We start from the raw sequence: 41,525 nt of genomic DNA on the forward strand, positions 1-41,525 counted from the left end.
CGCCGACCCGGGCGCGCGCGGCCGCGGCCAGGGCGTCCGGGCTGCCGGCGGCGAGGGTGACGTCGGTCGGCACCGACGTGGCCACGCCGCCGAGGTACCGCACGAGGGGGACGCCCGCCCGGCGCGCGGCGAGGTCGTGCAGGGCGACGTCGACGGCGGCCTTCGCGCCCTCGTTGCGCTGGACGGCGCGCTGCACCAGCCCGGCGTTGCCGGTCACGTCGTCGGCGTCGCGGCCGGTGAGCAGCGGGCCGAGGAGCTGCTGGACGCAGGCCTCGGCGCCGGCCACCGAACCGCCGGTCACCTGCCACACCTGCGGTGCCTCGCCGAAGCCGGCCCGGCCGTCCCCGTCGACGATCTCGACCAGCAGCGACTCGACGGTCGTGGCGCGGCGCAGGGCGGTGACGAACGGCGTGTGGAACGGCGCGGACACCCGGTGGGTCCGCACCTCCTTGATACTCATGCGGGCAGCTCCCTACGGGCGTCCCAGGCGATGCGGGACAGGCGGGCGATCAACCGGCGGGCGGGCTCGTCACCGGGGGCGCCGGTGGTGCAGACCGCGAGCACGTACGGCGGGGCGTCGCCGGGCAGGACGACGCCGGCGCTGTGCCGCACGCCGGTGACCCAGCCGTTCTTGTGTGCGACGCGGACCCCGCCGGGCACCCCCAGCGCGAGGTCCACCCGGTGTTCCTGGGCGGCGAGCACGTCGAGCATCTCGGCGCACGACGGGCCGGCGGCGACGGTCCCGGTGGCGATGCCGCCCAGCAGCCGGGCGACGTCGGCGGCGGTGACCGTGTTGTCGATGCCGGCGGCGCGGGCCGCACGGTCCTCGATGCCGCGCCCGGTGACGCTGCCGGTCGCACCGGCGATCCGCCACGCCTCGCCGACCGCGGGCAGTCCGACCAGGGCGAGGAGGAGGTTGGTCGCGAGGTTGCCGGACCGCACGATCATCCGGCGGGCCAGCCACCGGGCCGGCGCGGTGTCGCCGAGGCGGTCCCACACGTCGTGCTCGCTGTCGTAGCCGGGGTCGCAGGCGTAGCGGGAGCCGGCGGCCGAGGCGAAGTCGTTGTGCACCGGCACCGGCGCGTCCAGGTCGATCGTGCCGGCGTCCGCGGCCCGGTACAGCGCCACGAGCACAGCGACCTTCATCATGCTGGCGGCGTAGTGCCGCTCGTGCGCCGCGCGCAGGTATGCCGGCGGTGCGCCGGGCCGGCCCAGGAACACTGAGACCCGGCCCGGCGCGCCGTCGAGCGCCCTGTCGAACGCCCCGTCGAGCAGTGAGGTCACTGGCGGACGTAGGCGTTGGTGACCGCGACGCTGCCCCAGATGGAGTCGACGAAGATGCCGCCGACCTTGGAGCCGTGAATGGTGAACATGACGTCAACGTACAGCGGGACGACCGGCGCGTGCTCCTTCATGATCTTCTCGTCGAGCTTGCCCCATTCGCTGCCCTGCTCGGCAACGGGCATGGCCAGGACCCGGTCGAACTCGGCGTTGAGCGCCGGCGCGTTGAGGTACGACGCGCCGTTGTTGCTGCCGCCGTCCTTGATCGCCCGGCCGTCGTAGAGGATTGGCAGGATCGAGGCGCCGCTGGGCCAGTCCGCACCCCACGAGCCGATGTACAGGTCCCAGGGGTTGCCCTTCTTCTTCGTCTCGTCGAGGAAGGTGTCCGCCGCGATCGGCTTCAGCGTGATCTTGAAGCCGGCCTTCTCCAGGTTGCCCTTGAGGTGGGTGCTGAGCTCCTGGTTGCGGGCGTCGTCGGGGAACCCGAGCACCAGCTCGGGCGAGGCGCCGCCGAGCAGCTCCTTCGCTTTGTCCGGGTTGCCGCTGCGGCCGGCCGGGTACGCGTCGTAGTTGTTCCAGCCGATCGTCGCCGGCGGCATGAGCGTGGTGACGGCGCGGGCCACCGTGTCGCCGCCGAGGGTCTTGACGACGCCGTCGCGGTCGATGGCGTAGTTGAGGGCCTGGCGGACCTTCAGGTCGGTGACCCGGTTGTTGTTGATGGTCAGCGTGTACTCGCTGGGCGTGGGCTCCTGCAGCGTGCGCGCCTTCAGCGCCGGGTCACCGACCACTTTGGACACCAGGGACGAGTCGACGCCGTTGAACGACACGGCGGTCGCGTCGCCGCCGCTGTCGGCGATGATGCGGTTGGTCTGGGTGACCGGGTCGGCGCCGAACTCGTAGACGTAGGTGTCCGGGTACTGGTGCCGCATCGCGTCGGTCGCCGGGTCCCAGAACGGGTTGCGGTCGAACGTGAGCCGGGTGCCGGCCTCGTTCTTGGCGAGCTTGTAGGGACCGGAGGAGAACGGGGACTTGTCGTAGTCGGTGCCGGTGTCCTTGGCCGGCGGCACCGGCGCGGTCGCCGGCAGCGACACCGCGAACGGCAGGTCGCAGTGCGGCCTGGCGAACGTGAACTTCAGCGTGCGAGGGTCAGGGGTGCTCAGCCCCGGCGGCAGCGAGGTCTTGTTCGCCGCGAAGTTGAACTTCGTGTCGAACTGAGGCGTGTCGGCCAGCCATTCCTGGATGTAGGTGGGGCCGCCGGTGAGCGACAGGTCGAAGGAGCGGGCGATGCCGTAGGCGATCTCCGCCGACGTGATCGCGCTGCCGTCCTCGAACTTCACCCCGTCCTTGATCTTGAACTCCCACGTCTTGCAGTCCTTGTTGACGTCGGTGCCGGGCGTCTCGGCCAGGTCACCGACGAGGACCACCTTGCCCTTGCCGTCGTCCTTGTACGTGGTGAGCCGCCGCGCGTACAGCTGCGAGGCGGTCAGGCCGACGAACGAGTACACCCGCTGCGGGTCGAGGTGCGAGACCTTGCTCTGCCGCAGGACGGTGACGGTGCCGCCCTTGGTCGCGCCAGGGATCTGCGCCGCCGGCCCGCGGGAGTCCTTCGGGTCGGTGGCGATCGAGCCGCTGGCCTGCCGGTTGGTGTCGGGCCCGGCGTCGTCGTCGGTGCGCTTGTTGTTGCTGCACGCGCCGAGACCGGCTACGAGCGTGAGCAGTACCAGCGCTGCAAAGGGTCTGCGTGGCATGTCGTCCTCCCTGATCGGTTTCACCGCAGCCGGACGCGCGGATCGATGACGGTGTAGAGCACGTCGACGACCACGTTGGCCGCGATGATGAATGCGGCGGCGATCAGGACGGTGCCCATGATCGTCGGCAGGTCGCCGTCCTTGACCGCGTCGATCGCGGTCCGGCCGAGGCCGCGAAGGCCGAATGTGGTCTCGGTGATGACCGTCCCGCCGAGCGCGGCGCCGATCTCGACGCCCGCGGTCGTGACGAGCGGCGTGATCGCGGCGCGCAGCACGTGCCGGCGCACGACGGTGCGGTACCGCAGCCCCTTGGCCTCCGCGGTGCGCACGTAGTCCTCCGACAGCGTCTCCAGCATCTGCGCGCGGGACAGCCGGGCGTACACGGCGGAGAAGAGGATCGCGAGGGCGCACCACGGCAGGATCAGTGCCGTCGCCCAGTCCCACGGGTTGTCCAGGATGGAGGTGTACCGGGGGTACGGCAGGACCTTGAGCGTGTACACGAAGACCAGCAGCAGGACGCCGCCCACGAAGTACAGCTGCAGCGAGGCGCCCGTCAGGGACGCGCCGATCGCGAGGCGGTCGAACACCGTGCCGAGGCGCAGCGCGGAGAGCATGCCCAGCCCGATGCCGACGGCGAGCCACAGGATCGACGCCGGGACCACGATGCTCAGCGTCACCGGGATGACCCGGCCGAAGGTCTCCGTCACCGGTTCGCTGTTGACGTAGGAGTAGCCGAGGCACGGCGCGTCACAGTGCCCGCCCTGCGCGGCACCCAGGTCGCGGCCGGCGAAGATGCCCTGGACGTAGTGCAGGTACTGCAGGTACTTGGGGTCGTTGAGCCCGAGCTCGTCCCGGACCCGCTCGAGGCGGGCGGCGTCGCAGTTCTTCGGGCACATCGCGGTCGCCGGGTCGCGGGGGAGCGCGAAGAACATCAGGAACGTCAGCACGCTGACCGCGAACAGCGTGAGGATCGCCAGGAGGATCCGCCGGAGCAGGAAGTTCAGCACGCCGTCACCGCGCCGACCTGGGAGCTGAACGGGGGTCGAGCGCGTCGCGGACCGCGTCGCCGAACAGGTTGAAGGACAGCACCAGCACGAAGATCGTGACACCGGGGAAGAACACGTAGGCCGGGTCGGTCTGCAGGTAGTTGAGGCTGCGGAAGATGGTGCGGCCGAAGTCGGGGGTCGGCTCCAGCATGCCGATGCCGAGGAAGGACAGGGCCGCCTCGCTGGTGATGTACGCCGGGATCGACAGCGAGAACACGACGATGATCGGTGCCCACAGGTTCGGCAGCAGCTCCTTGAACAGGATCCGCGACGTGCGGGCGCCGGTGGCCCGGGCGGCGTCGACGAACTCGCGCTCGCGCAGCGACAGCACCTGGCCGCGGACCAGGCGGGCGGTGGCGGTCCAGCCGAAGGCGGCGAACAGGCCGATGAGCACGATGACCCGGAACCAGCCCGGCACCGCCTCCCGCGGGCCGTAGAAGGCCAGTTCCAGGGGGCGGATCAGGGCCAGGGTGAAGATGAGGAACGGCAGCGCGAGGGCCACGTCAGTGATCCAGTTGATGACCGCGTCGACCCAGCCGCCGAGGTAGCCGGAGACGATGCCGGTCAGCACGCCGAGCGTCGTGGTGACGATGGCCGCGGCGAACGCGATGCCCAGCGAGGTGCGCATCCCGTAGACCATCTGGATGAACACGTCGCGGCCGAGGCCGGGCTCGATGCCGAACCAGTGGGTGCCGGAGACGCCGCCGGCCACCCCGTACGGCATGCCGTAGCGGTCGAGGTCGTCCTTGAAGGAGTCCTGCGGGCTGATCCCGTAGGCCGCCTCGATCAGCGGCGCGGCGATCGCCACGACGATGAGCAGCGCCGACACGACGCCGCTGACCAGGGCGGTGCGGTCGCGCCGCAGCCGCAGCCGGACGGCCTGCCCGAGCGACCGGGCGACGATCGTGCCGCCCTCCAGGGGCATGACGCTCAACCCGCCACCTCCGCCACCTCCGCCATAGATGGCAACGACTGTAGGTAACCGTCGACAATCGACGTAAGAGTGAAGGTAATCTACAAACTCTCCGGCGTCACCGGTTGGTTGTAACGGATCTGCAAACCCTGCCGCCGCCGGCGGCTCGCCATGTTTCGGACAAATAGCCCGAAGCGCGCGGCATCGCGAAGATTCCCAACGCTGCGCGGCAACTTCCCGCAAGGGATTGACGTCAAAGATTGTTGTGCGTCACGCTGTGCCGAGCCACCCGCAGTCAGGAGGTTCGATGCGCCGACGTCGCTCCCTCACCCCGGCAGCCACCCTCAGCGCCGCAATGGTCCTTGCGCTGAGCGCCGCCACGCTGCCTGCCGGCAGCGCGGCCGCGGCCGGACCCGACACCCGCCAGGCCACATACGCCGCCGCGGCGGCGGCCTGGGGCGTGCCGCCGAGCGTCCTGCTCGGCGTCTCCTACCTGGAGTCCCGCTGGGACACCAACCGCGGCATGCCCAGCACCGGCGCGGGTTACGGCCCCATGCACCTGACCGACGCCGCCACCCTGGCCGCCGCGCAGCCGCACCACGACGCGGGCGCGGATCCACGCGGCGACGACGCCCGCGCCCCGAAGACCGTCCAGCCCGCGGCGACCACCGCGGCCGGGCCGGCGTTGCAGACGCTGCAGCGCGCGGCGGAGCTCACCGGTACACCTGCCGCAACGCTGCAAACGGACCCTGCGGCCAACATCCAGGGCGGCGCGGCCCTGCTCGCCGCCTACCAGCGCGCCGCCGGCGGCCCGTCCGGGGCCGGCAGCGACCCCGCCGCCTGGTACGGCGCGGTCGCGAAGTACAGCGGCGCCGACACCACCGGCGCCGCGGCCGCCTTCGCCGACGAGGTCTACGCGACCCTGCGCGACGGCGCCGCCCGCACCACCGACGACGGGCACCCGGTGACACTGCCCGCACAGCCCGGCATCGCCCCCGTGAAGTCCACATTGGACCGTCTCGGCCTGCGCCGGTCACCGCCGCGCCCCGACGGCCTGGAGTGCCCGGCCGACATCTCGTGCGAGTGGGTCCCGGCACCCTACGAGCAGTACGGCGCCACCCCCGGCGCCTACGGCAACCACGACCTGAGCGAGCGGCCGCAGCGGCAGCGGATCGAGTACATCGTCATCCACGACACCGAAGCCGACTACGCCACCACGCTCGACCTGGTGCAGGACCCGACATACGTCAGCTGGCACTACACGCTGCGCTCGGTCGACGGGCACGTCGCCCAGCACGTGCGGACCAAGGACGTGGCCTGGCACGCCGGCAACTGGTATGTCAACGCCAAGTCGATCGGCCTGGAGCACGAGGGCTTCGCCGCGCAGCAGGGCGCCTGGTACACCGAGGCGATGTACCGCTCGTCGGCGAAACTGGTGCGGTACCTGGCGACGCGGCTGGCCATCCCGCTGGACCGCCAGCACATCATCGGCCACGACAACGTTCCCGGCACCGTGCCCTCGACGGTGCGCGGCATGCACTGGGATCCCGGCCCGTACTGGGACTGGAGCCACTACTTCGACCTGCTGCACGCGCCGTTCATCACGTTCGGCACCGCACGAACCGGGCTCGTCACGATGGACCCTGACTACGGCACCAACCAGCCGCCGTACACCGGCTGCACCGGGACGCCGGACAACCCGTGCCCGCCGCACGGCTCGTCGCAGGTGCTGCTGCGCACCGCGCCGGCGCTCGACGCGCCGCTGCTGACCGACCTCGGCCTGCACCCCGGCGGGGAGCCGGCCACGATGCAGATCGCCGACCACGGCGCCCGGGCCGCCGCCGGGCAGACCTACGCCGTCGCCGGCCGGCAAGGCGACTGGACCGCGATCTGGTACCTCGGCCAGAAAGGCTGGTTCCTCAACCCGCCCGCACACCCGGCGGCGAAATGGTCGACCGGGCTCGTCGTCACCCCGAAGCCCGGCAAGGCCAGCATCCCCGTGTACGGGCGCGCCTACCCCGAGCAGTCCGCCTACCCGGCGGGCGTGCCCTACCAGGCGGTCACGCCACTGCAGTACACGTTCGCCGCCGGCCAGCGGTACACCCTCGGCGGCGTCGTGCCCGGCGAGTACTACCGGGCGACGACGTTCGCCGGCACCAGCCCCGGCGACTGGACGGTCATCCGCGGCCAGACCAGGTACGCGCAGATCCAGTTCGGGCACCGCGTCATGTTCGTCAATCTCGACGACGTGCAGATCCTGCCGTCGTTCCTTCCGGTGGAGGGTTCATGAGACGATTCGTCGCCATCGCCGTGCTCGCCGTGGCCTCGCTGCTGCCGGCTGCCCCGGCGGTGGCCCGCCCCGGACCGGTCCGCCACGACGAGCAGATCACCTTCCACCGGTGGCAGTCCTACCCGCAGTGGCGCAGCGGCACCGCGGAGGGCACCCGCGCGGTGCCCGGCCGCAAGCCGTACCTGACCATCGGCCGGGCGACGGGCACCGCCGACGGCTGGGAATCGGCGACCTGGACGTCGCCGGTGCAGCGGATCGGCTTCGGCGCCGGCGAGCTCGTCGCGTCGTGGAACGCCGAGACCCCCGCCGGCACCTGGCTGCAGGTCGAGCTGGAAGGCACCTACACCGACGGGCGGGCGACCCCGCGGTACGTCATGGGCCGCTGGGCCAGCGGTGACCAGGACATCCGGCGCTCCACCGTGGACGGACAGGGCGACGGCGTGTCGTCGATCTGGACCGACACCTTCTCCGTCGACGACACCGCCGCCGGCGTGCTGCTGGAGTCGTACCGGCTGCGGGTCACCCTGTTCCGGAAGCCCGGCACGACCGCGGCGCCCCGCGTGTATCTGGTCGGCGCGATGGCCTCGAACGTGCCGGACCGCTTCACCGTCCCGGCGAGCGCCGGGCACATCGCGTGGGGCAGGGAGCTGGCGGTCCCCAGATACTCGCAGAACATCCACGAGGGTCAGTACCCGGAGTATGACGGGGGCGGCGAGGCCTGGTGCTCGCCGACGTCGACGGAGATGGTCGTCGAGTACTGGGGACACCGCCCGAGCGCGGACGACCTCGCCTGGGTCGACCCGTCCTACGCCGACCCGCAGGTCGACCACGCCGCCCGCAGCACCTACGACTACACCTACGCGGGCGCCGGGAACTGGCCGTTCAACACCGCGTACGCCGCGACCTACGGGCTCACCGGCATCGTGACCCGGCTGCACTCCCTCGACGAGGCCGAACGGTTCATCGCCGCCGGCATCCCGGTGATCACGTCGCAGTCGTTCCTTGCCACCGAGCTGACCGGCGCGAACTACTCGACGTCCGGGCACCTGTTCGTCATCGTCGGCTTCACCGCGACCGGCGACGTCATCGTCAACGACCCGGCGTCCTCGTCGAACGACGCGGTCCGCAACGTGTACAGCCGCGCGGAGTTCGAACAGGTGTGGCTGCGCACGAAGCGGTACCGGGCGAACGGCACCGTCGCCTCCGGCAGCGGCGGCATCGCGTACCTCATCGCCCCTTCCACGGCGCAGTGGCCGCGGGTGCCGGGCTCATCCAACTGGCTCGTCTGAGGTGGCCTCCATGTTCGCCCGTCTGTCTGCCTTGCTCTGCCTCGGTGCCGCGCTCGTCGTGGCCACGCCCGCTGCCGGGTCTGCTTCCGTGACCGCGGAACCGACCGTCTGTGTTACGGACCCGGCCACGCCGAAGCATCAGCTGCGTGCCATGTGGATCGCCAGCGTCGTCAACATCGACTGGCCCAGCGCGCCCGGCAAGTCGCCGTCGGAGCTGCGGGCCGAGTACGACGGCTGGCTCGCCCTCGCCAAGTCCCTCAACTACAACGCCGTCATCGTGCAGGTACGCCCGCACACCGACGCGTTCTGGCCGTCGCCGCTGGAGCCGTGGTCGCAGTACCTCACCGGGGTCGCCGGCCAGGACCCCGGCTGGGACCCGCTCGCCTACCTGGTCCGCCGCGCGCACGAGGAGAACCTGGAGTTCCACGCCTGGTTCAACCCGTACCGGGCGAGCATGCCCGCACCCGGCGGGGCCGGCACCGACCTGACGACGCTGCCGGAGACCAGCCCGCTGCGGGTGCATCCTGACTGGGCCGTGGCGTATCCGGTCGACAACGCGGCCGGCCGGCTCTACGTCAACCCCGGCATCCCGGCCGCCCGCGCCTGGGTGCAGGACGCCGTCATGGACGCGGTCACGAAATACGACATCGACGGCGTGCACTTCGACGACTACTTCTACCCGTACCCGGCGGCCGGGCAGGACTTCGGCGACGACGCCACGTTCGCGCAGTACGGGACGGGCTTCGCCAGCAAGGGCGACTGGCGGCGCAACAACATCGACCTGCTCATCCGCGAGCTGGACGGGCGCATCCACGCAGCCAAGCCGTGGGTGAAGTTCGGCGTCAGCCCGTTCGGGATCTGGCGCAACAAGGCCGCCGACCCGCTCGGCTCCGACACCAACGGCACCCAGTCCTACGACGCCAACTTCGCCGACACCCGCAAATGGGTGAAGGAAGGCTGGATCGACTACATCGTGCCGCAGGTGTACTGGAACATCGGCTTCGCCGTCGCCGACTACGCGAAGCTCGTGCCGTGGTGGGCGGACGTCGTCGCCGGCACCGACGTCCAGCTGTACATCGGCCAGGCCGACTACAAGGTCGCCGCCGCCGGGCAGCCGGCCGCCTGGTTCGACCCGCAGGAACTGTCCAACCACCTGACGCTGAACCGGCAGTACCCGCAGGTGCTCGGCGACGTGCACTTCAGCGCCGTGCAGGTCCGGGCCAACCGCCTGGAGGCCGAGACGATCCTCGCCGCCGCGCACCACAGCCGGCCGGCGTTCCCGCCCGCGTGGGGGCCGTCGAAGCCGCTGCTGTTCCCGGTGATCACCTCGGCCCGGCGGACCGCGGCCGGCGCTGAGCTGCGGTGGCGCCCGACGGTCAGCGGGGCCGGCCCGTTCGGCGAGGTCACCTCGTACGGCGTGTACCGGCTCGACGGCGCGACCATCCCGTCGGGCTGCGACCTCGCCGACGCCGCGCACCTGGTGGCGACGGTGCGTGACACCACGTTCACCGACCCGACCGCCGAACCGGGCCGGCACTACACCTACGTCGTCACCGCCCTCGACCGGCTCTGGCACGAGAGCCCCGCGAGCCCGCCGCGCTGGATCTGACCGCCGCCGAGGACCTGGCCGGGGACTGGCGGGCCGGCCAGGTCAGCGGGCACGATGGTCGCCGTGACCTCGACCGCCGCCGCCTCGACCCGTCCACCCGGTGCCGTGCTCGAGGCGGTCCTGGAGCGGCTGACCTACGTCAACGAGGACACCGGCTACACCGTCGCCCGGGTCGCGACCAGCCGCGGCGGCGACGAGCTGCTGACCGTCGTCGGGGCGCTGCTCGGCGCGCAGCCCGGCGAGAGCCTGCGGCTGCAGGGCCGGTGGTCGAGTCACCCGAAGTTCGGCCGGCAGTTCGAGGTCGAGTCCTACACCACGGTCCTGCCCGCCACCATCCAGGGCATCCAGCGCTACCTCGGCTCCGGCCTGGTCAAGGGGATCGGGCCGGTGTTCGCCGAGCGGATCGTCGCGCACTTCGGCCTGGACACGCTGCGCATCATCGAGGAGGAATCCGGCCGGCTGATCGAGGTCCCCGGCCTCGGACCGAAACGCACCGCGAAGATCACCGCCGCCTGGGCCGAGCAGCAGGCGATCAAGGAGGTGATGGTCTTCCTGCAGGGCGTCGGCGTCTCGACGTCCCTCGCGGTGCGGATCTTCAAGCAGTACGCCGACGCGTCGATCTCCGTGGTCCAGAACGAGCCGTACAAGCTGGCCGCCGACGTGTGGGGGATCGGGTTCAAGACCGCCGACACCATCGCGCGGGCGGTCGGCATCCCGCACGACAGCCCGGAACGGGTCAAGGCCGGCCTGCAGTACACCCTGTCCGAGGCCACCGACGCCGGGCACTGCTACCTCCCGCAGGCGAACCTGACCGCCGACGCGGCGAAGATCCTCGACGTCCCCGCCGCGCTCGTCGGCACCTGCCTGGACACCCTCGCCGCCGACGAGGGCGTGATCCGCGAGGCGGTGCCGGGCCCGGACGGGTCGGTGACCGCCGTGTACCTGGTGCCGTTCCACCGGGCCGAGACCGCGCTCGCCGGGTCCCTGAACCGGCTCCTGCGCGAGCGGACCGACCGGATGCCGCACTTCGGCGACGTCGACTGGCCCAAGGCCCTCACCTGGCTGCACACCCGGACCGGGGCCACCCTGGCGCCGGCGCAGGAGCAGGCCGTGCGGCTCGCGCTGACGTCGAAGGTCGCGGTGCTCACCGGCGGCCCCGGCTGCGGCAAGAGCTTCACCGTCCGCTCGATCGTCACCCTCGCCGCGGCGAAGAAGGCCAAGGTCACGCTGGTCGCGCCGACCGGCCGGGCGGCGAAACGCCTCGCCGAGCTCACCGGCCATCCCGCCGGGACCGTGCACCGGCTGCTGCAGCTGCGGCCCGGCGGCGACGCCACCTTCGACCGGGACAACCCGCTGGACGTGGACCTCCTCGTCGTGGACGAGGCGTCCATGCTCGACCTGATCCTGGCGAACAAGCTCATCAAGGCCGTCCCGCCCGGCGCGCACGTCCTCCTCGTCGGCGACGTCGACCAGCTGCCGTCCGTCGGCGCCGGCGAGGTCCTCCGCGACGTCCTCGCCGCTGACGGCATCCCGCAGGTGCGCCTCACCCAGGTGTTCCGGCAGGCGGCCCAGTCCGGGGTGGTGGTCAACGCCCACCGCATCAACGCCGGCAAGCCACCCCAGTTGCAGGGCATGACCGACTTCTTCCTGTTCGCCTGCGACGACACCGACGAGACCGCGGCGTTGACCGTCGACGTGGCCTGCACCCGCATCCCGGCCAAGTTCGGCCTCGACCCCAGGCGCGACATCCAGGTCCTCACCCCGATGCACCGGGGCCCCGCCGGCGCGGGTGCGCTGAACGGCCTGCTGCAGCAGCGCCTCACCCCGGGCCGGGACGGGCTGCCGGAGCGGCGGTTCGGCGGCCGGGTGTTCCGCCTCGGCGACAAGGTCACCCAGATCCGCAACAACTACGACAAGGGACAGGCCGGGGTGTTCAACGGCACCCTCGGCGTCATCACCGCACTGTCCACAGAGGAGCAGACCCTCACCGTGCGCACCGACGAGGACGAGCACATCGACTACGACTTCGACGAGCTCGACGAACTCGCGCACGCGTACGCGATGACCATCCACCGTTCGCAGGGTTCGGAGTACCCGGCCGTGGTCGTCCCGCTGACCACGAGCGCGTGGATGATGCTGCAACGCAACCTGCTCTACACCGCCGTCACCCGGGCGAAGCAGCTCGTCGTCCTCGTCGGGTCCCGCCGCGCGCTCGCCGCCGCCGTGCGCACCGTCGGCGCCGGCCGCCGGCACACCGCCCTGACCCACCGGCTCGGCGCCTGACGGGCGTGCTGATCACGTGACGGGGGGTTACTGTTCCCGCGTACTGCTGTACCGTCCGGTGCGAACGAGGCCCTGGTTCGTGCCTGGGCTTCGATGGTTCGCCAGCGGGGTGAGGTGGTTGCTGTGGTTTCGGTGGGAAGAGTGCTGAGGTTCGACGACACCCGTGGATACGGGTTCATCGCGCCGACAGAGGGTGGCGAGGATGTTTTCGTCCACGCGAACGACTTCGGCGAGGCGAGGCATCTCGTGCGTCCCGGGCTCCGGGTGGAGTACGAGTGCGCGGAGGGCGACCGGGGGCTGAAGGTGGCGTCGGTCCGTATCCTCGACGATCTGGCGGCGCAGCCGCCGGTCCGGGTGGTGGAGCCGCATGACCGGACCGCCGACGACGACGGCCTGTGCGACGTCCTGGCGGTCGGCGAGTTCACCGGCGAGGTGACGGAGATGCTGATCCAGCATCTGCCGTCGCTCACCGGCGGGCAGATCGCCGAGATCCGGGACCGGTTCGTCGGCGTCGCCCGCACACACGGCTGGGTGGAAGGCTGAGACCGTCGCCCGCCCGGTCCGCCGGGCGGGCGACGGCGGTCCGTCAGGACGCGTGTGGTGTCAGGTGTCGTGTTCCGCGACATCCAACTGTGGTATTGCACCCGGCCGGCGAACCTGCCTGATCGGGACCGTGCGGTGTTGTTGAACTGTAAGTGTCGTGTCATGTCGGATCGCATCGCGACAACGTCTGAGGAGTCGGGTTGAGCGCCTATCTCATCTCCATCGCGTCGGCACCCGACGCCGCCGGCGCCGCCGAGTCCGACGAGGTCGTCAGCATCCTGGTCGAGGCCGGGGCAGACGCGGCACGGATCGTCGAGATGACCGTCCGGTCGTCGGCGCCCGGTGGGTTGTTCCTGCGGCGGCTACCGCAGATCGACCTGGCGGTGCTCGGCCGCGCGCTGGTGTGCGCCGCGGGGGCCGGCCCCGAAGCCACCACGGCCGCGGCCGCCGGAACCGACACCGACACCGGCGCCGCGCCGCCGGGCGAGTCGCGCGCCGAGACGTCGCTGCGCAAGACCGTGTCGTCCCGGCCCGCCGCCGCGCCCCGGGCGTCCAGGGGGAGCAAGCAGACCCGCCGCACCGAGCGGGCCTACCGGCGGATGCCGGATGTGGACGAGCTGCTGGCGACCTTCGCCGAGATCGGCAGCGTGACGAAGCTCGCCGAGCACTACGGCGTCCCGCGGCACACCGCACAGGGATGGATGGGCCGGGCCCGCAAGGCGCGGAGCTAGGCACGCCGGCAGACCCGACCTCGTGGTGTCCGCGGATCCGGCCGCGGGCGTCGTGCCGATGCACGCTGCGCGCCGCCGGTCACGCCGTGCGGCGCGACGCCGTAACCGATCTTGACCGTTCGCGACGTGTGGTGGCACGGTTCGTCGGTGTCCTTCGATGCTCCCGATCATCCTGTGCCACACATCAATCTGGTCGATCCTGGGCTCTACCGCGACGGTGACCCGTTCGCGCAGTGGCGATGGCTTCGCGAGAACGACCCCGTCCACCTGCACGAGCCGACGGACTACCCGGCCTTCTGGGCGTTGACGAAATACGAGGACATCAAGGCCGTCTTCCGGGACGCCGCGACGTTCAGCTCGGCGCAGGGCATTCTCCTGCGGCCGTCGGGCCACGGCGCCGACCCCGGCGGCGGCCGCACCCTGGCGCTCACCGACCCGCCGCGGCACCGCCAGCTCAGAGGACTCGTCGACGAGTGGTTCACGGTCCGTTCGGTCCGGGCCATCGAGGCGGAGATGCGGACCGTCGCCGGCAGCGTGATCGATCTCGCGGTGCAGCGGGGAGCGTGCGACTTCGTCGAGGACATCGCCGCGCGGATCCCGCTGTACATGATCTGCAGCATGATGGGGGTCCCGCAGGCCGACTGGGAGCGGCTGTTCACGTTGAGCCGCCAGGCTTTCGGCGGCGACGACGCCATGACCCGGCGGTTCGCCCACCTGGACATCATGGGCTACTTCCAGAGCCTCAGCGCGATCAAGGCGGCGAACCCGGCCGACGACCTGGTGAGCGTGCTGGTGACCGGCAGGATCGACGGCGAGCCGCTCACCCAGCAGGAGATCCTGCTCAACTGCGACAACCTGTTCGTGGGCGGCGCCGAGAACACCCGCATCGCGGCGGCCGGCGGCATGCTCGCCTTCATCGAACATCCGCAGCAGTGGCGACTGCTCACGGAGGACCCGGGGCTCCTGCCCGGCGCGGTCGAAGAGGTGCTGCGGTGGACCTCCACGCCGACCCACATCCTGCGCACCGCTACCCGGCCGGTCGAGCTCCGCGACCGCAGCGTCGCCGCCGGCGACCTGGTCACCTTGTGGCTGCCGTCGGCGAACCGCGACGAGGAGGTGTTCGACGATCCCGACCGGTTCGACGTGCGGCGGCAGCCCAACCGGCACCTGTCGCTGGGCTTCGGCGAGCACTTCTGCGTGGGCAGCGTGCTCGCCCGCGTCGAGATCCGGCTGCTGTACCAGGAGCTCATCGACCGGTCCCTCGACGTCGAGCCGACGGGCGAACCGACGCGGCTGGACTCCATCGTGGTGAACGGCCTGCAGCACCTGCCGGTGAAGCTGGTCCCGAGTCGCTCGTGAACCGGTCCCCGACCTTGAGCTATCCCGACCATCCGATGGGAGGACCGATCCGAATGATCCGGACGGCCGTCAAACCGCGCACCAAGCCCCGCATGTGGGGATGGACCTACCGATGACCATCAGCATCGACGCCGAACGTCCGGAACTGCTGGGCCTTCCGGCACCGCGCCCGCAGTCCCTCGGCGCGTCGAGACCCGCCCGCATCGCCGGCGTCGGCACCGCGGTGACCCCCGAGTCGTACACCCAGCAGGAGGTCCTGGACCTGTTCGGGATCACCGACCCGAAGATCCGGTCCGTCTTCCTCAACAGCGCCATCACCCGCCGCCACCTGACGCTCCCACCGCTGGATGCCGAAGGGCGACGCGTCTCGGAGCCGCAGGGCGAGCTCCTTGCGAAACACACCCGGCTCGCCGTCGACATGGCCCTGCGAGCGATGCGATCCAGCCTCGACGACGCCGGCGCGAGCCTGGCGGACGTCGACTACCTGTGCTGCGTCACCTCGACCGGGTTCCTGACCCCAGGGCTGAGCGCCCTCGTCATCCGCGAGGCCGGGATCGACCCCGGCTGCCACCGCGTCGACGTCGTGGGCATGGGCTGCAACGCCGGGCTCAACGCCCTCAACGGGACGGCGGCCTGGGCCCGCGCCAACCCGGGCCGGCTCGCGGTCATGGTGTGCGCCGAGGCCTGTTCCGCCGCCTACACGTTCGACTCGACCATGCGCACCGCGGTCGTCAACAGCCTCTTCGGCGACGGCGCCGCCGCCGTCTCGCTGGTGGCCTCCGACGGCGCGGCCGGCGCCGACGGACCCCGCGTGCTGTCCTTCGCCAGTCACATCATCACCGACGCCATCGGCGCGATGCGCTACGACTGGGACGCCGACCAGCACCGGTTCAGCTTCTACCTCGACCCCGACATCCCGTACGTGGTCGGCGCCCACGCCGAACGGGTCGTGGACCGGCTCCTGTCCGGTGCGGGCCTGCCGCGCAGCGCCGTCCAGCACTGGCTGGTGCACTCGGGCGGGAAGAAGGTCATCGACGCGGTGCGGGTCAACCTCGGCCTCACCCGCCACGACGTGCGCCACACCACGGGCGTGCTCTCCGACTACGGCAACCTCTCCAGCGGCTCGTTCCTGTTCTCCTACGAACGGCTGGTCCAGGAACACGTCGCCGAACCCGGCGACTACGGGGTCCTGATGACGATGGGACCTGGTTCGACCATCGAGACGGCGCTGGTCCAGTGGTGACGGGGAAAGCCATGCATCGCAACGCTGCTCCAGCTGAGACCGCGACGCTCACCGTCGACGGCGCGCAGCCCATCTCCGCCGAACTGGTCGCCCGGGTCGGCGAGCTCTGCGACCGGGCCGAGGCCCTCGGCGGGCGCGGCCGGCTGGTCGTGTACGCCGCCGGGGCGCCCGTCCGGGCGCGGATCGAAGGCCTGACGGTGGCGCTGGTGAGCCGGTGGGAGCGGGCGCTGCGGCGGCTGGAGCGGCTGCCGGTCGCGCTGGTCGCGGTCGCGGAAGGCGACGTCGGCGGTCCGGCCCTGGACGCGTTGCTGGCCACCGACTACCGCATCGCGACACCGTCGGCGCGGCTGATGGTGCCGGTCGGACCGGGCGCGACCTGGCCCGGCATGGCGCTGTACCGGCTCGCGCACCAGGGGTCGCAGACCGCGGCGGTCCGCCGGGCGCTGCTGTTCGGCGACCCGATCGGCGCCCGGGACGCGCTCGCCCTGCAACTGCTCGACGAGGTCACCGACGACGTCACCGGGGCCCTCGACGCGGTCGCCGGGCTCACCGGGAACCTGTCCGGGCCGGAGCTCGCCATCCGGCGGCAGCTGATGATCGACGCGGGGACCACCAGCTTCGAGGAGGCCCTCGGCGTGCACCTGGCGGCCTGCGACCGGACGCTGCGGGCCGGGGGCGCGCCGGTATGACCACCGTGACCGGACCCGGACTGCAGGCGGTGCGCGGCGCACTGCCCGATGCGGTGCAAACCCTGGCGTCGGCCGCCGAGTGGGTCGCGGCCGCGCTCGCGGCCCTGCCGGCGGCCGGGCAGCGCTCGCCGCAGGAGCGGGCGACCGCGGCGGCGACGAAGCGGGAGATCAGAGCGCTTCGCGGCGAGTTCCTGGACGCGCACGTCGACGCGGTCTACCGGGAGCTGACCGGCGGCGGCACCCGGCACCTGCGCCTGGCCGAACTCGCCGGGTCCGCCGCGATCCGGTTCCCCGGGCTGGTCCCGACCCTGGAGGAGCTCGAGGCCGACCGGGGCCGGCCACAGGCCGCCAAGGAAGGCCACGAGATCGATCAGGGCATCTTCTTCAACCGGGTGCTCGGCTCGGCCTCCAGCGGGACCCACCTGCTGGACGCCATGCTCCGGCCGACCGACCGCGCGCTGGAACTGCTGCCCGAGTTCACCCGGACCGGGACGGCCGACCTCGGCTCGGTCCGGGTCGAGGTGCGCGGTGCGGCGGCCCACCTGACCCTGTGCCGCGACGACTGCCTCAACGCCGAGGACAGTCGCCAGGTCGAGGACATGGAGACCGCCGTCGACCTGGTGCTGCTCGACCCGGCCGTCGAGGTCGGCGTGGTCCGCGGCGGGGTCATGACCCACCCCCGGTACCGCGGCCGGCGGGTCTTCAGCGCCGGCATCAACCTCAAGACCCTGCACGCCGGCGGCATCCCGCTGGTCGACTTCCTGCTGCGCCGCGAACTGGGCTACATCCACAAGCTGCTGCGCGGGATCGTCGTGGACGACCCGGCGCACTGGCACTCGCGGACCGTCGAGAAGCCCTGGGTCGCCGCGGTCGACGGCTTCGCCATCGGTGGCGGCGCCCAGCTCCTGCTCGTCTTCGACCACGTCCTCGCCGCCGCCGACGCCTACATCAGCCTGCCGGCGGCGCAGGAGGGCATCATCCCGGGAGCGTCGAACTTCCGGCTCGGCCGGGCCGCCGGCACACGGTTCTCGCGCCGGCTCATCCTGCAGGGCCACAGGATCTGGGCCACGGAGCCCGACGCCAGGTACCTGGTCGACGAGGTGGTCGACCCGGCGGCGCTCGACGACGCGGTCGACCGGGCCGCGGAGACGTTGCGGGGACCAGCGATCGTCGCCAACCGGCGCATGCTCATCGCCGCCGAGGAGCCGGTGGACGCGTTCCGCCGCTACATGGCCGAGTTCGCCCTGCAGCAGGCGTTGCGCATGTACGACGACGACGTCCTCGACAAGGTGCGGCGGTTCTCCGCCCGCGGCACGTGAGCGACGACGACCGGCCGCGGGTGCGGTACGAGAAGCGGGACGGCGTCGCCCACGTGACGATCGACCGGCCGGCCGTGCTCAACGCGATGGACCTGCGCACCCACGAGGAACTCGCCGCGGTCTGGGACGACTACGAGGCCGACGACGCGCTGCAGGTCGCGGTGCTCACCGGCGCCGGCGACCGGTCCTTCTCCGTCGGGCAGGACCTCCGCGAGCGGGCCCAGCTGAACGCGGCCGGGGCGGCGCCGACGACGTTCGGCAGCCGCGGGCAGCCCGGCTGGCCCCGGCTCACCGAACGGTTCGACCTGAGCAAGCCCGTGATCGCGAGGGTCGACGGCTACGCGCTCGGCGGCGGGTTCGAGCTCGCCCTCGCCTGCGACATCATCGTGGCCAGCGACCGGTCGGTCTTCGCCCTGCCGGAGGTCCGGCTCGGCCTGGTCCCGGGCGCCGGCGGCGCGTTCCGGCTGGCCCGGCAGCTGCCGCTGAAGCAGGCGATGGGGTACCTGCTGACCGGGCGCCGGATGACGGCCGACGTCGCGCTGCGCGCGGGGCTGGTCAACGACGTCGTGCCCGCCGACGGTCTCGACGCGTGCGTCACCGGATGGACCGACGACCTCGTGCGGGCCGCGCCCCTCGCCGTGCGGGCGATCAAGGAGGCCGTGCTGCGGTCGCTGGACCTGCCGTTGCCGGAGGCGTTCGCGGCCACGTACGGCTGGGAGCAGCGGCGGATGCACAGCGAGGACGCGGTGGAGGGTCCCCGCGCGTTCGCGGAGCAGCGCCCGCCCCGGTGGCGCGGCCGCTGACGCCGCGGCCGCCCTTGTCCGCCCGGCGTGTTCAACTGACGCGCTGCCGAGGTTGAACGGTGCCGACCTACGCAGCATTCGGCGGACTGTCGCATGTGGACGGTGTGCGGTGTTCAACTGCGGCAGCGGAACGGTTGAACACGACATTGATACCTTCGCCCCGCCTGGCGATGATGGCGTGGCCCCGCTGGACGACAGCCGACACCGGCGCCGACGGCGCGGCCGACCGGTCAGCACTCGAAGGGGGCAGCGGCCGCACTATGCGTTACGTAACCGCCAATGGCATCAGGCTCGCGTACAACCGCGTCGGCGAAGGCGATCGGGTCCTGCTCATCATGGGATCCGGTGCCAGCGGCCGGGTGTGGACCGCGCATCAGACGCCGGCGCTCAGCAAGGCCGGATACCAGAGCATCACCTTCGACAACCGCGGTATCGCGCCGTCCGACGCCCCGCCCGGCCGCTACAGCCTGGCCGACATGGTCGCCGACACCGTCGGCCTGATCGAGGCGCTGGACGCCGGGCCGTGCCACGTCGTCGGAACCTCGCTCGGCGCGGTGATCGCCGAGGAAATCGCGATCAGCCGCCCCGAGCTGGTGCGCTCCGCGGTCCTCATGGCCACCAGGTCCCGGTCGGACCTCGTCCGCCGGTCGCTGTCGCGGGCCGATCAGGTGCTGAACGAGAACGGTGTGCGGCTGCCGCCGGGCTACTCGGCCCCGACGACGGTCCTGCAGATGTTCTCGCCGAGGACCCTGAACGACGACGCCGCCGTCTCGCTGTGGCTCGACGTCTTCGAGCTGTCCGGGGACTCCGCCGGCTCGAACGGGCAGGACTGGGTCGACGTCGGCGCCGACCGGCGGGACATCCTGCGCCGCATCACCGTTCCGTGCCGGGTGATCGCCTTCTCCGACGACCTGATCTGCCCGCCGCACCTGGGCGCCGAGGTCGCCGACGCCATCCCGGACTGCGACTTCGTGGAGATCGGCGGCGCCGGCCACCTCGGCAACCTCGAACGTCCCGACGAGGTCAATTCCGCCATCATCGAGTTCATCGGCAAGTTCTGACCGGCCGGCGTCTGTTCCGCACCGGGACCGGCGGGTGTTCAACTGACGGGCCCCGATGTTGAACGGCGTCACCGCTGGTCCGCGACGCCGGGGCCGGCGGGTGGCCGGACGGCGTTGATCAGATCGATGGGCCGGGCCATAGTGTGCACGCCCCCGGTGCGCACCGTGGGAACGCGGTTTCTCCGGTCACACGGTGAACGCTGGCCTCGTCGGATAGCGTCGCGGACGCCGCCCCGCCGGGTGCTGTGAGCGCAGCCGCCGTGCCGGAGCCCGCCGGCGTTGACGTCGGCGGACACTCCCTGCTCGCGGTCACACCGAACAGCCGCATCCGCACACTGCTGCAAGCCGAGGAGTCCTGATGATCCCGTTGTCGTACGCGCAACAGCGGCTGTGGTTCATCGGGCAACTGGAAGGTCCGAGCGCCACCTACAACGTCCCGATCCACCTGCGGCTGTCCGGCGGCATCGAGGTCGACGCCCTCGATGCGGCGATCCGGGACGTGCTGGGCCGGCACGCGGTGCTGCGGACGGTGTTCCCGATCGTCGACGGGCGACCGCACCAGCGGATCGTCCCGCTCAAGGACCTGGACTGGGCCCTCGAGGTCGTCGCCGTCCCCGCCGCCGACGTGCAGGCCGCGGTCGACGACGCCGCCGGCTACGTGTTCGATCTGGCCGCGGAGGTGCCGATCCGGGCCCGGCTGATCTCGTCCGGACCCGACGAACACGTCCTGGTCGTGGTGATGCACCACATCGCCAGCGACGGCTGGTCGAAAGCGACACTGGCGCGGGACGTCTCCACGGCGTACGCCGCCCGCAGCGCGGGGCACGCCCCCAGCTGGCAGCCGCTGCCGGTGCAGTACGTCGACTACACCCTCTGGCAGCGGGAACTGCTCGGCGACGAAGAAGACCCGGACAGCCTGATCTCGCGGCAGGTCGCGTACTGGCGGCAGGCGCTGGCCGGCGCGCCGGAGGAACTGGCGTTGCCGGCGGACCGGCCACGGCCGGCCGTGGCCAGCTACCGTGGCCACCAGCTGCCGGTCGAGGTGCCCGCCGAGCTGCACGCCCGGCTGGTGCAGGTGGCCCGGGCGCAGGGCGTGACGATGTTCATGCTGCTGCAGGGCGCCCTGGCGGTCCTGATGTCGAAACTCGGTGCCGGCAACGACATCCCGACCGGCTCGGTGGTCGCCGGCCGCACCGACGAGGCGCTGCACGACCTGGTCGGGTTCTTCGTCAACACGCTCGTCATCCGCACCGACCTGGCCGGCGACCCCACGTTCGAGCAGGTCCTGGCGCGGGTCCGCACGACGAGTCTCGCCGCGTTCGCGCATCAGGACGTGCCGTTCGAACGGCTCGTCGAGGAGCTGGCCCCGACCCGGTCGCTGGCCCGGCACCCGCTGTTCCAGGTGATGCTGACCGTGCAGAACAACGCCGACGCCGTCCTGGACCTGGCGGGGTTGAGCACGGAAGGGATCTCCGCGGACCGTGCGACGGCGAAGTTCGACCTGGACCTGACGGTGTCGGAGGTCTTCGCCGCCGACGGTGCCCCGGCGGGCCTGCGAGGGTGGGTGACCGGGTCGGCGGACCTGTTCGACGCCGGGTCGGTGGCCTCGGTCGGCCGGCGGTGGGTACGGGTGCTGGAAACCGTCGCCACCGACCCGTCGCTGCCGCTGTCGGCGGTGTCGGTGCTGGACGAGGCCGAGTCGCACCGGGTGCTGGTGCAGTGGAACGACACCGGGGCCGAGGTGCCGCCGGTGCTGGCGCCGGGACTGTTCGCGGCGCAGGCGTCGCGGACGCCGGACGCGCCGGCCGTGGTGTGCGACGGCGTGGTGATGTCGTATGCGGACCTCGACGCTCGGGCGAATCGCCTGGCCCGGTATCTGGCCGCTTCGGGCGTCGGCGCGGAGTCGGTGGTGGGTCTTTGCCTGCCGCGCGGGATCGACATGGTCGTCGCGCTTCTGGCGGTGTGGAAGGCCGGTGGCGCGTACCTGCCGATCGATCCGGGGTATCCGGTGGAGCGGATCGGGTTCATGCTCGCCGACTCGCGCGCCGCGGTGCTGCTCGGTGTGCAGGACATCCTCGACGAGCTCCCCGCGGGGCGGGTTCGGTCGGCGGCGTTGGACGACCCGCAGTTGGCCGCTGCGGTGGCGGCGCAGTCGGGTGCGTCGCTGGACGTGCCGGTGCTGCCGGGTCAGCTGGCGTATGTCATTTACACGTCGGGTTCGACGGGGATGCCGAAGGGTGTCGCGGTTACGCATGGTGGGTTGGCGAATTATGCGGTGTGGGCGGTGGGTGCGTACGGTCCGGCGGGTCGGGGTGCGGTGTTGCATTCGTCGTTGGCGTTCGATCTGACGGTGACGAGTGTGGTGGTGCCGCTTGTCGCTGGGTCGCCGGTGGTGGTCAGTGTGGACGGTGGCGCGGAGGGCCTGGCCGGGCTGGTGAATGCGTCGGGCGGGTTCGACGTGGTGAAGGTCGTGCCGGCGCATCTGCCGTTGCTGGCGGAGTTGATCATCGGTCCTGCTGCGTCGTCGGCGGCGCGGGTGCTGGTGGTTGGTGGTGAGGCGTTGTCGGCGGGTCCGGTGCGGCGGTGGTTGGATCGGGCGCCGGGTTCGGTGGTGGTGAATGAGTACGGTCCGACGGAGACGGTTGTCGGGTGTTGTGTGTATCGGGTGTCGTCGGGTCAGGTGCTGGCGGGGGAGCAGGTGCCGATCGGGCGGCCGATCGCGAATACCCGGTTGTATGTGCTGGATGAGCGGTTGTTGCCGGTGCCGGTCGGGGTGGCCGGTGAGTTGTACATCGCCGGCGCGCAGCTCGCCCGTGGCTACGTCGGCCGGGCCGGGCTGACGGCGGAACGGTTCGTCGCGGATCCGTTCGGTGCCGGCGAGCGGTTGTACCGCACCGGGGACGTCGTGCGGTGGAACGCCGACGGGGATCTCGTCTACCTCGGTCGCGCCGACGAGCAGGTGAAGATCCGCGGGTTCCGGATCGAACCCGGCGAGGTCCAGGCCGCGGCCGCCACCCACCCGCGGGTCGCCCAGGCCGCGGTGATCGCCCGCGACGACGCGGCCGGCGGCAAGCAACTGGTCGCCTACATCGTCCCCGTCGGCGCCGCCGACCCGGCGCTGCCCGGCGAGATCCGCCAGCACCTGGCGACCCGGCTGCCGGAGTACCTGGTGCCCGGCGCCGTCGTCGTCCTCGACGCCCTGCCACTGACCGCCAACGGCAAACTCAACCGCGAGGCCCTCCCCGCGCCGCAGCACAACATCACGGCCGGCGGCGGGCGCGGCCCCGCCAACGCCCGCGAAGAGCTCCTCTGCCAGGCCTTCGCGGAGATGCTCGGCCTCGACACGGTCGGCGTCGACGACAACTTCTTCGCGCTGGGCGGCCACTCACTGCTGGCGTTGTCCGTGGTCGAGTGGCTGCGGGTGCGCGGGGTGTCGGTGTCGGTGCGGGCGCTGTTCCTCACGCCGACACCGGCCGGGCTCGCCGCGGCGACGAGCATCGCGGCGGTCGAGGTCCCGCCGAACCTGATCCCGGCCGGCGCGCAGGCCATCACGCCGCAGATGCTGCCGCTGGTCGAGCTGACCCAGGCGGAGATCCAAGCGGTCGCCGGCACCGTCGACGGCGGCGCCGCCAACATCGCCGACATCTACCCCCTCGCGCCGCTGCAGGAAGGCATCCTGTTCCACCACCTGTTCGCCGCCGGCGGTGAGGACGTCTACGTCGCGCCGACGGTGATCGAGTTCGCCGACCGGGCCCGGCTCGACCGGTTCATCGCCGCCCTCCAGCAGGTCATCGACCGGCACGACGTGTTCCGCACGTCGGTGGTGTGGTCTGGGCTGCGGCAGCCGGTACAGGTCGTGTGGCGATCCGCCACGCTGCCCGTCACCGAGGTCAGCCTGCCAGCCGACACCGCCGACGCGACAACGGACCTGCTGACGATCGTGGGCCTGTCGATGGACTTCGAGCGGGCGCCACTGCTGGACCTGCACGTCGCCGAGGTCACCGATGGCCGGTGGCTCGGGATGCTCCGCGGGCACCACGTCGTGCAGGACCACATCGCGCTGGAAGTGATGCTGGACGAGATCGAAGCGACGCTGTCGGGGCGCGCCGACACGCTGCCGACGCCGCTGCCGTTCCGCAACTTCGTCGCCCAGGCCCGGGCCGGGCTGGTCACCGGCGGCCACGAGGAGTTCTTCCGCGACCTGCTGGCCGGCGTCGACGAGCCGACCGCCGCATACGGGGTGACCGACGTGCGCGGCGACGGGTCCGGCATGGAGCGCGCCCGAGCGGAGCTCGACGCCGAGCTGGGGACGCGGCTACGGGACGTGGCCCGGCGGTTGGGCGCCAGCCCGGCGACGATCATGCACGTGGCCTTGTCGCGGGTCCTCGCCGTGGTGTCCGGCCGCGACGACGTCGTGTTCGGCACCGTGCTGTTCGGGCGGATGAACGCCGGCGCCGGATCGGACCGGGCGCCCGGACTGTTCATCAACACGCTGCCGGTGCGCGTGAACATCGGCGACCCGGACGTGCTGACCGCGGTCACCGCGATGCGCACCCAACTGGCCGGACTGCTGGAGCACGAGCACGCCCCGCTGGCGTCGGCGCAACGGGCGAGCGCCCTGCCGGCGGACAAGCCGCTGTTCACCACCCTCTTCAACTACCGGTACCAGGCCGACACCGGACGCCCGGACACCCGTGACACCGGCGGGTTCGACGGCATCCGGACGCTGTTCTCCCGGGACATCACCAACTACCCGTTGACGGTGTCGGTCGACGACCACGCCGCCGGGTTCGGCTTCGCCGTCGACGCGGTCGGCCCGATCGACCCCGTCGCCGTGGCCTGCATGCTGCGGACCGCGACCGGCAGCCTGGTCGCGGCGCTGGAGGACGGCCTCGACGGCCGCGCACAGGTGCCGCTGTCGGCGGTCGGCGTGCTGGACACACCCGAACTGGACCGCCTGCTGCATCAGTGGAACGACACCGGGTTCGTGGTGCCGGCCGCTACGGTGCCGGAGTTGTTCGCGGCGCAGGTGGGGCGTACGCCGGATGCGCCGGCGGTGGTGTGTGGTGGTGTGGTGGTGTCGTATGCGGAGTTGGATGTGCGGTCGTCTCGGTTGGCTGGTTACCTGTCCGGGTTGGGGGTGGGGCCGGAGTCGGTGGTGGGGTTGTGTTTGCCGCGGGGTGTGGATCTGGTGGTGGCGGTGTTGGGGGTGTGGAAGGCGGGTGGTGCGTATTTGCCGGTGGATCCGGCGTATCCGGTGGAGCGGGTTGGGTTCATGTTGGCTGATGCGGCGCCGGTGTGTGTGGTGACGGTGTCGGGGTTGCTGGGTGGGGAGACGGTTGGTGGGGTTCGGGTGGTGGCGTTGGACGATCCGGGGTTGGGCGGCGATGCCGGTGCGGCGCTGGCCGTGGTGGGGCCGGGGTGCGCGGCGTATGTGATGTACACGTCGGGGTCGACCGGTGTGCCGAAGGGTGTGGTGGTCGAGCACCACTCCGTGGCGGCGCTGGTGGCTTGGGCGGGCTCACGGTTCGGCGGCGACGGTGGTTTCGAACGGGCGCTGGGTGCGACGTCGTTGAGCTTCGACGTGTCGGTGTTCGAGCTGTTCGGTCCGTTGTGCTGTGGTGGGTCGGTCCGGATCGTGGAGGACCTGCTGGCGCTGGCGGACGGCGTGGTGGATGACGTGTCGCTGGTCAGTGCGGTGCCCTCGGCGTTGGTGCCGGTGCTGGGTTCGGCGTCCGCGGACATGGTGGTGCTGGCCGGTGAGGGCCTGTCGGCGGGTGTGCTCGGTGCCGTGCGGGCGGCAATGCCCGGGGCGGCGGTGGCGAACATCTACGGCCCGACCGAGGCGACGGTGTATGCCACCGCGTGGTTCGACGACGGTGCCGACCGTCCGGTGCCGCCGATCGGGCGTCCGATCGGCGGGGCCCGGGTGTACGTGCTGGACGGACGGCTCACGCCGGTGCCGGTAGGGGTGGCCGGTGAGCTGTACGTGGCCGGGTCGGGCGTCGCCCGCGGATACGTGGGGCGGGCCGGGCTGACCGCGGACCGGTTCGTCGCCGACCCGTTCGGTGCCGGCGGTCGGCTGTACCGAACCGGGGATGTGGTGCGGTGGGACGCCGGCGGGGACCTGGTGTATCTGGGCCGCGCCGACGAGCAGGTGAAGATCCGCGGGTTCCGGATCGAGCCGGGCGAGATCGAGGCGGTGCTGACCGGGCATCCGCGGGTGGCGCAGGCCGCGGTGATCGCCCGTGAGGACCCGTCCGGGGACAAGCGCCTGGTGGCGTATGTGGTGCCGGCCGGCGGTGACGGTGACGGCCTCCCGGCGGAGTTGCGCGGGTTCGCCGGTGACCGGCTGCCGGAGTACATGGTGCCCGCGGCCGTGGTCGTCCTCGAGGCGTTGCCGCTGTCGGTGAACGGGAAGCTGGACCGGCGGGCGCTGCCCGCGCCGGACTTCGCGGCTGGTGCTGGGGTCGGTCGTGGTCCGGCCAACGTGCGCGAAGAGCTGCTGGGACAGGCCTTCGCCGAGGTCCTCGGCCTGGACGCGGTCGGCGTGGATGACGACTTCTTCGCGTTGGGTGGGCATTCGCTGCTGGCGGTGCGCCTCGTCAGCCGGGTCCGGGCCGTGTTCGGGGTCGAGTTGCCGTTGCGGGCGTTGTTCGAGGCTTCGACGCCGGCGGGGTTGGCGGGGCTGTTGCCGGGTGCCGGGGTGGCGCGGTCGGCGTTGGTGCCGTCGGTACGGCCGGAGCGGCTGCCGTTGTCGTATGCGCAGCAGCGGCTGTGGTTCATCGGTCAGTTGGAGGGTCCGAGCGCGACGTACAACATTCCGATGGTGCTGCGCCTGTCGGGTGAGGTGGACGCGCAGGCTCTTCAGGCGGCGTTGCGGGATGTGATCGAACGGCACGAGGTGCTGCGCACCGTGTTCCCGACCGTCGACGGTGAGCCGTTCCAGCAGGTGACTCCGGTCGAGGACCTGGACTGGCAGCTGCAGTTGGTCGACGTGGCAGCGGCGGATCTGGCGCACGCGGTGGATGCGGCGGTGCAGTACGCGTTCGATCTGGCGGTGGAGGCGCCGATCCGGGCGTGGCTGTTCACCGGCGATGACGGCGAGCGGGTGTTCGTGACGGTCGTGCATCACATCGCCGGGGACGGCTGGTCGACGCGTCCATTGGCCGGCGATGTGTCGGCGGCGTATGCGGCGCGGTTGGCTGGTCGGGCGCCGGCGTGGGGGCCGCTGCCGGTGCAGTATGCCGATTACACGTTGTGGCAGCGGGAGCTGCTTGGTGCCGAAGGCGATCCGGACAGTGTGATCTCGCGGCAGGTGTCGTACTGGCGGCGGGCTCTGGCTGGTGTGCCGGAGGAGCTGGTGTTGCCGGCGGACCGGCGGCGTCCTCTCGTGGCGAGCCATCGTGGGCACGCGGTGCCGGTGGACGTGCCGGCCGGGTTGCATGCGCGGTTGCTGGAGGTTGCCCGGGCCGAGGGCGTGACGGTGTTCATGCTGCTGCAGGCCGGGCTGGGTGTGTTGTTGTCGAAGCTCGGCGCCGGCACGGACATCCCGATCGGCGCGGCGATCGCCGGCCGCACGGACCAGGCGTTGGATGACCTGGTTGGGTTCTTCGTCAACACCCTCGTGATCCGCACTGACCTGTCCGGCGACCCCTCGTTCACTGAGCTGCTGGCTCGGGTGCGGGAGACGACGCTGGCTGGGTTCGAGCATCAGGATGTGCCGTTCGAGCTGCTGGTGGAGGAGCTCGCCCCAGGTCGGTCCCTGGCCCGGCACCCGTTGTTCCAGACGATGTTGACGGTGCAGAACACCGCCGGCGCGGTGTTGGATCTGCCCGGGATCGGCGTAGGCGCGTTTGCCGGATCGGCGTCCGGGGTGTCGGCGGCGAAGTTCGACCTGGAGTGGAGCGTCACCGAGAGCTTCGATCCCGATGGTCTGCCGGCGGGGTTGCGGGGTGCGGTGATCGGGTCGGCGGATCTGTTCGATGCGGGCTCGGTTGTGGTGATCGCTGAGCGGTGGTTGCGGGTGTTGGAGGGGGTGCTGGCGGATCCGTCGGCTCCGGTCTCGGCGGTGGATGTTCTGGGTGCCGGTGAGTTGGACCGGATGCTGCGTGCGTGGAACGACACTGCGGTCGACGTGCCGGCTGACACGTTGCCTGGGTTGTTTGCGGCGCAGGTGGCGCGGACTCCGGATGCGCCGGCGGTGGTGTTTGAGGGCGAGTCCGTTTCGTATGCGGAGTTGGATGGTCGGGCGAATCGCTTGGCTCGGTTGTTGATGAGCCGTGGTGTCGGTGCGGATTCGGTGGTGGGTGTGCGCCTGCCGCGGGGTGTGGACATGGTGGTTGCGTTGTTGGCGGTGGTGAAGGCTGGTGGCGCGTATCTGCCGATTGATCCGGATCTGCCGGCTGAGCGGGTGGCGTTCATGGTGGCGGATGCGGGCGCGGTGTGTGTGGTGTCCGAGGTTGAGTCGGAGGGTCTGCCGGGTGCGGACCCTGGTGTGCGGGTGGTTCCGGCGCAGGCGGCGTATGTGATCTATACGTCGGGGTCGACGGGTGTCCCGAAGGGTGTGGTGGTGTCCCACGCCGGGATTGTGAACCGTCTGGTGTGGATGCAAGCTCGGTTCGGGTTGCAGCCGGGGGACAGGGTTCTGCACAAGACGCCGTTTGGTTTTGACGTGTCGGTGTGGGAGTTGTTCTGGCCGTTGATCCAGGGCGCGGTGATGGTCGTTGCCCGTCCGGGTGGCCACCGTGACCCGGGCTACGTCGCGGAGCTGATCCGCGATGAACACGTCGACACCGTGCATTTCGTGCCGTCGATGTTGGAGGCGTTCCTGGCCGCCCCGCAGGCAGCTGAGTGTGGTGGTCTCAGGCGCGTGGTGTGTTCTGGTGAGGCGTTGGGTGCGGCGGTCCGGGACCGGTTCTTCGAGGTCCTGCCGGGCGTGGGGTTGTTCAACCTGTACGGCCCGACGGAGGCGTCGGTCGACGTGACCGAGTGCGCGGTCCCAGCATCGGGTCCGGTCCCGATCGGTCGTCCGGTGTTCAACACCCGTGTCTACGTCCTGGACGACCGGTTGGCGCCGGTCCCTGTCGGGGTTCCTGGTGAGCTGTATCTGGCTGGGGTCCAGCTGGCCCGGGGTTATGTCAGTCGTCCGGGGTTGACGGGGGAGCGGTTCGTCGCGGACCCGTTCGACAGTGGGGCGCGGTTGTACCGCACCGGTGATGTGGTGCGCTGGTCCAGCGACGGCGACCTCGTCTATCTGGGTCGCGCGGATGAGCAGGTGAAGATCCGCGGGTTCCGGATCGAGCCGGGTGAGGTCGAAGCGGTCATCGCCGCCCATCCGCGGGTTGCCCAGATCGCGGTGATCGCCCAGGACGAGCGCCTTGTCGCGTACGTGGTTCCGGCCGATGGTGACGGTGACGACCTGCCGGCCGTGCTGCGCGGGTTCGCCGCTGAGCGGTTGCCGGAGTACATGGTGCCGTCCGCGGTGGTGGTGCTGGCCGCGTTGCCACTCACCGTGAACGGGAAGCTGGATCGCAAGGCGTTGCCGGCGCCGGACTTCGCGTCTGCGGCGGGGACCGGACGCGGCCCGGCGAGCGTCCGTGAAGAGCTGCTGTGCCAGGCGTTCGCGGAGGTGTTGGGTCTCGACGCCGTCGGGGTCGATGACGACTTCTTCGCCCTCGGCGGTCACTCGCTGCTGGCGGTGCGGCTGGTGGAGTGGTTGCGGGTCCGGGGCGTGTCGGTGTCGGTGCGTGCGCTGTTCCTGTCGCCGACGCCGGCAGGGTTGGCGACGGCCGCGGGTGCGGTGACCGTGGAGGTCCCGCCGAACCTGATCCTCGCCGGCGCACAGGTGATCACCCCGGACATGCTGCCGCTGGTCGAGCTGACCGAGGCCGAGATCCAGGCCGTCGTCGGCACCGTCGCGGGTGGCGCGGCGAACGTCGCGGACATCTACCCCCTCGCGCCGCTGCAGGAAGGTCTGCTGTTCCTCCACCTGCTGGCCGATGGTGGCGAGGACGCGTACGTCACGCCGTTCGTGCTCGAGTTCGACGACCGTGGCCGGCTCGACGCGTTCACCGCCGGGCTGCAGCACGTTGTCGATCGTCACGACATCCTCCGGACGTCGATGGTGTGGGCGGGGTTGCGGGAGCCGGTGCAGGTGGTGTGGCGGGCGGTCACGGTGCCGGTGACCGAGGTCGGCCTGCCGGCCGATGCTGCGGACCCGGTGGCGGAGCTGCTGTCGGCGGTGAGTCTGTCGATGGACCTGGGCCGGGCGCCGCTGCTGGACCTGCATGTGGCCGAGGTTGCCGGCGGCCGGTGGCTGGGGTTGCTGCGCGTGCATCACCTGGTGCAGGACCATGCGGCGTTGGAAGTGGTGATGGCCGAGGTCGAGGCGGTGCTGGCCGGTCAGGCCGACACCCTGCCGGAGCCGCTGCCGTTCCGGAACTTCGTGGCGCAGGCCCAGGCCAGCGGGGACCACGAGGAGTACTTCCGGGAGCTGCTGTCTGGGGTGGATGAGCCGACGGCGGCGTTCGGTGTCAGCGATATTCGCGGTGACGGGTCCGCGGTGGTACGGGCCGGGGCAGAGCTCGACGTCGAACTGGCGGCGCGGCTGCGGGAGACGGCCCGGCGGCTCGGGGTGAGCCCCGCGACCGTGATGCATGTGGCGTGGTCGCGGGTCCTCGCGGTGGTGTCGGGTCGTGACGATGTCGTGTTCGGCACGGTGTTGTTCGGGCGGATGAACGCCGGCGCCGGTGCGGACCGGGTGCCCGGCTTGTTCATGAACACGCTGCCGGTGCGGGTGCCGACCGGCGGCTTGGATGTGCTGGCGGCGGTCACCGCGATGCGCGGACAACTGGCCGGGCTGATCGAGCACGAGCACGCGCCGTTGGCGTTGGCGCAGCGGGTCAGTGCGGTGCCGGGCGACCTGCCGTTGTTCGCCACGCTGCTCAATTACCGGCACAACAGCGCGGGCCGGCCGGGTGACGCTGACGGGCCGCACGGGTTCGCGGGCGTCCGCACCGTGTACTTCCGCGAGCAGAACAACTACCCGCTGACCGTTTCCGTGGACGACGACGGCCGTCGCTTCGGTGTTGTGGTGGATGCGGTTGGGTCGATTGATGCGGGTGCGGTGGTGGGGTTGGTGTTGGCGGGTGTGGGGGGTTTGGTGTCGGCGTTGGAGGTTGGTTTGGAGGAGGGTGTGTGGGGGTTGTTGTCGTCGGTTGGGGTGTTGGATGGGGTGGTTTTGGATCGGGTGTTGTTTGGGTGGAATGAGACGGTGGTGGAGGTTGGGTTGGGGTCGGTGGTGGAGTTGTTTGGGGTGGAGGTGGTGCGTGATTCGGGTGCGGTGGCGGTGGTGTGTGAGGGGGTGTCGTTGTCGTATGGGGAGTTGGATGTGCGGTCGGATCGTCTGGCTCGGTGTTTGGTTGGTCGGGGTGTGGGTGTGGAGTCGGTGGTGGGTGTGTGTTTGCCGCGGGGTGTGGAGGTGGTGGTTGCGGCGTTGGCGGTGTGGAAGGCGGGTGGTGTGTTTTTGCCGATTGATCCTGAGTATCCGGTGGAGCGGGTTGGGTTCATGGTGGTGGATGCGGCGCCGGTGTGTGTGGTGACGGTGTCGTCGGTGGTGGGGGTGTTGGCGGGGGTTGAGTCGCCGTTGGTGGTGCTGGACGAGCCGGTATCGGCGGCGGAGGCGCCGGCGGAGCCGTTGCCGGTTCGCGTGCTGCCGGGCCAGCTGGCGTACGTGATTTACACGTCGGGGTCGACGGGGACGCCGAAGGGTGTCGGCGTCTCGCACGCCGCGCTGGCGAACGCGGTAGGCGTGCTCAGCCCGGTGTTCGGGGCCGGGCCGGGGGTGGGCGTGCTGCAGTTCGTCTCGTTCAGCTTCGACGCGTCCGTGCTGGACATCGCGGTTGCGTTGACGTCGGGTGCCCGGCTGGTGGTGGCATCGGCGGCGCAGCGGACGGACGCGGGAATGCTGCGGGAGTTGGTGGCGTCCGCCGGGGTGCAGGTGGCGAGCCTGGTGCCGAGCCTGCTGGAGACGTTGACGCCGCACGACCTGGCGCCGGTGCGGCGGATGGTGGTGGGTTCGGAGGGGATCTCCGTCCGGCAGGCCGAACTGTGGGCGGCGGACCGGTTGCTGGTCCACGCCTACGGCCCGACCGAGGCGGCGGTGATCATGGCGACCAGCGTGGTGGACGCGGAGCGGGTGTCGGGCACCTCGGTGGTGCCGTTCGGCCGGCCGATGGGCAACAGCCGCGCGTTCGTGCTGGACGAGCGGCTGTCGCCGGTGCCGGTCGGGGTGGCCGGCGAGCTGTACGTGGCCGGGGCGCAGCTGGCACGAGGATACGTGGGCCGGCCCGCGCTGACGGCAGCCCGCTTCGTGGCCGATCCGTTCGACCCGGCCGGCCTGGGTGGACTGTTGTACCGGACCGGGGACGTCGTGCGGTGGACCGGCGACGGCGACCTCGTATACCTGGGCCGCGCCGACGAGCAGGTGAAGATCCGCGGGTTCCGGATCGAACCGGGCGAGATCGAAGCCGTGCTGACCGACCATCCGCGGGTCGCGCAGGCCGCCGTCATCGCCCGCCAGGACACGGCCCGGGACAAGCGCCTCGTTGCCTACGTGGTCCCGGTCGATGGTGACGCCGGCGATCTGCCGGTGGCGTTGCGTGCGTTCGTGCGTGAGCGGCTGCCGGAGTACATGGTGCCCGCCGCCGTCGTGGTCCTGGCCGGGCTTCCGCTGTCACCGAACGGGAAGCTGGACCGCAAGGCCCTGCCCGCGCCGGACTTCGCGGCGACCGCCGGGATTGGACGCGGCCCGGCCAACGTCCGCGAGGAGCTGCTGTGCCAGGCCTTCGCCGAGGTGTTGGGTCTCGACGCCGTCGGGGTCGATGACGACTTCTTCGCCCTCGGTGGGCATTCGTTGCTGGCGGTACGACTCGTGGAGTGGCTGCGGGTGCGGGGCGTGCCCGTGTCGGTGCGCCGGCTGTTCGACGCACCGACGCCGGCCGGGCTCGCCGCGGCCGCCGGTGCGGCGACCGTAGAGGTGCCGCCGAACCTGATCCCGGCCGGCGCGCAGGTGATCACGCCGCAGATGCTGCCGCTGGTCGCGCTGACCGAGGCGGAGATCGAGGCCGTCGTCGGCACGGTGGAGGGTGGTGCCGCCAACGTCGCGGACATCTACCCGCTCGCGCCGTTGCAGGAAGGCATGCTGTTCCACCACCTGCTGGCCGACGGCGGCGATGACGTGTACGCCGTGCCGCGGGTCTTCGAGCTGCCCGACCGGGACACGCTCGACGACTTCGTCGCCGCGTTGCAGCAGGTGATCGACCGGCATGACGTGTTCCGCACCTCGGTGGTGTGGTCCGGACTGCGGGAACCGGTGCAGGTGGTGTGGCGGTCGGCGACCCTCCCGGTGACGGAGGTCGACATCGCCGCCGACGCCGAGGATCCGGCGGCCGCGCTGATGTCGGCGGTGGGGTCGTCGTTGGATCTGGGTCGCGCCCCGCTGGTCGACGTTCATGCCGCCGACCTGTGCGATGGCCGGTCGCTGGCGATGGTGCGGATCCATCACCTGGTGCAGGACCACACCGCGATCGAGATCGTGTACAACGAGGTTCGGGCGATCCTCGCCGGGCGCACCGAGCAGCTGGCCGCGCCGCTGCCGTTCCGCAACTTCGTCGCCCAGGCGCGGGCCAGCCTGGTCGGCGGCGACCACGAGGCGCACTTCCGGGACCTGCTGGCGGGCGTCGACGAACCGACCGTGGCGTTCGGTGTGACCGATGTACGCGGCGACGGTTCGGCGGTCGTCATCGCACAGGCCGACATCGACGCCGACCTGGGTGTGCGGCTGCGGGACGTGTCCCGGCGGCTGGGGGTCAGCCCCGCGACGGTGATGCATGTGGCGTGGTCCCGGGTCCTGGCCGTGGTCGCGGCGCGTGACGACGTGGTGTTCGGGACGGTGCTGTTCGGGCGGATGAACGCCGGCGCCGGCGCGGACCGGGTTCCCGGCCTGTTCATGAACACGCTGCCGGTGCGGGTGCGCACCGGCGACCTCGACGTCAGAGCCGCCGTTACCGCGATGCGCGGGCAGCTGGCCGGGCTGCTGGAGCACGAACACACGCCCCTCGCCATCGCCCAGCGGGCGAGCACGGTGCCGGCCGACGTACCGCTGTTCACGACCCTGTTCAACTACCGGCACAACGCCACCGTCGAACAGCACGGCGATCAGGACAACGGGGTACGGCACCTGCTCGTCCGGGACCGGACCAGCTACCCGCTGTCGGTGGCGGTTGACGACTACGGCGACCGGTTCGGTGTTGTGGTGGATGCGGTTGGGTCGATTGATGCGGGTGCGGTGGTGGGGTTGGTGTTGGCGGGTGTGGGGGGTTTGGTGTCGGCGTTGGAGGTTGGTTTGGAGGAGGGTGTGTGGGGGTTGTTGTCGTCGGTTGGGGTGTTGGATGGGGTGGTTTTGGATCGGGTGTTGTTTGGGTGGAATGAGACGGTGGTGGAGGTTGGGTTGGGGTCGGTGGTGGAGTTGTTTGGGGTGGAGGTGGTGCGTGATTCGGGTGCGGTGGCGGTGGTGTGTGAGGGGGTGTCGTTGTCGTATGGGGAGTTGGATGTGCGGTCGGATCGTCTGGCTCGGTGTTTGGTTGGTCGGGGTGTGGGTGTGGAGTCGGTGGTGGGTGTGTGTTTGCCGCGGGGTGTGGAGGTGGTGGTTGCGGCGTTGGCGGTGTGGAAGGCGGGTGGTGTGTTTTTGCCGATTGATCCTGAGTATCCGGTGGAGCGGGTTGGGTTCATGGTGGTGGATGCGGCGCCGGTGTGTGTGGTGACGGTGTCGTCGGTGGTGGGGGTGTTGGCGGGGGTTGAGTCGCCGCTGGTGGTGCTGGACGAGCCGGTGGTGGACGTGCAGGATGTGGTGCTGCCGGCGTGGCCGTTGCCGGACCAGCTGGCGTATGTGATTTACACGTCGGGGTCGACGGGGACGCCGAAGGGTGTCGGCGTCTCGCACGCGGCGCTGGCAAACGCCGCGGAGGCGTTCGTCCCGGTGTTCGGAGCCGGTCCAGGGATCGGGGTACTGCAGTTCGCGTCGTTCAGCTTCGACGCGTCCGTGCTGGACATCGCGGTCGCGTTGACGTCGGGTGCCCGGCTGGTGGTGGCATCGGCGGCGCAGCGGACGGACGCGGGGATGCTGCGGGAACTGGTGGCGTCCGCCGGCGTGCAGGTCGCCAGCGTGGTGCCGAGCCTGCTGGAGGCGCTGACGCCCCAGGACCTGGCACCGGTGCGGCAGCTCGTGGTGGGTGCGGAGGCGATCTCGACGCGGCAGGCCACGACGTGGTCCGAGGGCCGGGTGCTGATGAACACCTACGGCCCGACGGAGGCCGCGGTGATGGTCGCGGCCGGAGCCGTCGACGTGACGAGAGTGCCGGCGGGTGGAGTGGTGCCGTTCGGGCGGCCCGCCGCAAACAGCCGGATGTTCGTGCTGGACGAGCGGTTGTCGCCGGTACCGGCCGGGGTGTCGGGTGAGTTGTATCTGGCCGGGGCACAGCTGGCGCGGGGATACGTGGGCCGCGCCGGGCTGACGGCGGAGCGGTTCGTGGCCGACCCGTTCGACCCGATCGGTGGCGGCAGGCTGTACCGGACCGGCGACGTGGTGCGGTGGACCGGCGACGGCGAACTGGTGTTCGTCGGCCGGGCGGACACGCAGGTGAAAATCCGCGGGTTCCGGATCGAACTGGGCGAGATCGAAGCCGTGTTGACCGACCATCCGTCGGTCGCGCGGGCCGCCGTGATCGCCCGCGAGGACACCGCCGGGGACAAGCGCCTTGTTGCCTACGTGGTCCCGGTCGATGGTGACGCTGATGTTCTGCCGGTGGCGTTGCGTGCGTTCGTGCGTGAGCGGCTGCCGGAGTACATGGTGCCCGCCGCCGTGGTCGTCCTGGCCGGGCTTCCGCTGTCACCGAACGGGAAGCTGGACCGCAAGGCCCTGCCCGCCCCGGACTACGCCGCGACAGCCGCCGCCGGGCGGGCCCCGGTCAGCGTGCAGGAAGAGCTGCTGTGCCTGGCCTTCGCCGAGGTCCTCGGCCTGGACGCGGTCGGCGTGGATGACGACTTCTTCGCGTTGGGCGGGCATTCGCTGCTGGCGGTGCGCCTCGTCAGCCGGATCCGGGCCGTGTTCGGGGTCGAACTGTCGCTGCGGGAGTTGTTCGAGGCGTCGACGCCGGCCGGGCTGGCCGGCCGGTTGCCGGGTGCGGGGTCTGCGCGGTCTTCGTTGGCGCTGTGGGTACGGCCGCAGCGACTGCCGCTGTCGTATGCGCAGCAGCGGCTGTGGTTCATCGGGCAGCTGGAAGGCCCGAACGCGACGTACAACATCCCGACGGCGCTGCGCCTGTCGGGTGACGTGGACGCGCAGGCCCTCGAGGCCGCGCTGCGGGATGTGATCGAGCGGCACGAGGTGCTGCGTACGGTCTTCCCCACTATCGACGGACAGCCGTTCCAGCAGGTGATCCCGGTCGAGGACCTGAACTGGCAACTGCAGCAGGTCGAAGTCCCCGCCGGAGCGCTGCCGGGTGCGGTGACGGCGGCCGCGCAGCACGCGTTCGACCTCGCCCGTGAGGTACCGATCCGGGCACGGCTGATCAGTGACGGCTCAGACGAGCGGGTGCTGGTGGTGGTCGTACACCACATCGCCGGCGACGGCTGGTCGGTCGGACCGCTGGCCGCGGACGTGTCGACGGCATACGCGGCGCGGGTCGCCGGCGCGGCTCCGGTGTGGGCGCCGCTGCCCGTGCAGTACGCCGACTACACGCTGTGGCAGCGGGAACTCCTCGGTGCCGAGACGGACCCGGACAGCCTGCTCTCGCGGCAGGTGTCGTATTGGCGGCAGGCCCTGGCCGGGGCACCGGAGGAACTGGCGCTGCCGGCGGACCGGCCGCGTCCGGCGGTGGCCAGCGATCGCGGGCACACCGTGCCCGTCCAGGTCGGCGCCGACCTGCACGCCCGACTGTTGGATGTCGCCCGGGCCGAGGGCGTCACGGTGTTCATGCTGCTGCAGGCCGGGCTCGGGGTGCTGCTGTCGAAGCTCGGTGCTGGCACCGACATCCCCATCGGTGCGGCGATTGCCGGGCGCACGGACCAGGCGCTGGACGACCTGGTCGGGTTCTTCGTCAACACCCTGGTGACCCGCACCGACCTGTCCGGTGACCCCTCGTTCACCGAACTGCTGACCCGGGTGCGCGAAACCACCCTGGCGGGATTCGACCACCAGGACGTCCCGTTCGAGCGGCTCGTCGAGGAGCTGTCCCCAACCCGGTCCCTGGCCCGGCATCCGCTGTTCCAGGTGATGCTGACCCTGCAGAACAACGCCGGCGCGACGTTGGACCTGCCCGGGATCGGCGTGGGCGCCTACGCCGGGCCGGTGGCAGGCTTCTCGGCGGCAAAGGTCGACCTGGACCTCGAAGTCTCGGAGACATACGGCGCCGACGGCGCCGCGGCCGGACTGCGCGGCATGCTCACCGGCGCCGCCGACCTTTTCGACGCCGGCACCGTCGCCGACATCGCCCGGCGCTGGGTCCGGGTCCTGGAAACCGTGCTGGCCAACCCATCCATCCCGCTCTCCGAGGTGGACGTCCTCGATGTCGACGAGCGGCGCCGTCTGTTGGTTGAGTGGAACGACACGGTGGTGGAGGGTGTTGCTGGGACGTTGCCGGGGTTGTTCGCGGCGCAGGTGGCGCGGGATCCGGGTGCGGTTGCGGTGGTGTTCGAGGGTGTGTCGGTGACGTTCGGGGAGGTGGATGCGCGTTCGGGTCGGGTGGCGGCGTATCTGCGGGGCTTGGGCGTTGGTCCGGAGTCGGTGGTGGGGGTGCGGTTGCCGCGAGGTGTTGATCTGGTGGTTGCGGTGTTGGGTGTGGTACGGGCGGGTGCGGCGTTCCTGCCGGTTGATTTGGATCTGCCGGCGGAGCGGGTGGCGTTCATGCTTGCGGATGCGGGTGTGACGTGTGTGTTGTCCGATGTGGATGTTCCGGATGCTGTGGGTGAGCCGGTGGAGGTGTTGCCGGACAGCGCGGCGTATGTGATTTATACGTCGGGGTCGACGGGTACGCCGAAGGGTGTTGTGGTGTCGCACGCGGCGGTGGTCAACACGCTGCGGTGGCTGACGGACGAGTACGACCTCGGGGGCACGGACCGGTGCCTGTACAAGACGCCGGTCGGGTTCGACGTGTCAGTGGAGGAACTGTTCCTGCCCCTCGTCATCGGCGCCACGATGGTGATCGCGCGTCCCGGTGGCCACCGCGAACCGGAGTATCTCGCCCGGCTGATCCGGGAGCAGCACGTGACGACGGCCGAGTTCGTGCCCGCGCTGCTGCAGGCACTGCTGGACGAGCCGTCCACAGTGGACTGCCGGTCCCTGCGACATGTCCTCAGCGGCGGGGAGGAACTGACCGCCGCGGTGCGTGACCGGTTCTCCGAGGTGCTGCCGAACACCCAGCTGCACAACACCTACGGCCCGACCGAGACAGCGGTCACGGCCACGTCGGCGGCATGTGCCGCCGGAGACACGGCAACGCTGGTGCCGATCGGCAGGCCGATGGCCAACGTCCGGGCGTACGTCCTCGACGACCGCCTCACGCTGGTGCCCGCCGGTGTGGCGGGTGAGCTGTACCTGGCCGGCACCCAGCTGGCGCGTGGGTATGTCGGACGGTCCGCGTTGACGGCTGAACGGTTCGTCGCCGACCCGTTCGACTCCGGAGCCCGGTTGTATCGCACCGGCGACCTCGTCCGCTGGACCGCCACCGGGCAACTGGTGTACCTCGGCCGCGCCGACGAGCAGGTGAAGCTCCGCGGGTTCCGCATCGAACTGGGCGAGATCGAAGCGGTGATCGCCGCGCATCCCCAGGTCGGACAGGTCGCGGTGGTCGCCCGTGAGACCGTGGCCGGCGACCGGCGCCTGGTGGCGTATGTGGTGCCGGCGGGCGGTGACAGCGACGGGCTGCCCGCGACGTTGCGTGCGTTCGCCGGCGAACGGCTCCCGGAGTACATGGTGCCGGCCGCGGTCGTGACGTTGGACGCGTTGCCGCTGACGCCGAACGGGAAACTGGACCGCAAGGCCCTGCCCGCGCCGGACTTCTCCGCGATCGCCGGGACAGGCCGAGGCCCGGCCAGCGTGCACGAGGAACTGCTGTGCCTGGCCTTCGCCGAGGTCCTCGGTCTGCCTGCCGTCGGCGTCGACGACGACTTCTTCGCGCTGGGTGGGCATTCGCTGCTCGCGGTGCGCCTGGTGAGCCGGGTCCGGGCGGTGCTCGGGGTCGAACTGCCCCTGCGGACGCTGTTCGAGGCGCCGACCCCGGCGCGGCTGGCCGGACGGCTGCCGGGGACAGGGGCGGCACGGCCGGCGTTGGTGCCGTGGGCGCGGCCGGAGCGGCTGCCGTTGTCGTACGCGCAACGCCGGCTGTGGTTCCTCTGGCAGTTGGAGGGTTCCAGCGCCACCCACAACATCCCGGAAGTCCTCGGCCTGTCCGGTGAGGTCGACACGACCGCGCTCGAGACCGCGTTCCGGGACGTGATCGGCCGGCACGAGGTCCTGCGCACGGTCTTCCCGGCCGCGGACGGCGAGCCGTTCCAGCAGGTGATCCCGGTCGAGGACCTGGACTGGCGGCTGCAACTCGTCGACGTCTCGCCCGGAGAGCTGGCCGGTGCCGTGACGGCGGCAGCCCGGTACGCGTTCGATCTGGCCGGTGAGGTGCCGATCCGGGCGTGGTTGTTCGGTGACGGCTCCGACGAGCGGGTGCTGGTGCTGGTCGTGCATCACATCGCCGGGGACGGCTGGTCCACAGCGCCGCTGGCAACTGACGTGTCGACCGCGTACCAGGCGCGGCTCGCCGGGCATGCCCCGGTGTGGGAGTCGTTGCCGGTGCAGTACGCGGACTACACCTTGTGGCAGCGGGAGTTGCTGGGGGACGAGTCGGATCCGGAGAGTGTGATCTCTCGGCAGGTGTCGTACTGGCGGCGGACTCTGGCGGGGTTGCCGGAGGAGCTCAACCTTCCGGCGGATCGGTCGCGGCCGGCGGTGTCAACGCATCGTGGGTTTGAGGTGCCGTGTGTGGTGCCGGCGGAGTTGCATGCGCGGTTGCGGGATGTGGTGCAGGAGCACGGGGTGACCATGTTCATGGTCGTGCAGGCATCACTGGCGATCGCGTTGTCGAAGCTTGGTGCCGGCACGGACATTCCGATGGGTGCGGCGACGGCTGGGCGTACTGACCAGGCGTTGGATGGTCTGGTCGGGTTCTTCATCAACAGCTTGGTGATGCGCACCGATCTGTCGGGTGATCCGACGTTCTCCGAGGTCCTGGCTCGGGTGCGGGAGACGTCGCTGGCCGGGTTCGAGCATCAGGACGTGCCGTTCGAGCGGCTGGTGGAGGTGCTGTCGCCGTCGCGGCTGACGTCGCGGCATCCCTTGTTCCAGGTGATGTTGACGGTGCAGAACACCGCTGAGGCGGTGTTGGAACTCCCGGGCGTGGCGGTTGGTGGGCACGCGTCGGCCGCCGGTGCGGTGTCCGCGGCGCGGTTTGATCTTGACTTGAACATTGGTGAGGTGTTCGACGCCGCGGGCGGTGCTGCGGGGCTGCGGGGTGTGTTGACCGGGTCGGCGGATCTGTTCGATGCGGGCACGGTGGCCGTGATCGGTCGGCGGTGGCTGCGGGTGCTGGAGTCGGTGCTCGCTGACCCGTCGGTGCGGGTGTCGGCGGTTGATGTGTGGGATGCGGGTGAGCTGGATCGGGTCTTGCGTACGTGGAACGACACCGGTGCGGCAGTGGCGGATTCGACGTTGCCGGAGTTGTTCGCGGCGCAGGTTTTGCGGACGCCGGACGCGGTGGCGGTGGTGGGTGACGGGGTTGAGGTGTCGTTCGCGGAGCTGGAGGCTCGAGCGAACCGCCTGGCCAGGTACTTGATGGGGTTGGGTGTCGGCGCGGAGTCGGTGGTGGGTGTCAGCCTGCCCCGGGGCGTCGATCTGATCGTGGCGTTGTTGGCGGTGGTGAAGGCAGGTGGTGCCTATCTGCCGATCGATCCGGGGCTTCCGGTGGAGCGGGTTGGGTTCATGCTCGCGGATGCGCGGGTGGGGATGTTGCTCGGTGTTGAAGACGTCCTTGACGAGTTGCCGGCGGGTCGGGTGCGGTCGGTGGCGTTGGACGATCCGCGGGTGGCCGCCGCTGTGACGCGCTTGTCCGGTGATCCGCTGGGTGTGGTGGTGTTGCCGCAGCAGCCGGCGTATGTGATCTACACGTCGGGTTCGACGGGGACGCCGAAGGGTGTCGTGGTTACGCATGC

17 protein-coding genes and 1 pseudogene are annotated in these 41,525 nt (G+C 71.1%); 13 read left to right on the top strand and 5 right to left on the bottom strand.

Annotated elements, in window-relative coordinates:
- The 5 genes and pseudogenes from AB0K00_RS51885 to AB0K00_RS51905 all read right to left on the bottom strand — a co-directional run.
- A pseudogene (locus tag AB0K00_RS51885) lies at positions 1-460 on the bottom strand (dipeptide epimerase); the annotation flags it as partial.
- A complete protein-coding gene (locus AB0K00_RS51890; protein ID WP_363538279.1) occupies positions 457-1,275 on the bottom strand; it encodes a serine hydrolase in 819 nt (272 codons plus the stop codon). The pseudogene AB0K00_RS51885 and the gene AB0K00_RS51890, both read right to left, overlap by 4 nt.
- A 5-nt stretch (positions 1,276-1,280) precedes the next feature.
- Entirely contained in the window at positions 1,281-3,029 is a 1,749-nt protein-coding gene (locus AB0K00_RS51895) for an ABC transporter substrate-binding protein (protein WP_363538264.1), read from the bottom strand.
- Between the two features lie 20 nt (positions 3,030-3,049).
- Positions 3,050-4,036, bottom strand: a complete 987-nt coding sequence (locus AB0K00_RS51900) for an ABC transporter permease (RefSeq protein WP_363538265.1) — start codon at positions 4,034-4,036, stop codon at positions 3,050-3,052.
- Positions 4,037-4,040: 4 nt separating this feature from the next.
- On the bottom strand, positions 4,041-5,000 hold the full coding sequence (locus AB0K00_RS51905) for an ABC transporter permease (protein ID WP_363538280.1): 960 nt from the start codon (positions 4,998-5,000) through the stop codon (positions 4,041-4,043).
- A 295-nt stretch (positions 5,001-5,295) separates the two neighbouring features.
- Between AB0K00_RS51905 and AB0K00_RS51910 the strand changes: the two genes are divergently transcribed.
- From AB0K00_RS51910 to AB0K00_RS51970, 13 genes are all read left to right on the top strand, one after another.
- On the top strand, positions 5,296-7,278 hold the full coding sequence (locus tag AB0K00_RS51910; protein WP_363538266.1) for an N-acetylmuramoyl-L-alanine amidase: 1,983 nt from the start codon (positions 5,296-5,298) through the stop codon (positions 7,276-7,278).
- Positions 7,275-8,567: a C39 family peptidase gene (locus tag AB0K00_RS51915; protein ID WP_363538267.1), complete on the top strand. Its 1,293-nt coding sequence runs from the start codon at positions 7,275-7,277 to the stop codon at positions 8,565-8,567. Before AB0K00_RS51910 ends, AB0K00_RS51915 begins: the two co-directional genes overlap by 4 nt.
- Positions 8,568-8,718: 151 nt before the next feature.
- A complete protein-coding gene (locus AB0K00_RS51920; protein ID WP_363538268.1) occupies positions 8,719-10,176 on the top strand; it encodes a family 10 glycosylhydrolase in 1,458 nt (485 codons plus the stop codon).
- Positions 10,177-10,239: 63 nt separating this feature from the next.
- Positions 10,240-12,459, top strand: a complete 2,220-nt coding sequence (locus AB0K00_RS51925; RefSeq protein ID WP_363538269.1) for an ATP-dependent RecD-like DNA helicase — start codon at positions 10,240-10,242, stop codon at positions 12,457-12,459.
- A gap of 123 nt (positions 12,460-12,582) precedes the next feature.
- Entirely contained in the window at positions 12,583-13,002 is a 420-nt protein-coding gene (locus tag AB0K00_RS51930; RefSeq protein WP_363538270.1) for a cold shock domain-containing protein, read from the top strand.
- Between the two features lie 200 nt (positions 13,003-13,202).
- On the top strand, positions 13,203-13,733 hold the full coding sequence (locus AB0K00_RS51935; protein ID WP_363538271.1) for a hypothetical protein: 531 nt from the start codon (positions 13,203-13,205) through the stop codon (positions 13,731-13,733).
- Positions 13,734-13,907: 174 nt separating this feature from the next.
- Positions 13,908-15,092 carry a cytochrome P450 gene (locus tag AB0K00_RS51940; RefSeq protein WP_363538272.1) on the top strand — a complete coding sequence of 395 codons (1,185 nt, stop codon included), beginning with the start codon at positions 13,908-13,910 and terminating at the stop codon, positions 15,090-15,092.
- A gap of 112 nt (positions 15,093-15,204) precedes the next feature.
- Positions 15,205-16,335, top strand: a complete 1,131-nt coding sequence (gene dpgA, locus AB0K00_RS51945; RefSeq protein ID WP_363538273.1) for a 3,5-dihydroxyphenylacetyl-CoA synthase DpgA — start codon at positions 15,205-15,207, stop codon at positions 16,333-16,335.
- An 11-nt stretch (positions 16,336-16,346) separates the two neighbouring features.
- Positions 16,347-17,024 (top strand): enoyl-CoA-hydratase DpgB, encoded by a 678-nt coding sequence (gene dpgB, locus AB0K00_RS51950; RefSeq protein ID WP_363538274.1) that lies wholly within the window; start codon positions 16,347-16,349, stop codon positions 17,022-17,024.
- Complete coding sequence (gene dpgC, locus AB0K00_RS51955; RefSeq protein WP_363538275.1) at positions 17,021-18,343, top strand: (3,5-dihydroxyphenyl)acetyl-CoA 1,2-dioxygenase DpgC; 1,323 nt, start codon at positions 17,021-17,023, stop codon at positions 18,341-18,343. Before dpgB ends, dpgC begins: the two co-directional genes overlap by 4 nt.
- Positions 18,340-19,146, top strand: a complete 807-nt coding sequence (dpgD, locus tag AB0K00_RS51960; RefSeq protein ID WP_363538276.1) for an enoyl-CoA-hydratase DpgD — start codon at positions 18,340-18,342, stop codon at positions 19,144-19,146. Before dpgC ends, dpgD begins: the two co-directional genes overlap by 4 nt.
- A 260-nt stretch (positions 19,147-19,406) precedes the next feature.
- On the top strand, positions 19,407-20,207 hold the full coding sequence (locus tag AB0K00_RS51965; protein ID WP_363538277.1) for an alpha/beta fold hydrolase: 801 nt from the start codon (positions 19,407-19,409) through the stop codon (positions 20,205-20,207).
- 358 nt (positions 20,208-20,565) lie between these two features.
- Positions 20,566-41,525, top strand: a 20,960-nt coding sequence (locus tag AB0K00_RS51970; RefSeq protein ID WP_363538278.1) for a non-ribosomal peptide synthase/polyketide synthase, incomplete at its 3' end; no start/stop codon positions are given.

The sequence above is a fragment of the Dactylosporangium sp. NPDC049525 genome (assembly GCF_040676755.1).
Taxonomy (GTDB): domain Bacteria; phylum Actinomycetota; class Actinomycetes; order Mycobacteriales; family Micromonosporaceae; genus Dactylosporangium.

What these genes read in the sequence shown, in the direction of transcription:
- dpgA (WP_363538273.1), top strand. Translation starts at nt 15,205, where the DNA reads ATGACCATCAGCATCGACGCCGAACGTCCGGAACTGCTGGGCCTTCCG.
- AB0K00_RS51915 (WP_363538267.1), top strand. Translation starts at nt 7,275, where the DNA reads ATGAGACGATTCGTCGCCATCGCCGTGCTCGCCGTGGCCTCGCTGCTG.
- AB0K00_RS51905 (WP_363538280.1), bottom strand. Translation starts at nt 5,000, where the DNA reads ATGCCCCTGGAGGGCGGCACGATCGTCGCCCGGTCGCTCGGGCAGGCC.
- AB0K00_RS51910 (WP_363538266.1), top strand. Translation starts at nt 5,296, where the DNA reads ATGCGCCGACGTCGCTCCCTCACCCCGGCAGCCACCCTCAGCGCCGCA.
- AB0K00_RS51895 (WP_363538264.1), bottom strand. Translation starts at nt 3,029, where the DNA reads ATGCCACGCAGACCCTTTGCAGCGCTGGTACTGCTCACGCTCGTAGCC.
- dpgB (WP_363538274.1), top strand. Translation starts at nt 16,347, where the DNA reads ATGCATCGCAACGCTGCTCCAGCTGAGACCGCGACGCTCACCGTCGAC.
- dpgC (WP_363538275.1), top strand. Translation starts at nt 17,021, where the DNA reads ATGACCACCGTGACCGGACCCGGACTGCAGGCGGTGCGCGGCGCACTG.
- AB0K00_RS51920 (WP_363538268.1), top strand. Translation starts at nt 8,719, where the DNA reads ATGTGGATCGCCAGCGTCGTCAACATCGACTGGCCCAGCGCGCCCGGC.
- AB0K00_RS51965 (WP_363538277.1), top strand. Translation starts at nt 19,407, where the DNA reads ATGCGTTACGTAACCGCCAATGGCATCAGGCTCGCGTACAACCGCGTC.